This is a genomic window from Leclercia adecarboxylata (assembly GCF_006171285.1).
GTDB classification, from domain to species: Bacteria; Pseudomonadota; Gammaproteobacteria; order Enterobacterales; family Enterobacteriaceae; genus Enterobacter; species Enterobacter barmai.
On record NZ_CP040889.1, the window covers coordinates 400,408 to 458,078 of the forward strand.

General features: G+C 54.7%; 43 protein-coding genes, 1 tRNA gene and 2 pseudogenes (2 of these 46 only partly in view). 27 read left to right on the forward strand and 19 right to left on the reverse strand.

What is annotated here, in order from left to right:
- The 8 genes from FHN83_RS03740 to yejF form a co-directional block, all read left to right on the forward strand.
- On the forward strand, window positions 1–537 hold the 3' portion of the coding sequence (locus FHN83_RS03740) for a CobW family GTP-binding protein (protein WP_138369900.1). It extends 450 nt beyond the left edge of the window; 537 of the gene's 987 nt are visible here — the last part of the coding sequence; its start codon lies beyond the left edge, outside the window; the stop codon is at window positions 535–537.
- A 33-nt stretch (window positions 538–570) separates the two neighbouring features.
- The gene (locus FHN83_RS03745) at window positions 571–1,287 is read left to right on the forward strand and encodes a phosphatase PAP2 family protein (protein ID WP_039031039.1); all 717 of its coding nucleotides are present in this window, start codon (window positions 571–573) and stop codon (window positions 1,285–1,287) included.
- Between the two features lie 413 nt (window positions 1,288–1,700).
- A complete protein-coding gene (gene mepS / locus FHN83_RS03750) occupies window positions 1,701–2,270 on the forward strand; it encodes a bifunctional murein DD-endopeptidase/murein LD-carboxypeptidase (protein WP_039031038.1) in 570 nt (189 codons plus the stop codon).
- 181 nt (window positions 2,271–2,451) lie between these two features.
- Entirely contained in the window at window positions 2,452–4,008 is a 1,557-nt protein-coding gene (locus FHN83_RS03755; protein ID WP_139563262.1) for a cyclic di-GMP phosphodiesterase, read from the forward strand.
- A 75-nt stretch (window positions 4,009–4,083) separates the two neighbouring features.
- Window positions 4,084–5,889, forward strand: coding sequence for an extracellular solute-binding protein (locus FHN83_RS03760; RefSeq protein ID WP_139563263.1), 1,806 nt, complete (start codon window positions 4,084–4,086; stop codon window positions 5,887–5,889).
- 9 nt (window positions 5,890–5,898) lie between these two features.
- Window positions 5,899–6,993: a microcin C ABC transporter permease YejB gene (locus FHN83_RS03765; protein ID WP_139563264.1), complete on the forward strand. Its 1,095-nt coding sequence runs from the start codon at window positions 5,899–5,901 to the stop codon at window positions 6,991–6,993.
- Window positions 6,993–8,018: an ABC transporter permease gene (locus tag FHN83_RS03770; RefSeq protein WP_039031034.1), complete on the forward strand. Its 1,026-nt coding sequence runs from the start codon at window positions 6,993–6,995 to the stop codon at window positions 8,016–8,018. The genes FHN83_RS03765 and FHN83_RS03770 overlap by 1 nt, the downstream gene beginning before the upstream one ends.
- 1 nt (window position 8,019) lies before the next feature.
- Window positions 8,020–9,609 carry a microcin C ABC transporter ATP-binding protein YejF gene (gene yejF, locus FHN83_RS03775; protein WP_139563265.1) on the forward strand — a complete coding sequence of 530 codons (1,590 nt, stop codon included), beginning with the start codon at window positions 8,020–8,022 and terminating at the stop codon, window positions 9,607–9,609.
- Window positions 9,610–9,613: 4 nt separating this feature from the next.
- On the opposite strand, the gene FHN83_RS03780 is transcribed toward yejF, so the two are convergent.
- From FHN83_RS03780 to rsuA, 3 genes are all read right to left on the reverse strand, one after another.
- Complete coding sequence (locus FHN83_RS03780; RefSeq protein WP_039031032.1) at window positions 9,614–9,958, reverse strand: YejG family protein; 345 nt, start codon at window positions 9,956–9,958, stop codon at window positions 9,614–9,616.
- 333 nt (window positions 9,959–10,291) lie between these two features.
- Complete coding sequence (locus FHN83_RS03785; protein WP_039031031.1) at window positions 10,292–11,488, reverse strand: Bcr/CflA family multidrug efflux MFS transporter; 1,197 nt, start codon at window positions 11,486–11,488, stop codon at window positions 10,292–10,294.
- 15 nt (window positions 11,489–11,503) lie between these two features.
- Entirely contained in the window at window positions 11,504–12,211 is a 708-nt protein-coding gene (gene rsuA / locus FHN83_RS03790; protein WP_039031030.1) for a 16S rRNA pseudouridine(516) synthase RsuA, read from the reverse strand.
- A gap of 151 nt (window positions 12,212–12,362) precedes the next feature.
- On the opposite strand from rsuA, the gene FHN83_RS03795 reads away from it, so the two are divergent.
- Both FHN83_RS03795 and rplY read left to right on the forward strand, forming a co-directional pair.
- Window positions 12,363–14,123, forward strand: a complete 1,761-nt coding sequence (locus FHN83_RS03795) for a DEAD/DEAH box helicase (protein WP_138369894.1) — start codon at window positions 12,363–12,365, stop codon at window positions 14,121–14,123.
- A 125-nt stretch (window positions 14,124–14,248) separates the two neighbouring features.
- Window positions 14,249–14,533, forward strand: coding sequence for a 50S ribosomal protein L25 (gene rplY / locus FHN83_RS03800; RefSeq protein WP_039031028.1), 285 nt, complete (start codon window positions 14,249–14,251; stop codon window positions 14,531–14,533).
- 52 nt (window positions 14,534–14,585) lie between these two features.
- Here rplY and yejK read toward each other — a convergent pair whose 3' ends face one another.
- Window positions 14,586–15,593, reverse strand: a complete 1,008-nt coding sequence (yejK, locus tag FHN83_RS03805) for a nucleoid-associated protein YejK (protein WP_039031027.1) — start codon at window positions 15,591–15,593, stop codon at window positions 14,586–14,588.
- Window positions 15,594–15,727: 134 nt separating this feature from the next.
- Here yejK and FHN83_RS03810 point away from each other — a divergent pair, with 134 nt between their 5' ends.
- From FHN83_RS03810 to FHN83_RS03820, 3 genes are all read left to right on the forward strand, one after another.
- Window positions 15,728–15,955, forward strand: coding sequence for a YejL family protein (locus FHN83_RS03810; RefSeq protein ID WP_139563266.1), 228 nt, complete (start codon window positions 15,728–15,730; stop codon window positions 15,953–15,955).
- Window positions 15,956–15,972: 17 nt separating this feature from the next.
- Window positions 15,973–17,733, forward strand: coding sequence for an LPS biosynthesis-modulating metalloenzyme YejM (yejM, locus tag FHN83_RS03815; RefSeq protein ID WP_139563267.1), 1,761 nt, complete (start codon window positions 15,973–15,975; stop codon window positions 17,731–17,733).
- 72 nt (window positions 17,734–17,805) lie between these two features.
- A tRNA-Pro gene (locus tag FHN83_RS03820) sits at window positions 17,806–17,882 on the forward strand.
- A gap of 61 nt (window positions 17,883–17,943) precedes the next feature.
- Here the strand turns inward: FHN83_RS03820 and FHN83_RS03825 are convergent.
- Window positions 17,944–18,468, reverse strand: a complete 525-nt coding sequence (locus FHN83_RS03825) for a phospholipase D family protein (protein WP_139563268.1) — start codon at window positions 18,466–18,468, stop codon at window positions 17,944–17,946.
- Between the two features lie 22 nt (window positions 18,469–18,490).
- A complete protein-coding gene (locus FHN83_RS03830) occupies window positions 18,491–18,904 on the reverse strand; it encodes a hypothetical protein (RefSeq protein WP_139563269.1) in 414 nt (137 codons plus the stop codon).
- Window positions 18,905–19,825: 921 nt separating this feature from the next.
- Between FHN83_RS03830 and ecpA the strand changes: the two genes are divergently transcribed.
- The 5 genes from ecpA (at window position 19,826) to FHN83_RS03855 (ending at window position 26,032) form a co-directional block, all read left to right on the forward strand.
- On the forward strand, window positions 19,826–20,413 hold the full coding sequence (ecpA, locus tag FHN83_RS03835; RefSeq protein WP_139563270.1) for a common pilus major fimbrillin subunit EcpA: 588 nt from the start codon (window positions 19,826–19,828) through the stop codon (window positions 20,411–20,413).
- A gap of 76 nt (window positions 20,414–20,489) precedes the next feature.
- Window positions 20,490–21,167: a hypothetical protein gene (locus FHN83_RS03840; RefSeq protein WP_139563271.1), complete on the forward strand. Its 678-nt coding sequence runs from the start codon at window positions 20,490–20,492 to the stop codon at window positions 21,165–21,167.
- An 8-nt stretch (window positions 21,168–21,175) separates the two neighbouring features.
- Complete coding sequence (locus FHN83_RS03845) at window positions 21,176–23,707, forward strand: CS1-pili formation C-terminal domain-containing protein (protein WP_139563272.1); 2,532 nt, start codon at window positions 21,176–21,178, stop codon at window positions 23,705–23,707.
- Window positions 23,700–25,316 (forward strand): fimbrial protein, encoded by a 1,617-nt coding sequence (locus tag FHN83_RS03850; RefSeq protein ID WP_139563273.1) that lies wholly within the window; start codon window positions 23,700–23,702, stop codon window positions 25,314–25,316. Before FHN83_RS03845 ends, FHN83_RS03850 begins: the two co-directional genes overlap by 8 nt.
- Before the next feature lie 32 nt (window positions 25,317–25,348).
- Complete coding sequence (locus tag FHN83_RS03855) at window positions 25,349–26,032, forward strand: molecular chaperone (RefSeq protein WP_255296498.1); 684 nt, start codon at window positions 25,349–25,351, stop codon at window positions 26,030–26,032.
- A 50-nt stretch (window positions 26,033–26,082) separates the two neighbouring features.
- On the opposite strand, the gene FHN83_RS03860 is transcribed toward FHN83_RS03855, so the two are convergent.
- From FHN83_RS03860 to FHN83_RS03870, 3 genes are all read right to left on the reverse strand, one after another.
- A complete protein-coding gene (locus FHN83_RS03860; protein WP_139563274.1) occupies window positions 26,083–27,486 on the reverse strand; it encodes a DUF7594 domain-containing protein in 1,404 nt (467 codons plus the stop codon).
- Between the two features lie 91 nt (window positions 27,487–27,577).
- Window positions 27,578–28,762, reverse strand: a complete 1,185-nt coding sequence (locus tag FHN83_RS03865; protein WP_139563275.1) for an MFS transporter — start codon at window positions 28,760–28,762, stop codon at window positions 27,578–27,580.
- Window positions 28,763–28,764: 2 nt separating this feature from the next.
- The gene (locus FHN83_RS03870) at window positions 28,765–29,025 is read right to left on the reverse strand and encodes a DUF2534 family protein (RefSeq protein ID WP_039031021.1); all 261 of its coding nucleotides are present in this window, start codon (window positions 29,023–29,025) and stop codon (window positions 28,765–28,767) included.
- 196 nt (window positions 29,026–29,221) lie between these two features.
- Between FHN83_RS03870 and eco the strand changes: the two genes are divergently transcribed.
- A complete protein-coding gene (gene eco / locus FHN83_RS03875; RefSeq protein ID WP_419146405.1) occupies window positions 29,222–29,713 on the forward strand; it encodes a serine protease inhibitor ecotin in 492 nt (163 codons plus the stop codon).
- A gap of 34 nt (window positions 29,714–29,747) precedes the next feature.
- Here the strand turns inward: eco and mqo are convergent, their stop codons facing one another.
- A complete protein-coding gene (gene mqo / locus FHN83_RS03880; RefSeq protein ID WP_139563277.1) occupies window positions 29,748–31,403 on the reverse strand; it encodes a malate dehydrogenase (quinone) in 1,656 nt (551 codons plus the stop codon).
- 185 nt (window positions 31,404–31,588) lie between these two features.
- On the opposite strand from mqo, the pseudogene FHN83_RS03885 reads away from it, so the two are divergent.
- A pseudogene (locus FHN83_RS03885) lies at window positions 31,589–32,877 on the forward strand (SulP family inorganic anion transporter).
- Here the strand turns inward: FHN83_RS03885 and mgtE are convergent.
- The 6 genes and pseudogenes from mgtE to FHN83_RS03915 form a co-directional block, all read right to left on the reverse strand.
- Window positions 32,840–34,276, reverse strand: a complete 1,437-nt coding sequence (mgtE, locus tag FHN83_RS03890) for a magnesium transporter (RefSeq protein WP_039031018.1) — start codon at window positions 34,274–34,276, stop codon at window positions 32,840–32,842. The pseudogene FHN83_RS03885 and the gene mgtE sit on opposite strands and share 38 nt — an antisense overlap.
- Before the next feature lie 141 nt (window positions 34,277–34,417).
- Window positions 34,418–36,061: a multidrug ABC transporter permease/ATP-binding protein gene (locus tag FHN83_RS03895; RefSeq protein WP_039031017.1), complete on the reverse strand. Its 1,644-nt coding sequence runs from the start codon at window positions 36,059–36,061 to the stop codon at window positions 34,418–34,420.
- A 76-nt stretch (window positions 36,062–36,137) separates the two neighbouring features.
- Entirely contained in the window at window positions 36,138–36,788 is a 651-nt protein-coding gene (gene alkB, locus FHN83_RS03900) for a DNA oxidative demethylase AlkB (RefSeq protein WP_139563279.1), read from the reverse strand.
- Complete coding sequence (ada, locus tag FHN83_RS03905) at window positions 36,788–37,852, reverse strand: bifunctional DNA-binding transcriptional regulator/O6-methylguanine-DNA methyltransferase Ada (RefSeq protein WP_139563280.1); 1,065 nt, start codon at window positions 37,850–37,852, stop codon at window positions 36,788–36,790. The genes alkB and ada overlap by 1 nt, the downstream gene beginning before the upstream one ends.
- Before the next feature lie 72 nt (window positions 37,853–37,924).
- Window positions 37,925–38,980, reverse strand: coding sequence for an FAD:protein FMN transferase ApbE (gene apbE / locus FHN83_RS03910; RefSeq protein ID WP_139563281.1), 1,056 nt, complete (start codon window positions 38,978–38,980; stop codon window positions 37,925–37,927).
- A 120-nt stretch (window positions 38,981–39,100) separates the two neighbouring features.
- Window positions 39,101–40,217, reverse strand: a pseudogene (locus FHN83_RS03915) (porin OmpC).
- Window positions 40,218–40,955: 738 nt separating this feature from the next.
- Here FHN83_RS03915 and rcsD point away from each other — a divergent pair.
- Entirely contained in the window at window positions 40,956–43,628 is a 2,673-nt protein-coding gene (rcsD, locus tag FHN83_RS03920) for a phosphotransferase RcsD (protein ID WP_039031012.1), read from the forward strand.
- Window positions 43,629–43,644: 16 nt separating this feature from the next.
- Window positions 43,645–44,295: a response regulator transcription factor RcsB gene (rcsB, locus tag FHN83_RS03925; RefSeq protein WP_032612710.1), complete on the forward strand. Its 651-nt coding sequence runs from the start codon at window positions 43,645–43,647 to the stop codon at window positions 44,293–44,295.
- A 104-nt stretch (window positions 44,296–44,399) separates the two neighbouring features.
- Here rcsB and rcsC read toward each other — a convergent pair whose 3' ends face one another.
- Complete coding sequence (rcsC, locus tag FHN83_RS03930) at window positions 44,400–47,246, reverse strand: two-component system sensor histidine kinase RcsC (RefSeq protein ID WP_139563282.1); 2,847 nt, start codon at window positions 47,244–47,246, stop codon at window positions 44,400–44,402.
- Between the two features lie 143 nt (window positions 47,247–47,389).
- Window positions 47,390–50,026: a DNA topoisomerase (ATP-hydrolyzing) subunit A gene (gene gyrA / locus FHN83_RS03935; protein WP_039031010.1), complete on the reverse strand. Its 2,637-nt coding sequence runs from the start codon at window positions 50,024–50,026 to the stop codon at window positions 47,390–47,392.
- Window positions 50,027–50,158: 132 nt separating this feature from the next.
- On the opposite strand from gyrA, the gene ubiG reads away from it, so the two are divergent.
- The 4 genes from ubiG to yfaE all read left to right on the forward strand — a co-directional run bounded on the left by ubiG (window position 50,159) and on the right by yfaE (window position 54,991).
- On the forward strand, window positions 50,159–50,887 hold the full coding sequence (gene ubiG, locus FHN83_RS03940; protein ID WP_039031009.1) for a bifunctional 2-polyprenyl-6-hydroxyphenol methylase/3-demethylubiquinol 3-O-methyltransferase UbiG: 729 nt from the start codon (window positions 50,159–50,161) through the stop codon (window positions 50,885–50,887).
- Window positions 50,888–51,220: 333 nt separating this feature from the next.
- On the forward strand, window positions 51,221–53,506 hold the full coding sequence (nrdA, locus tag FHN83_RS03945) for a class 1a ribonucleoside-diphosphate reductase subunit alpha (RefSeq protein ID WP_039031008.1): 2,286 nt from the start codon (window positions 51,221–51,223) through the stop codon (window positions 53,504–53,506).
- A 100-nt stretch (window positions 53,507–53,606) separates the two neighbouring features.
- Window positions 53,607–54,737, forward strand: coding sequence for a class Ia ribonucleoside-diphosphate reductase subunit beta (nrdB, locus tag FHN83_RS03950; protein WP_039031007.1), 1,131 nt, complete (start codon window positions 53,607–53,609; stop codon window positions 54,735–54,737).
- Entirely contained in the window at window positions 54,737–54,991 is a 255-nt protein-coding gene (gene yfaE / locus FHN83_RS03955; protein ID WP_138369880.1) for a class I ribonucleotide reductase maintenance protein YfaE, read from the forward strand. The genes nrdB and yfaE overlap by 1 nt, the downstream gene beginning before the upstream one ends.
- Window positions 54,992–55,092: 101 nt before the next feature.
- Here yfaE and glpT read toward each other — a convergent pair whose 3' ends face one another.
- Window positions 55,093–56,445 (reverse strand): glycerol-3-phosphate transporter, encoded by a 1,353-nt coding sequence (glpT, locus tag FHN83_RS03960; protein WP_138369879.1) that lies wholly within the window; start codon window positions 56,443–56,445, stop codon window positions 55,093–55,095.
- A gap of 251 nt (window positions 56,446–56,696) precedes the next feature.
- Here glpT and glpA point away from each other — a divergent pair, with 251 nt between their 5' ends.
- On the forward strand, window positions 56,697–57,671 hold the 5' portion of the coding sequence (gene glpA, locus FHN83_RS03965) for an anaerobic glycerol-3-phosphate dehydrogenase subunit A (protein ID WP_139563283.1). It continues 654 nt past the right edge of the window; the window shows 975 of its 1,629 coding nt (coding positions 1–975); its start codon is at window positions 56,697–56,699; the stop codon falls past the right edge of the window.

Sequence of the window (57,671 nt, forward strand, 5' to 3'; positions counted from 1 at the left end):
GCCAATAAAGAAGATCGCGCCACGCCAGAGAGCCGCGCCGCGCTGGAGATCTGGTGGCAGCACTTCGGCGGAGAACGTCAGCTGGCGCACGCTACTCAGGGGAACGTGGATAACGCCCTGCTTGACCTGCCGCGGCGCAATGTTGCTGAACTGCCCACCAGCGCAGCCCATGCCCACAGCCACGGCGAAAAGCAGGGTCTGGCGGCGCTGAGCCTGCCCGCACACCAGCGCTGGCGTCGCAGCCTGAACAGCGGTCAGGGCCATCAGGCCTGCGGCTGGGTATTCGATGCCGATACCTGCTTCGACACCATCGGTTTACTGGAGTGGGCGCGCCTTGCCCCGGTTGAACGGGTGAAGGGGGTGATGCGTACGCCCGACGGGCTGGTGCGAATCAATCGTCAGGGGGCAGATTTCTTCATCGAAACGCAGGGTGTGGCGCCGCCGGATAGCCGAATAGAGTTAATTAGTGCGGTTAACACCGACTGGAACGCCTTACAGTCCAGCTTGTTGAAGCTTCGTTTAAGTTCGGGCAACTAACGTTGCCCTGTTTTAACTGTTAACGGCGTGATGATGAAAACCCGACTAATACCCATTTTGTTGCTCAATTTTGCCGGTGTGGCGCTCTTTTTATCCTGGTATCTGCCGGCCAACCACGGTTTCTGGTTCCCGCTGGACAGCGGGATCTTCCACTTCTTCAACCACAAGCTGGTTGAGAGCCGCGCTTTCCTGTGGCTGGTGGCTATCACCAACAACCGTGCCTTTGACGGCTGCTCGCTGCTGGCGATGGGCGCGTTGATGTTCGCCTTCTGGCGTAACGAGAGCCCTGCCGGGCGTCGGCGTATTCTGATGATTGGCCTGGTGATGCTGCTGACCGCGGTGGTTCTGAACCAGCTGGCGCAGGCCTTTATTCCGGTGAAACGCTCAAGTCCGACACTATTTTTCCCGGATATCTACCGCGTCAGCGAATTGCTGCATATTTCGACAAAAGACGCATCGAAAGACAGTTTCCCGGGCGATCACGGAATGATGCTGCTTATTTTCACCGCTTTTATGTGGCGTTATTTCGGTCATAAGACTTTCGCATTAGCCCTGATTATTTTTGTGGTTTTCGCTTTCCCGCGAGTAATGATCGGCGCGCACTGGTTCACTGATATTGCCGTCGGGTCGCTTTCGGTGGCTTTGATTGGCCTTCCATGGTGCCTTATGACGCCGTTGAGCGATCGATTAATAGCCTTGTTTGATCGCTATTTGCCTGGCAAATACAACAATTCCAAAACAAGTTACTAACAGAAATTAACTATAACTAACAGGGATCGTTATCGATCCCTGATTAGTTTCTCCCCTGACATAACGGCCGCCGTCATCTTCCTGTCACATTAATCACGTTAGAAATTAACACGTTGAGCATTCCTTAACCTAAATTCGCCTGTTTTTTCGCTATCCCGTCAACTGACTTTTGCTATCACATTTACTTATAAAAAACTGCGTATTTTTGCTCGCAATGCCTGGCTCAATCAGGTAATCTCAGACTCGTTTTACCTCAGCGCTACAATTATTATCGTTGTAAATAAATTTGTGCGATTCGCCACAGATTTGACCATAAAGAATTGTCTGATAGTGCGCAGGTATTTAGTCTCGTCTCGCTTGGCATTTTTTATAACGATATTTGTCGTTAAGGACTTCAAGGGAATATAAACAACATGGTCAAATCTCAACCGATCTTGAGATACTTCTCACGGGTAATCCCGGCGATTGCAGTCGCGGTTCTGCTTTCAGCTTGTAGCGCATCGAACACCGCAAAGAATATGCATCCTGAGACGCGTGTTGTGGGGTCAGAAGACGCCTCTTCACTGCAAGCCTCTCAGGATGAATTTGAAAAGATGGTCAGCAATCTGGATATCAAATCCCGATTAATGGACCAGTATGCCAGCTGGAAAGGCGTGCGCTATCGCCTTGGCGGCGAAACACGTAAAGGCATCGATTGTTCCGGTTTCGTACAGCGTACGTTCCGCGAGCAGTTTGGTTTAGAACTTCCACGTTCAACTTATGAACAACAGGAAATGGGCAAATCGATTTCGCGTAGCAGCTTACGCACCGGCGATTTAGTTCTGTTCCGTGCGGGTTCAACCGGCCGTCATGTCGGCATCTATATCGGTAACGACCAGTTTGTCCACGCGTCCACCAGCAGCGGTGTGACGATCTCCAGTATGAACGAGCCATACTGGAAGAAGCGCTATAACGAAGCGCGCCGTGTACTGACTCGCAGTTAACCGCCTGTGCTGTCCGTTTCCCTTGGCTGACAGCATGGTAAAAAGCACTGCTATTGCAGTGCTTTTTTTTTATCGCGATTCGCGATAATTCTGGAGTTCTCGTTCCAGGCTATAGTCTTGTAGTAGCGTGAGTTTAGCCGTCATGATAACGCGGGCGGCACATCAGGATCCCATAACATTTATGTTTACCCGCCATTTATCGTCCCGCCGAAAAGTGCTGATGCTCAGCATGCTTTCAGCTCTTATTGTCGCCCTGCTCTGCGGCGGTATGCAGTTTTTTTACAGCTACCATAAGCGCGACGTGAAATACGACAACCTGATTAGCGACCTTCGCGTGTACATGGAAAGTTATTTTGAAGAGCTGCAGACTTCTATTGATAAATTACAGCCGCTGACGCTCAGCGAGTGCAAGGACGTCAAATCTGAACTCACTTCCCGCGCCTCATTCAGTCTTAACGTCCGCGCCTTTCTGCTGGTTAAAGATAAAATGGCTTTTTGCTCGTCAGCCACCGGTCCTATGCATGTCCCGCTTAACGAACTTGTGCCAGATATCGACGTTAATAAAGCGGTAGACATGGCCCTGTTGCCGGGTACACCGATGATGCCGGAAAAACCGGCCATTGTGTTGTGGCATCGTAATCAGCTGATTAAAGACGGCGGCGTATTTACCTCCATTAACCTCAATCTGACGCCGTACCTGCTCTATACCGCCCGTCAGGATGAGTTCGCCGGGATTGCCCTTATCATCGGCAATACGGCTTTTTCGACGCATTCAACCCGGTTAATCCATATTAAAGATTTAGACGACAGGCCTCTGCGTTCAAGCCAGATAAAGGGACTGCCGCTCACCATTAATCTGTACGGCGACATCTGGACGGCGGAAGATCTGATCTTCGCGCTACTGTTCGGCCTGCTGTGCGGCTCCAGTATTGGGCTGCTCTGCTTCTTCTGGCTGATGATGCGCGCCAATCCGCGTAAAGAGATCCTCACCGGTATCAAGCAGAATCAGTTTCATGTGGTGTACCAGCCGGTGGTGGATTCGAAGGATTTGCAGATGCGGGGCGTGGAGGTGCTGATGCGCTGGCAACATCCCGGCGCAGGGGCTATCCCGCCGGATGCCTTTATTAACTTCGCCGAGGCCCAGCAGCTTATTGTGCCGCTGACGCTGCATCTCTTCGACCTGATCCGCCGCGACGCACCGGCCCTGGCTAAACGGCTGCCGCCAGGTTCCAAGCTGGGCATTAATATTTCGCCCGGGCATCTGCACGCCGACAGCTTTAAAGACGATATGCGTCAATTCGCCGCCTCGCTGCCGCCGGATCATTTCCAGATTGTGCTCGAAATTACCGAACGCGATATGCTGAATCAGCGGGAAGCGACCAGGCTGTTTGAGTGGCTACATCTGGAAGGTTTTGAAATCGCCGTGGATGATTTTGGTACCGGGCACAGCGCCCTGATCTACCTTGAGCATTTCACCATGGACTATCTGAAAATCGACCGCGGCTTTGTGAGCGCCATCGGGATGGAAACCGTTACCTCTCCGGTGCTGGATGCGGTGCTGACCCTGGCGCGACGGCTGAACATGGTGACGGTCGCAGAAGGTGTCGAGACCGCCGAGCAGGCGAAATGGCTGCGCGATCACGGCGTTAATCTGCTGCAGGGGTACTGGATAAGCCGCCCGTTGATTCTGGAGCAGTTCCTGAGCTGGAAACCTGATATTCACCTTGATAGCGAATAATTTCCCAACCACCGCTGCGTCACTTATCATTCAGGTATCCTGCCCGTCGAGAATATAGAAGGAAAACGTAGCGGAATGATTGTGCGTATGATGTTGCTGCTGGTGGCGTTGATGAGCGGGTTCAGTCAGGCGCAAACCATTAAAGAGAGCTACGCGTTCGCGGTGATTGGCGAGCCTAAATACGCTATCAATTTCGATCATTACGATTACGTCAATCCTGCCGCGCCAAAAGGCGGCGCTGTCACCCTGGCGGCGAACGGCACCTTTGATAACTTCAACCGTTATGCCCTGCGCGGCGTAGCGGCAGAGCGCACCGACGCCCTCTACGATACCCTCTTTACCACCTCCGACGATGAACCCGGCAGCTATTATCCCCTGGTGGCCGAAACCGCGCGTTATGCAGATGATTTTTCCTGGATGGAGCTTACCATCAACCCGCTGGCGCGTTTTCACGACGGGACGCCGGTCAGGGCCAGCGATATCGCCTTCACCTTCCATAAATTTATGACCGAAGGCGTGCCGCAGTTCCGGCTGGTCTATAAAGGGGCGACGATCACGGCCATCGCGCCGCTGACGGTGCGCATCGCCCTTACCAGCCCTAATAAAGAGGATATGCTGAGCCTGCTGACCCTGCCGGTAATGCCGGAGAAGTTCTGGAAAGATCACAAGCTCAGCGACCCGCTCTCTAAACCGCCGCTGGCCGGTGGGCCCTACCGCATCACCCGCTGGAAGATGGGGCAGTATGTGATCTATTCCCGTGTAAAAGATTACTGGGCGGCAAACCTGCCGGTAAACCGGGGCCGCTGGAATTTCGACACCCTGCGCTACGACTACTATCTGGACGACAACGTGGCCTTCGAAGCCTTTAAAGCGGGTGCGTTTGATATGCGGGTCGAAAGCAGCGCCAAAAACTGGGCCACCCGCTACAAGGGCAGGAATTTTGACCGGGGCTATATCGTGAAAGAGTCCTTCAAAAATGATTCAGCCCAGGACACGCGCTGGCTGGCGTTTAATATTCAGCGCCCGGTCTTTACCGACCGCCGCGTGCGCCAGGCCATTACTCTCGCCTTTGATTTCGAGTGGATGAACAAAGCGCTGTTTTACGGTGCCTACAGCCGGGCCAACAGCTATTTCCAGAATACCGAATATGCCGCAACGGGTTATCCGGATGCCGCTGAACTGACGCTTCTCGGGCCGCTCAAAAGCGCCGTTCCCCCGGAAGTCTTTACCAGCGTCTTTCAGCCCCCCGTCTCAAAAGGCGACGGCTACGATCGTGATAACCTGCTGAAAGCCAGCCAACTGCTGGATGAGGCGGGCTGGGAAATTAAAAATAAGCAGCGGGTCAGCAAGCAAACCGGTAAACCGCTCAGTTTTGAACTGCTGCTGCCCTCCGGGGGCAATAACCAATGGGTGCTGCCGTTCCAGCACAACCTGGAACGCCTCGGCATCGTCCTGAATATCCGCCAGGTGGATAATTCACAGATCACCAACCGGATGCGCAACCGCGATTACGACATGATGCCGCGCCTGTGGCGGGCAACGCCGTGGCCCAGTACTGACCTGCAGATTTCATGGGCCTCTCAGTATATTGATTCCACTTATAACTCACCGGGGGTGAAAAACCCGGCGGTGGATAACCTGATCGCCCAAATCGTCGCCGCGCAGGGGGATAAAGCCAAACTGCTGCCTCTCGGGCGCGCGCTGGATCGGGTGTTAACCTGGAACTATTACATGCTGCCAATGTGGTTTATGGGGGAAGACAGGGTTGCCCGCTGGGATAAATTCTCCCTTCCCGCCCAGCGCCCGGTCTATTCCCTCGGGTTTGATAACTGGTGGTATGACGTTAACAAAGCGGCGAAATTACCCGCCGAACGGCGTTAAGGGATCGCAATGGGCGCTTATTTACTTCGTCGTTTACTGCTGGTGATCCCCACCCTGTGGGCGATCATCACCATCAACTTTTTTATCGTGCAGATTGCCCCCGGCGGGCCGGTGGATCAGGCCATTGCCGCCATTGAATTTGGCAACAGCGGTGCGATGCCCGGCGGAGGCGATGAGGGGATGCGCGCCAGCCATGCCCGCACCGGGGTGGGCAACATCAATGAGAGCCACTATCGCGGCGGGCGCGGCCTCGATCCCGAGGTGATCGCTGAGATCACCCAGCGTTACGGCTTTGATAAGCCGATCCATGAGCGCTACTTCAAAATGCTGGGAGATTACCTGCGCTTTGATTTTGGCGACAGCCTGTTTCGCAGCGCGTCGGTGCTGCATCTGATCAAAGAGAGCCTGCCGGTCTCCGTTACGCTCGGGCTGTGGGGTACGCTGATCATCTACCTGGTGTCGATCCCGCTCGGCATCCGTAAAGCGATGGATAACGGCAGCCGGTTCGATATCTGGAGCAGCACCTTCATTATTATTGGCTATGCCATTCCGGCCTTCCTGTTTGCCGTGCTGCTGATTGTCTTTTTCGCGGGCGGCAGCTACTTCGACCTCTTCCCGCTGCGCGGCCTGGTTTCCACCGATTTCGACACGCTGCCCTGGTATCAGAAGATCGCCGATTACCTGTGGCACATCACCCTGCCGGTGCTGGCGACGGTGATCGGCGGATTTGCGGCGCTGACCATGCTGACCAAAAACGCTTTTCTCGACGAGATCCGCAAGCAGTACGTGGTGACCGCCCGCGCCAAAGGGGTGAGCGAGCGGCGCATCCTGTGGAAACACATTTTTCGCAATGCCATGCTGCTGGTGATCGCCGGATTTCCGGCCACCTTTATCAGCATGTTCTTTACCGGCTCCCTGCTTATTGAGGTGATGTTCTCCCTCAACGGCCTGGGTCTGCTGGGCTACGAGGCCACCGTCTCGCGGGACTATCCGGTGATGTTTGGCACGCTCTATATTTTCACCCTGATTGGCCTGCTGCTGAATATCCTCAGTGATATCTGCTATACGCTGGTCGATCCGCGTATTGATTTTGAGGGTCGCTGATGCCGCGCTTAAGCCCCATCAACCAGGCCCGCTGGGCTCGCTTTCGCCACAACCGCCGCGGCTACTGGTCGCTGTGGATCTTCGCCCTGTTTTTTGCCCTGAGCCTGTGCTCGGAGATCATCGCCAACGACAAGCCGCTGCTGGTGCACTTTAACGATCGCTGGTACGTCCCGGTGCTCAAAAACTACAGCGAGAGCGACTTTGGCGGCCCCTTCGCCACCGCGGCGGATTATCAGGACCCGTGGCTACAGGCGCAGTTAAACGAGCACGGCTGGGTGCTGTGGACCCCGGTCCGCTTTGGTGCCAACAGCATTAACTTTGCCACCACCACCCCATTCCCGTCGCCACCCTCGGCGCAAAACTGGCTGGGCACCGATGCCAACGGCGGCGATGTGCTGGCGCGCATTCTGTACGGGACGCGAATTTCCATTCTGTTTGGCCTGATGCTGACCCTTTTTTCCAGCGTGATGGGGGTACTGGCGGGAGCGATCCAGGGCTATTACGGCGGCAGGATCGACCTCTGGGGACAGCGATTTATCGAAGTGTGGTCCGGCATGCCGACGCTGTTCTTAATCATTCTGCTCTCAAGCGTGGTGCAGCCCAACTTCTGGTGGCTGCTGGCTATCACGGTACTGTTTGGCTGGATGGCGCTGGTGGGCGTGGTGCGGGCGGAATTTCTGCGCACCCGCAACTTCGATTATATCCGCGCGGCCCAGGCGCTGGGGGTAAGCGACCGCGGGATCATTTTCCGCCACATGCTGCCGAACGCCATGGTGGCGACGTTAACCTTCCTGCCGTTTATTCTGTGCAGTTCCATCACCACCCTCACCTCCCTCGATTTTCTCGGCTTCGGCCTGCCGCTGGGCTCGCCTTCGCTGGGGGAACTGCTGTTGCAGGGTAAAAATAATTTGCAGGCGCCGTGGCTCGGGATCACCGCCTTTCTCTCCGTCGCCGTGCTGCTCTCATTGCTGATTTTTATTGGCGAAGCGGTCCGTGACGCTTTTGACCCGAATAAGGCGGTGTAAGATGACGCAGCCCCTGCTCCATATCGACGCGCTCTCCATTGCCTTTCGCCAGCAGGGCGAAGTGCGCACCGTGGTGAACGATATCTCCCTGAAAATTGATGCCGGTGAGACGCTGGCGCTGGTGGGTGAATCGGGTTCCGGTAAGAGCGTCACAGCCCTGTCCATACTGCGTCTGCTGCCTGCCCCGCCGGTGGTCTATCCTCAGGGCGATATTCTGTTTAACGGCCAGTCGCTGCTGCATGCCGACGAGCGCACCCTGCGCGGCGTGCGCGGGAATAAGATCGCCATGATCTTCCAGGAGCCAATGGTGTCGCTGAATCCGCTGCACACGCTCGAAAAACAGCTCTATGAGGTCCTCTCCCTGCATCGCGGGATGCGCAAGGAGGCCGCCCGGGGTGAAATACTCGACTGCCTGGAGCGCACCGGGATCCGCAACGCCGCAAAACGGCTCGGCGATTTTCCGCATCAGCTTTCCGGGGGGGAACGCCAGCGGGTGATGATCGCCATGGCGCTGCTGACGCGCCCGGAGCTGCTGATCGCCGACGAGCCGACCACCGCGCTGGACGTCACGGTGCAGGCGCAGATCCTGCAATTGTTACGCGAGCTGCGCGACGAGCTGAACATGAGCCTGCTGTTTATCACCCACAATCTCAGCATCGTGAAAAAGCTGGCCGACCAGGTGGCGGTAATGCAGAACGGCCGCTGCGTGGAGCAGAACCGCGCCGCGTCGCTGTTAGCCGCGCCGCAGCATCCCTACACCCAGCGACTTCTCAACAGCGAGCCCGCCGGGGATCCCGTCCCGCTGCCGGAGGCTGCTCAGCCTTTGCTGCGCGTGAAGGATCTCTCGGTGGCGTTTCCGGTGCGCAAAGGCATCCTGCGCCGGGTGGTGGACAACAAGCGGGTGCTGAACAACGTCAGCTTTACCCTGCGTCCCGGCGAGACCCTGGGGCTGGTGGGCGAATCGGGATCCGGCAAGAGCACCACCGGGCTGGCGCTGTTACGCCTGATCGCCTCGAAGGGGGAGATTTTATTTGACGATCGCCCTCTGCATGAGTGGGATCGCCGCCAGATGCTCCCTGTCCGCCACCGGATGCAGGTGGTTTTCCAGGATCCTAACTCTTCTCTTAACCCGCGCCTTAACGTGCAGCAGATTATTGAGGAGGGGCTGCGCGTCCATCAGCCCGGGCTCAGCGTGCAGGCACGCGAAGAAGAAGTCATTCGGGTGATGGGGGAAGTGGGACTGGATCCGCAGACCCGGCATCGCTACCCGGCCGCCTTTTCCGGTGGCCAGCGCCAGCGCATCGCCATTGCCCGGGCGCTAATCCTGCGCCCGGAGCTGATTATTCTCGATGAACCGACGTCGTCCCTCGACAAAACCGTGCAGGCGCAGATTCTGGCGCTGCTGAAAGGTCTGCAGCAAAAACACCGCTTAGCCTATATCTTCATCAGCCACGATTTACAGGTGGTACGGGCGCTATGTCACCAGGTGATTGTGTTACGTCAGGGAGAGGTGGTCGAGCAGGGAGACTGTCAGCGCGTGTTTGCCGCGCCGACGCAGGAGTATACGCGTCAGCTGTTAGCGTTACGCTGACGCTTCAGAAAGGATTCTGACCCGAGAAAGGCTCGGCGATAGCCACACCGACGTTTTTCAGGCGGCAGGTTGCCGCGAACTCATCCTGGCTTTTCACGAACAGGCACGGCTCGCCTTCGCACTCCAGCACCGAGCTGTAAAGCTCAATGTCGGTCAGCGCCTGGCTCAGCTTTTCCATCAACGGCCACGCGTTGCCCTCTTCCGGGCTCAGCAGCTTAAGAGCCACCAGACAGTTATCAGGATTTGTTCCGCTCTGCGGAATCGGTTCAACCTTCGAGCCTGCAAAACCCGCTGACCAGCGATAGCTCTGCGGCAAGCGATGCACAATTGAGAGCTGTAATGTATTCACGTTTGTTCCCCGGAAGCAAAATATACTTCACAATCTATTTACATTTATAGTAACACATCATCACTCACCTGCTCTGTTTTTAGTAAGAAAACGCTTACACCCAGTTTCCATGGGCGCTGACGTCTTATTTATCAGGGCTTTTTGTCAGTGTTTCAGGTTCATAGCGGCGCTATATGTACCCGTTTCTGTGATCTAACACAACCTTTTTAACTACAAAGATGTGACTATTTACATAAATAGATTTTACATAAAAGAAACAAACATGAGGTCAATGAACCGCCTTTTAATTGACCTGAATCAAAAAAGGGCCCCGTCAGGGCCCTTAATTGTGCATCAGTTCACCGATTTTCGCGGCCGACTGGCGTAGAGGCAGAAAACAATGGAGCCGGTGGCGCACAGCGCAATTGTCCAGAGCATCGGCCAGGCGCTGTTAAAGGTCGCCAGCGAAAGCAGTGCGCCGACAATAGCACCGATCCCGAAACGGAAGGTTCCCGCCAGCGAAGAGGCGGTTCCGGCCATGTGCGGGAACTCGTCGAGGATGACCGCCATGGCGTTGGACGAAACCATCGATATGCAGCCAACAAACGCCGCGATACCCACCACCAGCGCCCAGAACCCGACATCGAAGAAGGCAGTCACCACCATCCACACCGCCATCACGAACTGGATCCACAGCCCGATGCGGAACATGTTCAGCGCCCCTACCCGGCGAACGAAGCGGCTGTTAATCATCGTCAGCACGAAGATGAACACCACGTTCAGCGCGAAGTAATAGCCAAAGTGCTGCGGAGAAACATGGTTAAGCTCAATGTAGACAAACGGCCCGGCGCTGAGGAACGAGAACATCCCGGCAAAGCTGAAGCCGCTGGCCAGCATGTAGCTCAGCACGCGCTTATGACGAAACAGCGAGGCAAAATTGCCAAGCGTGGTGCGAATATGAAACTTCTGCCGGTGCTCGGCGGGCAGCGTCTCTTTAATAAAGAAGAAGATCATCGCCGAGGCCAGCAGGGCCGCCAGCGCCAGGATCCAGAAAATCGCGTGCCAGCTAAACCACACCAGCACCGCGCCCCCGACCATTGGCGCCACCAGCGGGGCCACGGTAGTGACCAGCATGACGAATGACATCATGCGGGAGAACTCTTCTTTCGGGTAGATATCACGCATCAGGGCGTTGATGACCACGCTTGCCGCCGCAGCCGCCAGGCCGTGGAAGAAACGCATCACAATCAGGTGATCGACGGACTGCGCCATGGCACAGGCCATCGCCGCGCCGGCGAACACCAGCGTGCCGCCCAGCACCACCGGTTTACGCCCAAGGCTGTCGGCCATTGGCCCGTAGAGCAGCTGCCCGAGCGCGAAACCGAGAATATAGCTGCTGAGGGTCATTTGCACGCTGCCTGCCGGCACGCCAAACTGCTGGGCGATCACCGGCAGCGCGGGCAGATACATGTCGATGGACAGCGGCATCAGCATGGCCAGCAGGCCAAGAATAAAGACAATGCTCAACGACGAGTGTGGCCTGGTGGTCACAGTTAGCTCCTGAAATTAGCGTGAAGAGAGGCCAACGCTGGCAATTTCTTCTTCCGTCAACGGGCGGTATTCACCCGGCTCAAGGTCCGGGTCGAGAGTGATATCCCCGATCCGTTCGCGATGCAGCCCGACAACGTGATTTCCCACGGCGGCAAACATGCGTTTAACCTGATGATAGCGCCCTTCGCTGATGGTCAGACGCACTTCGGTTGGGGTGATGACTTCCAGCACGGCGGGTTTGGTCAGATCTTTTTCATTATGCAGCTGCACGCCGTGGGCGAATTGTTCTGCCGTGCTGTCGCTCACCGGGTTTTCCAGGGTCACCAGATAGGTCTTCTCACAGTGGTGACGCGGGGAGGTGATGCGGTGCGACCACTGGCCGTCGTCGGTCATCAGCACCAGGCCGGTGGTATCGATATCCAGACGTCCGGCGGCATGCAGTTTGTGCGCGACGGGCTCATCAAGGAAATAGAGCACGGTAGGATGATCGGGATCGTCGGTGGAGCAGACATATCCTTCCGGTTTGTTCAACATGAAGTAACGCGGGCCAGTCTGCTGGATCAGCGCATTGCCTTCATATTCTACCTGTTGGTCAGGCTGGAGTTTGAACGCGCTGTCTCGCACAATATCGCCATCCACGGTGACGTGGCTGGCGCGGATCAGACGCCCGGCAATAGCGCGGCTTACGCCGAGTTGCTGAGCGATAAACTTATCAAGTCGCATGAAATATTTTAAGCCTTAAAGGTGCCAGGAGCCGGACAATGCGTCCGGAAAAGAAGCAGTCGGAAACAGCTCAGTATAACGGGCTCTGTGCGCCACTCAAGGGAAAAAGTTTCGTGGCATAATATAAGCGAGATAACCAAACCGAGACCCCATGACCTTTACACTTCGCCCCTACCAGCAGGAAGCCGTGGACGCCACCCTCGCCCACTTTCGTCAGCATAAAGAACCGGCGGCCATTGTGCTGCCCACCGGCGCAGGCAAAAGCCTGGTGATCGCCGAACTGGCGCGCCTGGCCCGTGGCCGCGTGCTGGTGCTGGCGCACGTCAAAGAGCTGGTGGCGCAAAACCATGCCAAGTATCTGGCCCTGGGTCTGGAGGCCGATATATTTGCCGCCGGGTTACAGCGTAAAGAGAGCCACGGCAAGGTGGTGTTCGGCAGCGTGCAGTCGGTGGCGCGCAACCTCGACAAATTTCAGAGTGAGTTCTCCCTGCTGATTGTGGACGAGTGTCATCGCATCAGCGATGACGACGACAGCCAGTATCAGCAGATCCTGAGCCATCTCAGGAGCGTCAATCCGCAGATCCGTCTGCTGGGGCTCACCGCCACGCCGTTCCGCCTCGGTAAAGGCTGGATATACCGTTTTCATTATCACGGCATGGTGCGCGGGAATGAAAACGCGCTGTTCCGGGACTGCATTTACGAGCTGCCGCTGCGCTACATGATTAAACATGGCTACCTGACGCCGCCGGAACGGCTGGACATGCCGGTGGTGCAGTATGATTTCAGCCGCCTGCAGGTGCAGAGTAACGGCCTGTTCAGCGAGGCCGACCTTAACCGCGAGCTGAAAAAGCAGGATCGTATTACCCCGCATATCATCAGCCAGATTATGGAGTTTGCCGCCACGCGCAAAGGGGTAATGATTTTTGCCGCCACCGTGGAGCACGCCAGGGAGATAACCGGCCTGCTGCCCGCCAGCGATGCGCGGCTGATCACCGGTGAAACGCCGGGCAGCGAGCGTGACCAGCTGATTGAAGCCTTTAAGGCGCAGCAGTTCCGCTATCTGGTCAATGTGTCAGTGCTTACTACCGGCTTTGATGCCCCGCACGTGGACCTGATAGCCATTCTGCGCCCGACCGAGTCCGTCAGCCTTTATCAGCAGATTGTGGGACGCGGCCTGCGCCTGGCCCCCGGAAAAACCGACTGTCTGATCCTGGATTACGCCGGTAACCCGCACGACCTTTATGCTCCGGAAGTGGGCGCGCCAAAAGGCAAAAGCGACAACGTACCGGTGCAGGTGTTTTGTCCCGCCTGCGGGTTTGCCAATACCTTCTGGGGTAAAACCACCTCTGACGGCACGTTAATCGAACACTTTGGCCGCCGCTGCCAGGGCTGGTTTGAAGATGACGAGGGCCATCGCGAACAGTGCGACTATCGCTTCCGCTTTAAAAACTGCCCGCAGTGCAATGCCGAGAACGATATCGCCGCCCGTCGATGCCGCACCTGCGATGCGGTGCTGGTCGATCCCGACGATATGCTGAAAGCGGCCCTGAAGCTGAAGGACGCGCTGGTGCTGCGCTGTAGCGGTATGGAGCTGGCGCAGGGTGCCGATGAGAAAGGCGAGTGGCTGAAAATAACCTATTACGATGAAGACGGCGCCGATGTAAGTGAGCGCTTCCGTCTGCAGACGCCCGCCCAGCGTACCGCCTTTGAACAGCTGTTTATCCGCCCGCATACCCGCACGCCCGGCGTGCCGCTGCGCTGGGCTACCGCCGGGGATATCCTTCATCAACAGCCGTTACTGCGCCACCCGGATTTTGTGGTGGCGCGGAAAAAAGGCCAGTTCTGGCAGGTACGTGAAAAGGTGTTTGATTATGAGGGCCGCTTCCGCCGCGCCAATGAATTGCGGGGATAACGGGACTTTTCATTGATGTAAAAGTCATTTGAGTATAAAATGCCGCCCGCTTCACATCCGTGAGGCAGAACACTCACCTGTTGCTGGGTCGCCTGTAGCAGGATTTTATATACAGAGAGAAATCAATGTTCACTATCAATGCAGAAGTACGTAAAGAGCAGGGTAAGGGTGCGAGCCGCCGCCTGCGTGCAGCTAACAAATTCCCGGCCATCATCTATGGCGGCGAAGCTGCTCCTGTCGCAATCGAACTGGACCACGACAAACTGTGGAACATGCAGGACAAAGCTGAGTTCTACAGCGAAGTTCTGACTATCGTTATCGACGGTAAAGAAGAGAAAGTTAAAGCTCAGGCAGTACAACGTCACGCTTACAAGCCAAAACTGTCTCACATCGACTTCGTTCGCGCGTAATCGCAAACCTGTCGAAAAAAAACCCCGCATCAGCGGGGTTTTTTTATGGCTGTTATTTGCCGCCGGAGGTGCGGCGCTGAAGCTGGTCGCGCAGGTTTGGCGGGGTGCCTTTAATGGTCAGCGTGTCGGTCGCCGGATCCCAGAAAATGCGCTCGCCGAGCAGCATGGCATCGAAATTAATGGTTAACCCGCCGCCGCTACCGGCAAATTTGGTCAGCTGACGCAGCGTACTGCGATCCGCCGGGAAGCTCTCTTCCAGCTCGTAACCCTTCTCTGCTGTAAACTCCTGGAAGCTCACTTCGCTGACGCCGGAAAGCTCTTTGGAGAGCGACTCCAGCTCGATCTCTTCGCCTGCCTGCAGTTGCTCGTTGCAGTAAGCATACACCTGCTGACGCACGTTCTGGCGTTCAGCTTTATCCAGCTCGGCTTCTGCGGTGAAGTCATCCACCGCCTGCAGCAGGCCTTTATTCTGTGCTTTGGCATTCAGGCCTTCGCTGGCACCGAGGAAATCCATAAAGAAATCGGCAACTTTGCGCCCTACCCGGCCTTTCAGGAAGGTGAGATAGCGGGTGGATTCCGGGTTGGTTTCCCACTCGGTCAGGTCGATACGCGCCACGATATCCGCATGGTTGATGTCCAGATAGTGGGTCGAGCTGATATCCAGCTGCTCATTGACGCGCATGCTGCTTAAGTTATTCAGCACCGCCACCAGCAGGTATTCGACCGCCAGGTAACGATAGTGGCAGAACAGAACGATCCCGCCATCGGCAAAGGGGTATTTTGCCAGCTCATCACGCAGGCGGCCGGTTGCCGCGCGGCTGAACGCGAGGAACTCTTCTTCGCCCTGACGCTGCAGGCGCAGCGCCTGCGCCAGCTCGCTCTCTTCACTGAACAGGCCGTAGGCTTTGTTTTTGGCACTGTAAACGCGGTGCAGCTCTGCCATCATGTCAACAACGGTAGGCGTCGGTTCCAGTAACGAATCGCGCAGCACCAGCTCAAGGGTTTGCTCATCACGCTTGATAAGCTGGTGCAGGGCAATCTGGTTGATATCCAGACTCATGATAAACTCTCCTTTTAGACCGGGCCGTATTCAACCACCCCGCAGTCATGTATGCAACCGAAGATAAAAAAGGGGAAAAAAAGCTGTTGCTACGGTAATATGTTGCCCTTTCCTCTACAAACAGATTTCGATTTATGCCACAACTCTCCCGCTATAGTGATGAACAAGTTGAACAAATGCTCAGTGAGCTGCTCAACGTACTGGAAAAACATAAGGCGCCGACCGACCTTTCCCTGATGGTGCTGGGAAATATGGTGACTAACCTTATCAATACCAGCGTTGCGCCGGCCCAGCGCCAGGCGATCGCGAAATCCTTCGCCCAGGCCTTACAGTCTTCGGTCAACGACGACCAGGCGCACTAAGGGAAACGAACCCGTTTATGGTGACGAATCGTCAGCGCTACCGTGAAAAAGTCTCCCAGATGGTTAGCTGGGGACACTGGTTTGCCCTGTTTAACATTCTGCTGGCCATGGTGCTTGGCAGTCGTTATCTGTTTGTCGCCGACTGGCCGACGACGCTTGCTGGACGCGTTTACTCCTGGATAAGCGTCATTGGCCATTTCAGCTTTCTGGTATTTGCCACCTATCTGCTGATCCTCTTCCCGCTGACGTTTATCGTCATGTCGCAGCGGCTGATGCGGTTTGTCTCCGCCATCCTCGCCACCGCAGGCATGACGCTGCTGCTGATCGACAGCGAGGTCTTTACCCGCTTCCACCTGCATCTTAATCCCGTCGTCTGGGAACTGGTGATCAATCCCGACCAGAACGAAACGGCGCGTGACTGGCAGCTGATGTTTATCAGCGTGCCCATAATCCTGCTGATTGAGATGCTGTTTGCCACCTGGAGCTGGCAAAAACTGCGCAGCCTGACGCGCCGCCGTCGCTACGCTAAACCGGTCGCCGCCCTGTTTTTCGTGGCCTTTATCGGCTCGCATTTCATGTATATCTGGGCGGACGCCAACTTCTACCGGCCGATCACCATGCAACGCGCAAACCTGCCGCTCTCCTATCCGATGACCGCCCGTCGCTTCCTCGAGAAACACGGCCTGCTGGATGCTCAGGAGTATCAGCGCCGCCTGATCGAACAAGGCGATCCTGAGGCCGTATCGGTGCAGTATCCACTGAGCGATCTGCGCTACCGTGACATGGGGCAGGGGCAGAACGTCCTGCTTATCACCGTCGATGGTCTTAACTATTCGCGCTTCGAAAAGCAAATGCCGACGCTGGCAGAGTTCGCCGATAAGAACATCAACTTTACCCAGCACATGAGCTCGGGTAACTCCAACGATGCCGGTATCTTTGGCCTGTTCTACGGCATTTCGCCGGGCTATATGGACGGCGTGCTGTCGTCGCGTATCCCTGCGGCGCTGATCACCGGGCTGAACCAGCAGGGCTACCAGCTGGGCCTCTTCTCCTCAGACGGCTTTAACAGCCCGCTGTACCGCCAGGCGCTGCTGTCTGATTTCTCTTTGCCAACAACGAAGAGCCAGTCCGACGAACAGACTGCCGGACAGTGGATCAACTGGCTTAACCGATATGCCCAGGACGATAACCGCTGGTTCTCCTGGATTGCCCTGAACGGCACAACGCTTGATAACAGCAACCAGAAAGCCTTCAACCGCCACTACGCCCAGGCCGCAGGCAATGTGGATAACCAGATTGCCCGGGTGCTGGACGCGCTGCGCGAATCCGGCAAGCTGGATAACACAGTAGTGGTGATCACCGCCGGACACGGCGTGCCGCTGGGTGATGAGGGTAATGGTGTCGACTGGGCGCGCCCTCGCCTGCACGTTCCTCTGGTGATCCACTGGCCTGGCACGCCATCGCAGCGCATTAACATGCTGACCGATCATAAGGATGTGATGACCACCCTGATGCAGCGTCTGCTCCACGTCAGCACGCCTGCCAATGAGTATTCTCAGGGTCAGGATCTGTTCAGCGCAACGCGTCGTCATAACTGGGTTACTGCCGCCAGCAATAATACGCTGGCCGTCACGACGCCAAACCTGACGCTGGTGCTGAGCAGCAACGGTAATTACAAAACCTATAACCCGCAGGGTGAGAAACTTGACGACCAGACGCCGCAGCTAAGCCTGCTGTTACAGGTGCTGACGGATGAGAAACGGTTCATCGCTAACTGATTTAAAATTAATCAGTTAGCCTGCGCCACACTTGCATTAAATGCGGAAATGGGTAGTATAAATTTCTCGTGTCGGCACGTAGCGCAGCCTGGTAGCGCATCGTCATGGGGTGGCGAGGGTCGAGAGTTCAAATCTCTCCGTGCCGACCAAAAATCCCAAAAAAACCAACCCATTGCGGTTGGTTTTTTTATGCCTGTGATATGAAGGGAACTACTTTTTAGCGATAAGCCAGCGGCTATTGAAATGGGCCTGATACCGGGCGAGAAGCTGCGGGTTGCCTTTGATGATCAGCACGTTTTCTGAGTTTTCAAACTCCGCCGATGCTGCAAAATTAAACGATCCTGTTTCAAGCGTTTCTCCGTCAACGATCATCATCTTGTCGTGCTGGATGTGGTAGTGATTGTCTTCCCTGATATTGACCCCGTTAGCCAGGGCCCAAACCACCGCTTTTTTACTGGTCCTGTTCTGGTTGCGCCGGTAGTCAATCACTGCCCTCACCCTGACGCCTCTCTTTTCAGCACTCACCAGCGCCTGCACGATGTCGGCGCTGCTGAAGGTATACGCCATCATATCTATCCTCGATTGGGCAGAATTGATGGCGTTAATAACTAAGGCTCTGGCCGATCCTTCAGGACTAAAACCCACCTGAATTGATTCAGAGGCATGAACGGCAGACCCGGCGCAAAGGCTAAGGGATGCGACCAGGGCGGTCGCAACGAAACCTGTTGATATCATTGATTTTGCTAAGAAAAAAATGTCAGTGAACTACAGTGGCGCTGGTAACAACATCAGCACTACTGATTTTTAAGGCCACGGTCTGCATACCCTTTACCCAGGTCAGCGGTTTTGTTTTTTTAAAACCATATCCCTCAAGCGCGTTGTAAGCAGCATCAACGTTTTGTCCACGAACGCTATCGCGCAGAAAGCTGTTCAGTTCAGCGGATTTCTGGTTCTCCGCCTTTGATTTATGAATGTCGCAGCTGCCGTCCATCTCATTTTGTTGATTACAACCGGAGCGTTCTAGCTGGGCGCGATACTTTGCGTTAATCGCCAGCGCCGGAGTTGATGCTATAGCGGAGAGCAGAACAACAAGCAGTAATTTCTTGACCATATCAGTTACCATCAGGAAAAAAGCGATATCAAAACAGCGGGTTATTAGCTTTATACGCATAACCTGACCTGTATAAATCAACGGATGTTAATTCGTAAAGAAAATTAGCATTACGTGCTATGATTCACAAACGAAATTGTTATTCTCATAAACTAATATGTTATTGATATGGGTCAGTGAGAGGTAATAAGGCATTATTTTTAAAAGATATTTTATAGTAGGGTGTCGCTATTGAGGGTGTTTCATATGAAATATGAATGGTTAGACCTAATTTATAAGTTACTGAGATCAATATTTATTCCTTCGCCGCACAACAATTGTAACTATGTGTGAGAAGCTCCAGTGTAATCACGTAACACTGACAATTTCGTCATCTTAATAACATGATTTTTCATTTATTTAACCGTTTCTCACAGGCGTGCCGGTAAAAAATATTAAAAAATGTATATGATAATTTCTAAAAATCCAGGAAAAAACTGATGATACATACTTCTACAATGAATTAAATAAAGATTAATTATTTCTTTTACAATTACATTCATCAAACAAATTGATACTGTTTGCGCCTCGCACCTATAAGTTTCAATAACATATAAAAAAGAAAAAATTTAGCCTCACGAATAACAAGTTTTAAATGAAACCATATTTAGAATAAATAACTCCAATAGAAAATCTTATTAGCCAGTTAAATATATAAGCATATTCCTGGCAATAAAATCCTGTGAAAATCTTTAACTACGATAGGGAAAAACGATTATACAAGTTCACCTCCCCCCCCTAATCTGCAGTCCGATTCCGGAGTTATGCGTCCAGGCTAATATTTCGAAATCTATTGAGTTTTGCTAAAGAACCTAATTAATAAAACTAACGTTATTAATATGCGTTCTTATATTTAGTGGTATTTAAAATGCTTCAGAAGTAATGCTTATGGATGAATACCATTACTTCAATATGTTGAATATTAAACGAAAGGAATAAAACGTGAAAAAATTAACACTGGTTGGTTGCGTAGCTGCTCTTGTTTGTTCTAACGCAATGGCGGATGTTACTGCTACCGCAACGGCTACCTGGGATGCAAGTGCAACTAAAGATACAACCAGCGCTCTGGTGGTCACCCCTCTGAAATCGCTGTCTTTCCAGTACGCCGAAGGCATCAAAGCGTTTAACACTCAGAACGGTGCTTTTGACATCACTGTAAAAGGCCAGTCTGGTGCGACCGACTTCGCACTGACTTCCCAGATTGTTACCAATACTCTGACCCGTACCACTGACTCTTCCACTCTGGACGTGGGCGTGAAATGGAATGGTGCCGCGCTGAGCAAAACCGCAGCGGTAACCATGATCGATACCGCTAACAACGTATCTGCAGGTCTGGATGCTCTGGCAGTCAGCACTGCTTACGCAGGTGCCAACCGTACTTCTACTCAGGGTAACTTCACTTTCGGTATCGACTCTGCTACCTCTGACGGTTCTACCGCAGCTCAGTTCGAAGACCTGAACGATGGTTACTGGAGCGGTGACGTGAAGGTTCAGTTCAACGCTGTATGGACTGTTGCCTCCGCTGCGTAATACATGCATTCGCATTAATACTCTATGGACAGAGAAAAGGAGACGATAAGTCTCCTTTTTAAAGTAAGGATACCCCGTGAAAAGAATTCATCTTTTTGCTCTTGTATTACCCTTCATCAGTACATTTTCAGCACAGGCAATTAACGTTGGTGATGTGACATCCATGATGACACCCGAGCGTAATAATCTGGCCAAAGAAATCCTGAACAACACTGATACAGCACGCTTCGTTAGTGTAAACGTTGAAAGAATCTCGTCCCCAATGGCAGGTGGAACCATTATGCCTATGGAAAGTAAGTCTGAAATACTTTCTACGCCAGCGAGTCTGATTTTACCCGGACATGCCAAAGAGAATTTCAGATTTATATATAACGGCCCCGCAGATGACAAAGAGCGCTATTATCGCTTGTCATGGACGGACGAACCTGTCTCGGAATATGGTGCCAGCGAGCATAAAAAAACAGGGCAAGCCACAACATCCGCTATTATTGGTACAATTCTGGTGGTGGCCCCACGCAAAGAAAAATTCAAATTTAAACGTAACGGCGATCGCATCACCAACACCGGTAATTCTTCATTCCGGGTAATCTCTTATGGACCGTGCAAAGATAAATCGAAAGACACAGGACAGGGATGTCGCGAAAGATATTACCTGATGCCTGGGGTTAGCGCAAAAATCACCCACACTGACCTGACAAATAAAAAAACACGTATTGGCATCTGGCATGGCGAGCAGTTAATTAATGCAGAATAGAGATGATTATGGATAAGTCGGAATATTTCAAAGGACCTGTTTTTTTAGGGTTAACTTTAGCCGCCGTCTATGCTTTTCCTGCGGGTTCAACTGCACCTATCCGGGTCAATAAATATGTGATACCCGCAGCCTTCGCCAGTGCACTACAGCAGGGAATGATGATCCCAGTTTTTATTCGCTACGCGGGTGAAACGACTGTCGTAAACAGTAAACAGAAAATCGCAGACGCCCTGCTTTCAGTGAAAGATAATGATTTTGTCATTGATCAGGTTACGCTCAGCGATCTTCCTGACAGAACGGAACTGGCGTCTGAGCTTAAGACGATCATCAGCGAATTACAGGATGCGCGGTTCAACGAAGGTAATACGCTTCATCTGACTGATGACGCAACTCTTACGCTGGACACCCGTTCTTTTTATATGGAACTGACGGTCAGTAAAGAGGCTATGGATGCTGCAATTATTCCGCGTACCAATTTGTTGGGTCCGTCATCATCAAGCCTGCTTTCGAATATTCTTAACTACACAATTGGCAGTTATCTCAGCCAGTATGATAGCAATGACAATGCCAGCAGTTATATCACGCTGGATAACTCTACGTCTTTACGTGAACACCATGTAAATCTTAATGGTTCTGTTAACGGCGTTGGTACAGGGAAAAACAGCGCCGAATTATATCGTGCTATGTATGAGCGTGATTTCGAAGGCATACGTGTTGCTGGCGGAATGGTTGATACATGGAATCTACAGTCTATTGCCAGCATGAGTGCCCTCAACTCCAGTCGTATCTATGGAGTAAGTATAGGAAATAAAAGTAGCACCCGAATTGAAGATAACACCCTGACGTTAATCCCTATTACCGTTTTCTTGCCTGCTGCAGGCGAGGTTCACGTTATCCGTGAAGGAAAACTACTCAGCATCCAGCAGTTCTCAATGGGAAGTTATGAAGTTGACACTTCTAAACTGCCTTTTGGTATCTATAACGTAGATATTATTGTAATCGTCAACGGAAAAGAGATCAGTTCCCGGACCTCACAAATTAATAAAACTTTTGCCCGAGAATCCAGCGTTACGGGAAACCTCGACTGGCAGATGTTCTCCGGGATGCTTGAGTACAAAAAAATGGATTACCGTAACCACCAAAACATCAGCCACGGTAAAAAAAACACCTGGATAGTCAGTGCCGCGCTTGGCACTACACTCCCTGTGCTGTCTGGTATTAACGTAAAATCGACAGTGTATGGTTTTGACAATAATGGGGTGAATGAAAATGAGTTCAATATTAATTTCAATAATAGCCTCAGCTTAAATCAGCAAACACTGCTTGCCACCGACAGCAGTTGGCAAAGCATTACATCCTTAAATTTGTCTCTTCCAGGGGGATACGGAAATCTTTGGGCCTCTCGCCAGTTCAGCCATGTAGGTGACAATTTACCTATATATAAAGGGGATTACTTCACCGTGGGTGCCAGCGCCAATCTTAACAATTTTGTTCCGTGGCTGGGCAGTATCAGCGTTAGTCGTTCCTATGATAAATACAATAATAACAAATACATCAACGTCGATTACAGCCAGACGCTTTTCTCTAACCGCCTGGCAACAATATCTATGCGTGCGGGCATCCAGCGCTACTATTATAAAGATAACGATAATGTCAGCGATAAATATATCAATCTCGATTTCAACTTGCCGCTGTCATCATGGCTAAGTACTGGGGTTTCCAGTGAGAATGGCAATATGATGGCGAATGCATCATTGCGCAAAAATTTTGATAACAGTGCTATTACTCAGGTCGGTACATCCTTGTCGAAGCGTATTCAGGACGGAGATAATAGCAACAGCTATCGTTCTGATGATTTTGCCATCAATAGCTATGTTTCTTACGAAACTAAATATAATGCTGGAACGATTTCTGCAACCCATTCATCAGATAACAATACCAACTACACCCTCAATTCTCAGGGTAGCATTGCGTGGACGAAAGAGAGTTTAAACCTCGGTAAAGGAACAGAGCGCTCTGGTATTGTCATTAATACTAACTTCGCTGAAGAAGGGCGTATGACGGCACAAATCAACGGCAAGAATTACCCACTCACGGGTAAAAGTAATTACATCAGTCTTCCTTCTTATGCTGAATATAAAGTTGAGTTGATGAATGATAAAAACTCTGTAGACAGCGTCGATATCGTGCGTGGTCGCCGCAGCAACGTCGTCCTCTATCCAGGCAATGTCAGTGTGATTACCCCAGAAGTGAAGCAACTGGTTACCGTATTTGGTCGGATCAGAAAACCGGGTGGCGCCATATTTGCCAATACGAATATCCATAATCATATCGGTAAAACACAAACTAATGAACAGGGAGAGTTCGCGATGGATGTTGACAAACGGTACCCGGTGATCACGCTGGTCGATAAGCGAGGAGGCGTTTGTGAGGCCGACCTCGATCTGCAGAAAGCCCGTGGCGCCGTGTGGTTGGGGGATATTCAGTGCCTTCCACAGACCCAGGCAGCATCGACATCAGGAGAGCAATCGAATGTCTAATCAGCGCAAAATCACCTTTCTGGTTGCGGCAACCCTGGCTGTTTTTTCGTGCGTGCGTAATGCCCAGGCCGTGCATATGTATGATAGCGGGACGGTGAACAATACATACTTATTCATAGAGAATAATGTTGATAATGAATACTTCATTACCCCGTCCGCAACTGACCCGCGTTTTACCGGAGCGAACGTCTGGACAAAGTATAAAACTAATCAGGATAGTCTTGGCTATATGGGTTATGCAGGCTGGGCGAGAAATAATAGTTATATTGATATGTGGATTGAAGATTCCCCTATCAATATGCCTTTTAACGGGATTCGCTGCAGGATAGCCAATGGACAAAAATGCCCTTCAACAGGCTATGTTGCGGCAGCAGCCTCAGATAATAATGGCTTCTACCATACTCGCTCCGGCACCAGCACTTATGATGGCTCGTATGCCTTTGCATCCCTGAGCCCGACGGCATATGAATATTTTAAAAATCAGTCTGCGGGTAATAAGGACAATTTCATCCTTAATTTCTGCTTCAACGATAAAGATTATGATTATGGTGCGGGTGAGCGGTGTAATACGCTGAGCACGGGCTACTGGTATAAGCTGAAGTTCAATGTTACAAAAATTGGCCACCTTAAGCTCCGTAGCACGGGTGCGCTTGCCGAAGTCTGGACCGCCAGTGACGGTACGCCCAGCGTGACCATAGGAACGGATACCTGCCAGACCGGCGTCGTGGCGGGTAAAAATGGCTTAATCTGTAAAATGGTGTCCTATTCCTTAGAGGAAACCACCAGGCTGAATGCGCTCAATTTTAAACTGATTGTCGATAAAACAAAATTAGGTTTCACTCCTGCTTATAATGAGATTAAGTACAGCGGTGACGCTGTAAAATGGACAAACTATAATACATCGACAGACTACTACAATGTATTTAATACCAGCGGCGACTATGTTTACTTATTTTTCCAGGATACATTCTTTAAGAAACTGGTCAATGCCGGGAAAAGTATTACTGCAAATGATGATATTTTCACCTTTAACTTTCAGAACGCTGCCGTACCTGAATCTGGCTATTATCAATTTACAACTTCAACAACCTTAAATATCATCCCTAAAGAGTATGGTATTAGTATCATCTCCTCCGATCAGATGGCGAACCCTAAGCGAACCGGGAAGATAGGCAGCGAGCAACCGATAGCGTTTGATTATCAAATTACTACCTCCGCCCCGCGCCAGGCAGACAGTATTACCGTGCAGGTGGTGGGTAACAGTGCGAAAGTAAATGGTAGACCCTACTGCGTCTTTACCTCGGCAGATAACACTTTGAAGGTGCCAATACCTGCCTATATTTCTTTTACTACCACTGAAGGGGCGACTGTCACAAAGAGAAACAGTTGCTCAGAAGCGCCGGTGGATATTACGAAAGCCAGTTGGGTGCAAACCGCGTGGAACGCCAATATTGATGATTCGTTTTATTATAAAACGAACCTCAAACTTCTGTTTCCTATGGACGACGGACGATCCCACTTTACCGTCTCCGGTCAGGAGTGGATGGGAACGGTCAGCGCCAGTGGGGAAATAAAAGCGACCGCAACCTGGGTAGGGGTCGGTCGATGATTTTCACATTGATATTCTGGCAGGGTATATAAATGACCAGACGTAGATTTATCCTTTCTGTCGCACTGGTCACATCGCTATTTATCAGCCCGGTACATGCCGTCTGGTTTAGTTCATTAGTCTATGATATCCCGGCAGATAAGGATTTTGTTTCACGACCACTGTTTAACGATACTGACAGAATGAATCTGTACAATGTATCTGCCTTTAAAATTGACAGACCGGCTAATGGTAATGAAAAAATCATTAGCGGAAACGATCTGGAGATCCTCTGGGCACCGCTTAAATTTTCCCTTTCGCCACAGCAAACGGACTATTTTAAGCTCTACTATCGTGGGCCAAAAGATGACGTTGAACGATATTATCGGGTTGTTTTTAAAGAAATTCCCGTCCGTATTTTCCCATTACAAACAACCGGTAGCCACCTGAATGTTTTACCGGTAACGGCGATGAGTACTTTCCTGATCGTCCGTCCGCGAAAGGTCAACCTGGCTTATCAGGTTGATGAGCACAATGGCGTTATTAAGAATACGGGTAACACCTATTTCAGGGTCATAATCCATAAAGGATGCAATGGCGATGATGAAAGTTCGAACCAATTTTATATGCTACCCGGAGAGCAGTATCGTGACGCGAGCGTGAAAGGTAAAAACAAAAAATTTATCGTGGCTGACAATAAATATATGAAAGCCGGCACAGCCTGTTTCGATAAATAAACAAAAGCCAGTCAGGTGACTGGCTTTTGACTTACGGCAAACGGAACCCGTTAAATTTCCGGCGTCTTTTTATAGCCCACCACCATCAGGACCAGGCTCTCTTTTGAGTTAGCGGGGTTGAACTGGTAGTGATTCCCCTGACGATCCCCGCCGATGTACCAGGAAATTTCTGTCTTGCCTGCGGCCAGCGCTTTTCGCACTGCTTTATCGACGTCCAGCATGCGGTATTCTCGGGCGTTATTGAGATAGAGGATCGCATCCGAGTTGTAACTGCAGGAAGGACGTTTCTTCCATGTGACGGTCGCAGGATCCCAGTCGTTGCTGGCCGGATAAAAGAAGATCTGATCCGCGCCGTTGGCTTCGACTTTTCCGCCGTAGATCCGCACCCGGTATTTGAACTGCGATGGATCCTGCCCTTCCGGCAGCGCCGGGATCTTAAATTTAACCAGACTCATGGTCTCGCTGTTGCGGGTGCGGCCGCCGTTTTTCCAGTTATCCTGAACCAGCAGGGTTTGCGGCGCAGGTGCCGGGGTAGTCGGCGTCTCGCTGCTCACCCAGACGTTGGCCAGCGCCTTCGAATAGCTGTACGCCACGTTGGTACCGCAATCCATGCTCTGATTCATGCACAACTCAGTCATAAATCGCGCGCTGACTTCGTGCCAGCCATTCAAAAAGTCAGCGTGGGCGGTGTAGAGGCTTCCCCAGCGTTCTTCCCGCGCATCACCATTCATGACGGGATCGAGGGAAAGCTGCGCCTTGGCCGTATCCAGAGAGGTGATGCCGTGAAGCACGTAAGCCACGTTCATGTTAACCGTCGGGATTTTCACCGGATAACCGGACGGGCACTGCCCTTTCACATCGTATGTGGCATTTGCCATGCCGTGGTGGGGTTTGAGGTGGATGCCGTCCCAGCAGTTGGGGAACTGGATGCCGATATTAAACTGCACCGCATCTTTAGCCTTTCTCAACCCGCACACTTCACCGATTTTATTGGTGTAACCTTTGCCGTTGCCGCATAAAAAGGTGATCCGCGAGTTAGGGGCACTGCCATGATGGTCCCCCGCCAGCAGCGCCAGACCTGCCGGGAACGGGTTGAGGGGATACTGATCGACGTTGCTGGCCTGATAGTAGGTTTTCTGATACGCGGGCTGCACCACCGTACCGTCCGGCAGGCGCATCGACGGTGCCCAGTAAGCCGAGCCGTCCGCTTTGTTATCGCAGGTGGTTTCCGGCTGCTTACGCAAAGAGGCATAGTCAGAGAAAGCATCGGTATGGGTGTTACCGAAAAAATCGTGCAGCATCGCCTGGTTAGCGTGGCCATACATCATGATGGCGTCATCGCCAAGGGTGTGGTTATAGGCGCAGACAACCTGGGCCTGCGGGCCTGCATGAGCGTAAAGCGAAGGCAGCAGAAGGGCTGACGCCAGCGCGGTGTAAAGTGTGGTCCGTTTCATGGTGTTCTCCTGACTGAAAGGAGCACATTGGTAACAAAACCGCGCTAACTCTCCGAATTATTAACGGAATAATTTTCCCCTGACGGGCGCTTTACAGCTCCGCCGGTCGTTTCAGCAGGTAGACCAGCGTTATCAGGCAGATCATCGCCCCGGCATAGAAGGTGTATTCCGCGCCCCACGTTTCCCAGATGATGCCCGCCCCCAGGCTGGCAATCAGCAATGCCACGCCGCTCACCATGCTGAACAGGCCAAACGCGGTACCGCGCAGGTCGGCGGGGGCCGTTTTGGCGATCATCGCGGTCAGCAGTCCCTGGGTCATCCCCATATGGATCCCCCACAGCGCCACACCGACGATAATCCCCACCCAGTGGGTGCTCAGCGCCAGCACGATATCGGCGGCGATCAACACCACCAGCCCCCACATCAGCAGGCGGGTGTGACTCATGGCATCGGAGAGTTTGCCAAACGGATAGGCCGAAAACGCGTAAAGCAGGTTCATGGCGACCATCACCAGCGGGATTAATGCCAGCGGAATATCGGCCTGCTGGGCGCGCAGCACCAGAAAGGCCTCGCTGAACCGGGCCAGAGTGAAAACTGCGCCAAGGCCAATCACCCACCAGCAGCTGGCGCCGAGGCGCTTCAGGTTCTCTTTTTTAATCGGGTTGGTACGTTTGTGAGCGACAGGGGTGGCGGGCTCATGCAGGCCGACAAAGAGCAGCAAAACGGCTAAAACACCGGGAATCACGGCAATCCAGAAGATCGTGCGAAAATCGTCGTTCCACAGCAGCATCATGCCGACGGCGAGCAGCGGCCCCAGAAAGGCGCCGATGGTATCCATCGACTGGCGCAGTCCGTATGCCGCCCCGCGTAGTTCGGGCGGGGTGACGTCGGCGACCAGCGCGTCGCGGGGTGCGCCGCGGATCCCCTTCCCTACCCTGTCAATCAGGCGCGCGCCGAGGATCATCCCAGATGAGGAGGCGATGGCAAACAGCGGCTTGCTGGCGGCACCCAGCCCGTAACCCAGCAGCGCCAGCCCTTTACGTTTTCCGAGATAGTCGCTGATAGCGCCGGAAAAGACCTTAATGATAAGCGCGGTAGCTTCCGCCAGCCCTTCGATCAGGCCAATGAAGATCACGCTGGCGCCCAGGGTGGTCACCATAAAGAGCGGCAGTAAGCTATGGATAATTTCCGATGAAATATCCATCAGCATGCTGACGCCGCCAACCACCCAGACCCCTTTTGGGATCCGGCTCAGCGTGGAAAACCGGGAGATCATGCTCAGTGCTTATCGCTGCCGCCGAGGAAAAATATCCCCAGCGGGATAGCCAGCAGGACGGTAAAGACCGTGCTGTAGACCAGCACCATCGCCGATTGCAGAACGTACATGCTGGTGGTCCACTCAGTCAGCGGAATGTTGTACTGCTCAACCACGCCAATGATGGTCACACGGCCCACCCCCATCACCGCGATCAGAAAAACCGTCAGCAGCGCCAGCAGAAATTTTTTCCCCGCCGGGGTGTTAAGTTTATTACGTACCATGCGTGTTTTCCTTCACAGATAGATAACAAAGATGCTGCTCACCCTACCACGATCGCCCCTCCGGCACCAATCCAGAATTTAAAACCAGATTAAAGGCTTTTTGTTAGTGATATAAACCAGATAAAAATAAAATTAAGGCAAAAAACACCAGTCGTGATAGGGTGATGGCCACCGTTTGACATAAAAAGGAATGACTGTGAAAAACGCATCCAAAAGCATCGTCGGCCTGCTGGCCCTCACCTGCGCCAGTGCATACGCCACGTCTGCCGACCAGCCGCTCAGCAAAACGGCCCCGTATCCGCAGGCGAAGCAGGGTATGAAGCGCCAGGTTATTGACCTGCCAGAGCAGAAAGATGAAGCAAATTACAAGGTTGAACTGCTGATCGGCCAGACGCTGGAGGTGGACTGTAACGCACATCGCCTCGGCGGTCAGTTAACCAGCAAGACGCTGGAAGGCTGGGGATATGACTATTACGTCTTCGATAAGGTCACCTCGCCGGTCTCCACCATGATGGCCTGCCCGGACGGCAAGAAGACCCGCAAATTTGTGACCGCCAGTCTGGGCGAGAATGGCCTGCTGCGCTACAACAGCAAGTTGCCGATTGTGGTCTATACGCCTGCGAACATTGAGGTGAAGTACCGCGTCTGGCGGGCTGACGAGAAAGTCGAAAACGCCGTCGCGCGTTAATAAAAAAGCCGGGTGATAACCCGGCTTTTTTGCATCAGAGCGCGATATCCGCGACCGGTTTGCTTTCCGGCTGGGTCGTCGCCTGCGGCTGAGCCTGAGGCGCCGCATCCGGAGCCTGAGGTTTTTCATATTTCAGCTGCAGCACGCGGCTGGTGTACTCCAGCTCCTGCTCGGTGGCGTCGATATTACCGTTCAGCGAAGTGCCGTAAGACGGAATGATGGTCTTCAGCTTCGCCTGCCATTCCGGGCTGGCGACTTTGTCTTTGAACACTTTTTCCATCAGGTGCAGCATGATCGGCGCTGCGGTGGAAGCGCCCGGCGATGCGCCCAGCAGCGCGGCCACGGAGCCCTCTTTATCGCTCACCACTTCGGTGCCCAGACGCAACACGCCGCCTTTTTCCTCATCACGCTTGATGATCTGCACGCGCTGGCCCGCCTGCCACAGACGCCAGTCCGCTTTCTTCGCGTCCGGGTAGTACTCTTTCAGCGCCTCAAAGCGATCGTCATCGGAGAGCAGCACCTGGCTAATCAGGTATTTCACCAGATCGAAGTTATCCAGACCCACATCAACCATCGGCCCGACGTTCGAGGTGGTGGTGGAGCTGAGCAGATCCCACAGCGAGCCGTTCTTCAGGAATTTGGTCGAGAAGGTGGCGAACGGCCCGAACAGCACCACGCGCTTACCGTCAAGAATACGGGTATCGATATGCGGCACCGACATCGGCGGCGCGCCCACGGAGGCCTGACCGTAAACTTTCGCCAGATGGCGATTAACCACCTCGGGGTTTTCTGACACCAGGAACTGCCCGCCAACCGGGAAGCCCGCATAGTTTTCCGCTTCCGGAATACCGGTCTCCTGCAGCAGCTTCAGCGCCGCGCCGCCGGCACCGATAAAGACAAACTTCGCCTTGATGACGTGTTCTTCTTCATTGTGCGCCAGATCGGCAACGGTCACGCTCCAGGAGTTGTCGGCGTTACGCTTAAAGCCGCGCACTTCGGTATTCAGCGACAGGTTAAAGTTCTCTTTTTTCTGCAGAGAGCCCACCAGCTGACGGGTGATTTCGCCGTAGTTTACGTCGGTACCGATTTCCGTACGGGTAGCGGCCACTTTCTGGTTCGGGTCGCGCCCTTCCATGACCAGCGGTGCCCACTCTTTGATCTGAGCGTGATCTTCAGAGTACTTCATGCCGCGGAACAGCGAGCTCTGCTGCAGGGCAGCATAACGCCCACGCAGGAAGTTAACGTTGTCGTCGCCCCAGACGAAGCTCATGTGCGGCACGGTGTTAATAAAGCTGTGCGGATCGTGCAGCACGCCGCTGTTCACCTGGTGAGACCAGAACTGACGGGAGATCTGGAACGCTTCGTTGATCTCCACGGCTTTCTCAATGCTGATGGAGCCGTCTTTCTTCTGCGGGGTGTAGTTCAGCTCCATTAACGCGGAGTGGCCGGTACCGGCGTTGTTCCAGCCGTTGGAGCTCTCCTGCGCCACGCCATCCAGGCGTTCAACCATGGTCATGGACCAGTCCGGCTGAAGCTCCTGCAAATAGGTTCCGAGGGTGGCGCTCATGATCCCGCCGCCGATTAACAGAACGTCCGTTTCCTGCTCTTGCGATGCCTGAGCCTTCGCCGCCGTGGAGACAGCACTAAGGCTTGCCGCCGCAGCCAGCAGCAGGGCAGTCATTTTTTTCATAATTAATGCCTTCGTAATACGCGTTGTTCGCTATTTATGCAGATGAAGTCGAGTGCGGCGCCACGGTAGCAACATTTAAATATTGTTTAAAGGTTAAGAAATTATTGTAATTGTGAAATTTAATGGTGGAATGTTTGTATGGGAATGGCGTGTCCGGCTGGCAAAACGTTCATTTTGTGGCTACTATGCTGCACTTTGTGATCGCGCGCACGGAAGCCCGCCCAAACCTGCGAATCCTATGTCTCAATCTTTAATGCCCAATGAAAGTCGCGTAACCGCTGTGTTGCGTTCTCCAACGCTTTTTGTACGTGAAATCCTGGCCGGTGTGATCACCGCTCTGGCGTTGATTCCGGAGGTGATCTCCTTCTCCGTGGTCGCGGGCGTCGACCCGAAAGTAAGTCTGTTCGCTTCGGTAGTTCTGTGTCTGGGGCTGTCGGTAATGGGCGGTCGCCCGGGGATGGTAACCGCCGCTGCGGGTTCCGTGGCGCTGGTGATCGGGCCGATGGTCCATCAGCATGGCGCGCAGTATATTCTGCCGGCGGTGCTGCTGGCGGGCCTGATCCAGATCCTGTTCGGGGCGCTGGGAATGGCGCGGCTGATGCGCTTTATTCCGCAGGCGGTAATGACCGGGTTTGTTAACGCTCTGGGGATTTTGATTTTCTTCGCCCAGGTACCGCATTTCTGGAGCAGAAGCCCGCTGATTGTCGGCCTGTTTGTGCTCACGCTGCTGATTGTGCTCTGGGCCCCCCGCTACATTAAAAGTATTCCTTCCCCGCTGATTGCCATCGTGGTGCTGACGATTTACACCGTGACCAGCGGCCAGCTGCTGCCGACCGTCGGCGACGAAGGCTCCATTGGCGGCGGCCTGCCGGGGATCACTCAGATGCTGGTGCCGCTGGATCTGCACACCCTGAGCATTATCTGGCCCTGCGCCCTGAGTATTGCTTTTGTCGGCCTGATGGAGTCACTCCTGACCGCGAAGCTGGTGGATGAGCTGACGGCCACCCCGTCCAGCAAGCGCCGCGAGAGCATGGGGCTTGGCGTGGCGAATATCATGGCGGGCTTCTTCGGCGGGATCGCCGGTTGCGCGATGATCGGTCAGACCATCGTTAACGTCGAGATGGGCAAAGGACGCAGCCGCGTCTCGACCTTTGCCGCCGGGCTGGTGCTGCTGTTGCTGGTGACCGCCCTGAGCGAAGTGATGGCTAAAATTCCGATGGCGGTGCTGGCGGGGATCATGGCGATTGTCGCCATCAAAACCTTTAACTGGCAGAGCATTCGCCCTGCCACGGTGAAAGGCGCGCCGGTTGCGGAAACCCTGGTGATGCTGGTCACCGTCGGGGCCACCGTTTCAACCGGCAACCTGGCGATTGGCGTGGTAGGCGGGATTATCATGATGGCGATCCTCCCTGCCCGCCTGCGTCGCCATAGCGCCGCTACAGCAGAAACAGCGTCGCCAGCCCAAGAAAAATAAAGAAACCGCCGGTATCGGTGATGGCGGTGATCATCACGCTCGACCCCACTGCGGGGTCGCGCCCGAGGCGGGTCATCACCATCGGGATGATTACCCCCATCAGCGCCGCCACCAGCAGGTTCAGCACCATCGCCAGGGTCATCACCCCGCCCAGCGCCATATCGTCATACAGCCACCAGGTCACCCCCCCCATAATCCCGCCCCACACCAGGCCGTTGATCAGCGCCACGCCCAGTTCGCGCAGGATCAGGAAGGTAAAGTTGCCCGGCTGAATATGCTGCAGCGCCAGGGCGCGCACGATCATGGTGATGGTCTGGTTACCGGTGTTGCCGCCAATCCCTGCCACGATAGGCATCAGCGAGGCCAGCGCCACCAGCTGGGAGATGGTGTGTTCAAACCCGTCGATCACCCGCGAGGCGATAAACGCGGTACAGAGGTTGATCGCCAGCCACGCCCAGCGGGTTTTCACCGCCTTGCTCACCGGGGCGTACACATCCTCTTCGGCGCTCAATCCCCCGAGGGCGCGCATGTCGTTGTCGGTCTCTTTATAGACCACGTCGACGATCTCATCGATGGTCAGACGCCCCATCAGCTTACCCACCGAGTCCACCACCCCGGCGCTGAGCAGGTTGTCACGCTCAAAGGTGCGGGCAGCCTTTTCGGCGTCGTCTTCGGGGGAGAAGAGCATCGGCTCCGTTTCCATCACCTCGCTGACGCGGGTCTGAGCGCTGTTCAGCAGGATGGTCTGCAGCTCAAGCTCGCCGAGCAGGCTTTTATCCCGCGCGGTAACAAACAGCTTGTCGGTGTTTTTCGGCATTTTGCCCAGCCGCCGCAGGTAGCGCTGGACGGTGCCCAGGGTCACGTCCGGGCGCACGGTGATCACGCTGAACTCCATGATCGCGCCGACGCGGTCCTGCTCATAGTGCATGACCTGATGAACGCGGGCGCGGTCCTGAGGCGGCAGCGAGGCCAGCAGTCGTCCGGTCAGGTTTCGCGGCAGATGCTGGACCAGGTAGAGCTGGTCGTCGATATCCAGCGTGCGGACCGCGTCGAGAATGGCGTGGTCGCTCATCTCATCGATCAGATCGTCCCAGACGTTTTCGGAAGCCTCCAGCAGTACCTGCCCGCGCTCGTGATCCTCGACCAGCCGCCACAGGGCGTGGCGCTCTTCCGAGGGCAGCGCTTCAAGGGTGTCGGCGAGATCGGGCGGCGGCAAATGTGCCACCAGCGCCCCTACCTCAGCAATATCGTCGGCTAACGTCCCGACATCATATTGCTCAGCCAGGGTCAGTTTGCCCAGCAGGGTTGAAGTGAGCGCTTTGTCGGTGGTCATCAGCCATATCAGGCGCGCACGCTCTTCATCGCGCAGCCGTGCGCTATTTTTCGTTAATCCAGACATCAATTATCAATCCATTAAATGAGTTGGCATTAAGCATAGCGTGGGCTTATGTAAATATTAATAAACGGATGAGAGGAGAGGATAAAAAAGCAGCAGGCGGGGAAAACATACCCGGCGGCAGAGCGCCACCGGGCAGGCGGGTTATGCGGTACGGGCTACCGCATCACGCGACGCGGCATCACGTTCGGCACCGGTCAGTTCCGTCAGCTGGCCGCTGCGCATCTCAAGCAGGCGGTCGGCATGGATAAAGTAGTGATCGTCATGGCTGATGGCAAAGATGGTTTTGCCCATCTGCTGCATCAGCGGGAGCAGCACCTGATAGAACTCGCGGCGGAAATGCGGGTCCTGATCCGCCGCCCACTCGTCCAGCAGAATGATGTCACGCTCTTCCGCCAGCGCCAGCAGCAGGGCTACGCGCTTCTTCTGCCCTTTCGACAGCTTAAGGTTGAGGATCTTGCCATCCTGCAACTCCAGCTTGTGCGACATTTGCAGGTGCGCCAGCCATTTTTCCACCAGCGCCGGATCGGCCTGCCTGCCTTCCGGCCCCAGCAGCTGATCGAACAGCCAGACGTCGGTAAACACCGCGGAGAACAGCTTGCGGTAATCTTCCGGTTTTTCGGCGCTCAGCGGTTTACCGTCCAGCAGGATCTCCCCCGACTGGGGCTGGTACAGCCCGGTCAGGAGCATCGCCAGGGTTGATTTGCCGCTGCCGTTGCCGCCAATCAGGAACAGCAGTTCGCCGCGGTTAAGGGTTAAGTTCACCGGCCCGACGGAGAAGTCGTTGTCCTGGTACTTAAACGTCACGTTGCGCAACTCCAGCGTCTGCCAGTTCGGGAATGCCTGCGGGCGTGGGAACTCCGCTTTGTACGGCGCAAGCGCAAACTTGCGCAGCTTGTTAAAGGCCACCTGGGCGCTGAGCAGGGTCGGCAGCGCGCCGACCGCCGAAAGCAGCGGCGTGCGCAGGAACAGCAGCGTCAGCGAGTAGGTGGCGGCGACGTTGGTGTCTGCCCAGCCGAGGCTGTTGGCCATCCAGAAGACCAGACCAATCGCCCCCAGCATCATGATATTTGACCAGTTAACCGCGCTCAGGTGGAAGGTATCGGCCCGCACGATGTGGTGGCGATATTCACGGGCATCCGGGATATAGAGGTTATTGAAGATGTGCTCGGCGCGCTCGCGGTTGAGGGTCAGCTCTTTGCGCCCTTCCAGCACCGTCTGATAGTCGTTATAGAGCTTGTCTTCGGTTTCGCGCAGTACCGCCATGTGCTTGTAGACGCGTGACACCAGCAGGTAGCCGCCCCAGATGGTGATCGCAATCCACAGGGCGGTGATCGCCAGCATTTTGGTGGAGAGCCAGGCCAGATAAGCCGCCGATCCGAAGGTCAGAATGATCCCCTGCACCAGTTCCGGCAGACGCACAAAGGCGATGGTGATCGAGCGAACGTCGCTGGTTAACCCGGCCAGCAGCGAGGCGCTGCCCAGCTGCTCTACACGTTCAACCTGGGTATCCAGAATCCGCTTGATGAACTCGCTGCGCAGGCGGTAGACGAAGTGGTGACCCAGCGTCGTCAGCGCCAGCTGCGAGCCCAGCGTGACGGCCATCAGCAGAACCAGCAGACCGAGAAATTCCGGCAGCACCATCAGGGTGGTGTCGACGGTTTCAATTAAACGCAGGTTGATAAAGGCGATAAGCCCGATACCCAGCGCGGCGCTGAGCAGGCTTAATGCCATCACCGCGATAAACGGCCAGCGGTATTGACGCCAGACCAGTAACAGGAGTTCCATGCAGAGCAATCCAGACAAGAAAAAACAGCCAGCAGTGTAAACTGCTCGCCGCTTACATCAAGAATAATTCTTATTTTTATTCGTTGTTCGCTGCCTGGCGGAAGGTGAGGTTGTAGCGATAGTCGCCGGTAAGCGGATGGGTCCCCGGCTTAAGAGGCTGAATGCCATGGTAAAACAGTCTCGATGGCCCACCCCAGACCACCACGTCGCCATGCTCCAGCAGCAGACGTTTAAGCGGATCGTTGCGGCGCAATCCGCCGAACTGGAATACGGCGGGCAGGCCCAGCGATACCGAGACAATCGGCGCCCGCAGGTCCGCTTCATCTTTATCCTGATGCAGGGAGAGCTTCGCCCCGACGGCGTAGCGGTTGATAAGACAGGCATCCGGCTGAAACTCAGGATAACCGGCCGCGCAGGCGGCATCATGGCACAGGGCGGCAAACGCCTCCGGCATCGGCGGCCAGGGGGCCGCGGTGAGCGGGTCGAGCGGTGAATAGAGATAGCCCCGCTGATTAGTGGTCCAGCCCAGCCCGCCGCAGTTGGTCATCGCCACCGACATGGTGTATCCCCCGGGGGTGACCATCTGGCGAAACGGCGAGACGCCTGCCACCTGGTCGATGGCCTGCATTAACGCAGGCCCGCCTACCCGGGCGAAGCGGCGCAGGATCACCGCCCCGGGCGCCAGCGGCTCCTGCCAGGGTTGTTCATCGGCAAAAAGATCGAGCATCACACCTCCTCTTTTTTGGCTTCGCGACGCAGTAACGCCGCTTTGCGGGCCGTGCCCCAGCGGTAGCCCGAGAGCCCGCCGTCGCTACGCACCACCCGATGGCAGGGAATAACGATTGCCAGTTTGTTGGCGGCACAGGCCCGGGCCACGGCACGCACTGCGCCGGGATGCCCGATGGCGTTGGCCACCTGCTGATAGCTTGCCGTCTCTCCACCTGGAATGGCGCGCAGGGCCTGCCAGACCTGGCGCTGAAAGGCGGTGCCGCGAATATCCAGCGGCAAGGTGAGCGCGACGGCGTGGTTATCAATGCTGGCGATCACCCGGGCGACGCGCGAGGCAAAGGCGGCATCGGCCTGCTCCCTGTGGGCGTGAGGAAACATCGTCTCCAGCTCGGCAATCAGGGCGCTGTCGTCATCGCCGGGCAAAATCGCGCAGACGCCCCGCCCGCTTTCCGCCACCAGGCAGCGCCCGAGCGCGCAGTCGCTCAGGGCGTAACGCACGGTGGTCTCTTCTCCGCCGCTGCGGTACTGCTTCGCGGTCATTCCCAGCGTGGCATCGGCGTTGCGATAGTAGCTGCTGCTGTCGGGGAAACCCGCCGCCAGCACGGAGTCGGTAATGCTCTCGCCCTGCCCCAGGGCATCGCGGAGCCTTTTCGCCCGGGCAGCCTGCTGCCAGCCTTTCGGCGTCATGCCGGTTGAGGATTTAAACAGACGATGAAGATGATACGGGCTCATCGCCACCTGCTGCGCCAGCATCTCCAGGGTCAGGGGCTCTTCCTGCTCCAGTAACCGGCAGGCTTTTTCGATGGTAGCGACGCGCTGCGCCTGCGGATCCTCTTGATCCGGGCGGCAGCGTTTGCAGGGGCGAAAACCCGCCTGTTCAGCGTGGCGGGCATCAGCATAAAAGCGGACATTTTCGCGCAGGGCATGGCGCGCCCGGCAGGACGGGCGGCAGAAGATACCCGTGGTCTGTACGGCAAAAACAAACTGGCCGTCGGCATGACGATCGCGGGCCAGCACCGCCAGCCAGCGTTGGTCATCATTATTCAGGTTTGGCTTTTTCATGATCGGCTCCTTCTTTAAGCATACTCATAGCCTGCCTGAGCGCCAGCCGACAAAAACCCGCAACCTTGCTTTTTAATTCGCCCCGTTAACGAGGAAACTGGCGAACTGCGGGGACATCCAGGTTTTAAAGCCCTCGCCTTCACGGGTGATCATATAGACCGCCAGCCCTTGCTGCCGCACGATCTCTTTGGCTTTTTCCGCCCCCAGCACCATCAGACCGGTATCCCAGGCATCGGCTTCGAGAGCCGTCGGGGCGATCACCGTCACCGACACCAGATTATGGGTAATCGGACTGCCGGTCTGGGGATCGATCACGTGGGAAATACGCTTGCCGTCCAGCTCATAGTAGTTGCGGTAGCTGCCGGAGGTGCTGATGCCGTGGCCGTTGATATCGACAATGGCCTGCACGGCATTCTCCCTGTCGGTCGGCTTCTGGATCGCCACGCGCCAGGGCTTATCACTCGCATTCATGCCCCGGCTGACCAGCGCCCCGCCCACAGAGACCAGATAGCGGGAGATCCCCTCTTCGGCCATCAGCTGCGCCAGGTGATCGGCAGCATAGCCCTCACCCACCGTGGAGAGATCGACAAACAGATCGGGAATGTCTTTTTGCAGATATTGCTGACCGGACTGATTAATCACCGACAGATGCTGCAGCCCCGTTTGCGCGCGGGCGTCGTCAATTTGCGCCTGGTCGGGTATTTGTACCGGCTGCTTGTTCGGGCCAAAGCCCCAAAGGTTAACCAGAGGGCCGACGGTAATATCCATCGCGCCGTTGGTTTTGTAGCCCACCCGCAGCGATTCGGTGACTATATCCGCCATCGCTTCGCTCACCGGCCAGGGTGAAGTGCTTTTCGACTGGTTAAAGCGCATCAGCGCCGAGTCGTTCTTATAGGTGGACATCAGCTGATCATCGCCATCCAGCTGGGACTGGATCTTGCCGCGCAGCTCTTCTGCCCGGGCAGCGGAGAGATCGATGGCGCTGACGCGCCAGAAGGTGCCCATCGTTTTCCCTTCCAGCACCGTTGCGGCGGCGGTTTCGCTCTTTACCGGCGGTGTTGGGGCATCACATGCAGACAGCATAAACAGGGTCGCCAGAATGCCGACACGCAGAAAAGTAATTTCCATTCGTTATTATCCTCAAGCCTGAGACCGGCAAGAGTACACCAAAAAGCAGGCTTTGTAAGGGCCTGACAGCAAAACCAAAAAAAGGGGCCATTTGGCCCCTTTCGCAATACGACGTAAGACTTAGAACTGGTAAACCAGACCCAGCGCTACGATGTCATCGGTGCTGATGCCAGCGCGGTCGGTGAATGCGTTGTCATCCAGCAGGTTGATTTTGTAATCAACGTAGGTGGACATGTTTTTGTTGAAGTAGTAAGTCGCACCAACATCAACATATTTCAGCAGATCCTGGTCGCCGTTACCTTCGATGTCCTTACCTTTGGACTGCAGGTAAGCCACGGATGGACGCAGACCGAAGTCGAACTGGTACTGTGCAACCACTTCGAAGTTCTGCGCTTTGTTAGCAAAGCCGTAAACTGCGTTAGGGGCATCGCTCTGAGAGTTACCGAAACGGGTCGCGTTGTAGGTCTGGGAGTACTGCGCTGCCAGGTAGATGTTGTTCGCATCGTATTTCAGGCCGCCGCTGTAAACTTCAGCGTGGTCGCCACGGCCATAAACGCCTGGACCGTTCTGGTCTGCGGTACGTTTAGAAGAAGAGGCTGCCGCACCCACGCTGAAGCCTTCGCCCAGATCGTAGGTCAGGGAGCCGCCGAAGCCGTCACCGTTCTGTTTCAGCAGGCTACGGCCACCGACGTTCTCGCCGCTGACGCTGCCGTTTTTACCCTGGTACTGCAGAGCAAAGTTCAGGCCATCAACCAGACCGAAGAAGTCCTGGTTACGGTAGGTAGCAACGCCGTTACCACGGGATTGCATGAAGTTGTCAGAACCGTAGGTGTCGCCGCCGAATTCTGGCAGAACGTCGGTCCAGGAGGTTACGTCGTAGATCACGCCGTAGTTACGACCGTAGTCGAAAGAACCTGCTTCAGCGAATTTCAGACCTGCGAAGGCCACACGAGTCCAGGACTGGTTGCTGCTGCTTTCTGTGTCATTAGCCTGAACGTTGTATTCCCACTGACCGTAACCAGTGATCTGATCGTTAACCTGAGTTTCGCCTTTGAAGCCGATACGCATGTAGGTCTGGTCGCCGTCAGCGCCTTCGTCATCGAGAGAAATAGTGCAGACCGTCTACTTTACCGTAGAGATCTAATTTGTTGCCGTCTTTGTTGTAAATTTCAGCCGCATTCGCTGCGCCTGCTACCAGCAGTGCTGGCACCAGGAGGGACAGTACTTTAACTTTCATTATTTTAACCCTCTGTTATATGTCTTTTATTACCACTGCTTACTGATTAACCCTCTTAACCAGTCGGCAAGTTCATTCTCCGCAAAAATACAGAATAATCCAACAAGAATATGATACGAAAACTTTTAAGATGTTTCATATTGCCGTATAGATGTTTCAATTTGTAAATATGAGGGAACTTTTTTGCCGCACAATAAGTTAAAAAATAAAGCACCAATAATCAAAAAGTTAAAATAAACAATTAAATTCAACAACTTACAGAAAAATAAATTATAGCACTGATTGACAAAACAAAAATCCCGGCGGCTACTAAAATATCTCTCGCTATCATCATTAACTTTATTTATTACCGTCATTCAAATTTGAATGTCTGTTTATCCAGAATTGAACCGAATGCAATGCATTCGGTTTTTTTTACTCATCTTTACGCAAATTCAAATAATTTGTGCTACCCACCTGAAACTATAACGACTATTAATTAAATCCTCGCGTACTATTTTTAGCCTCAGAAATTGAATGGTTGATTTAATTTCTTGTTTATTCGTGCTATTTTTTCGCGAAATTGTCAATTATTTGTACAATATTGATCCGAACGTACAGATTTAACGCGGTTCGTTTGTTTTGCGCAACGCGTCGAAAAAGTCAGCATATGCGAGAGAGTGAGGCTGGAAATTCGATTATTACGCTTTATACTGCCCTACTCGCCTGCAGCGCAGCCATAACGGATTAAACACATCAATGAGTCAGTCTGATATCACAACCGCGAACAAGTTCTCCCTGCTTCCGGGCAGCATTACGCGTTTCTTTCTTCTACTGATCGTTGTGCTGTTAGTGACCATGGGCGTGATGGTGCAGAGCGCCGTGAATACCTGGCTCAAAGACCGCAGCTACCAGATTGTCGATATCAGCCACGCGCTGCATAAACGCATCGACACCTGGCGCTATGCCACCTGGCAGATCTACGACAACATCGCGGCGACCCCAACCACCTCCTCTGCGGAAGGGCTGCAGGAGACGCGCCTGAAACAGGACGTCTACTATCTGGAAAAAACGCGACGCAAAACCGAGGCCCTGATCTTCGGTTCCCACGACAGCGCCACGCTGGAGATGACCCAGCGGATGTCAACTTACCTGGATACGCTGTGGGGCGCGGAGACGGTTCCCTGGTCGATGTACTATCTCAACGGTCAGGACAACAGCATGATCCTGATCTCCACCCTGCCGCTTAAGGATCTCTCCTCAGGATTTAAAGAGTCTACGGTGGGTAACATTGTCGATTCCCGCCGCGCGGAGATGCTTCAGCAGGCTAACGCCCTGGACGAGCGCGAAAGTTTCTCCTCCCTGCGCCGGCTGGCCTGGCAAAATGGCCACTATTTTACCCTGCGTACCACCTTCAATCAGCCAGGCCATTTGGCGACGGTGGTGGCCTTCGATCTGCCGATCAACGATCTGATCCCACCGGATATGCCGCTCGACAGCTTCCGTCTGGAACAGGACAACACGGTACAAAACCTGCGTGCACCGACGGACAAAGAGAGCCCGGACAGCGTTTCTATCTCCTTTAATGGCTCGAAAATCGAGATTGCTTCAACCCTGAACACCACCGGCATGCGCCTGGTCTGGCAGGTGCCTTTCGGGACGCTGCTGCTTGATACCCTGCAAAATATTCTGTTGCCGCTGCTGCTTAATATCGGTCTGCTGGCGTTGGCGCTGTTCGGTTACAGCACCTTCCGCTCGCAGCCGGGTCGCCAGAGCGATGTCCCCGTTGCGTCCGGCACCAGCAACGAGCTGCGCGTCCTGCGCGCGCTGAATGAAGAGATAGTCTCCGTGCTGCCGCTCGGCCTGCTGGTGCACGATCAGGAAGCCAACCGGACGGTGATCAGTAACAAAATTGCCGACCACCTGCTGCCGCACCTGAATCTGCAGAACATCACCAGCATGGCGGATCAGCACCAGGGGGTGATTCAGGCCACCATTAATAACGAACTGTACGAGATCCGTCAGTTCCGCAGCCAGGTGGCGTCGCGCACGCAGATTTTCATTATTCGCGATCAGGATCGCGAGGTGCTGGTCAATAAAAAGCTCAAGCAGGCGCAAAGGCTGTACGAGAAAAACCAGCAGGGCCGCGCGGCGTTTATGCAGAATATCGGCGAGGCGTTCAAACTGCCGCTGAAGGCGCTGGCCAGCGAAGCCGCCCATTTATCCAGCCCGGAGAGCCTGCAGCTGTCGTCTCATGCCGACACGCTGGTGCGGCTGGTGGATGAGATCCAGCTGGCCAATATGCTGGAAAATGACACCTGGAAGGGCAATGCGTCGCTGTTCTCGATTCAGGATCTGATCGATGAAGTGGTGCCGGAAGTGCTGCCGGTGATCAAGCGCAAAGGGCTGCAGCTGCTGATTAACAACCCGTTGCGCGCGAATGATGAACGTCATGGCGACCGTGACGCCCTGCGCCGCATTCTGCTGATGCTGATCCAGTACGCGGTCACCACCACCCAGATCGGCAAGATTACTCTCGAAGTGAGCAGCGATGAGTCGGCCGACGACCGCCTTACCTTCCGTATCCTGGATACCGGCGAGGGGGTCACGGCCAGTGAAATCGACAATCTGCACTTCCCGTTCCTCAACGAGACCCAGGGCGACAACTATGGCAAAGCCAACGCCCTCACCTTCTGGCTCTGCGATCAGCTGGCGCGCAAGCTGGGCGGCCATCTGAATATCAAAGCGCGTGAATCTCTGGGCACCCGCTACTCCCTGCACGTGAAAATGCCAGCCACGCCGCAGGAAGCAGAGGAAGATGAACGCCTGCTGGATGACGTGGTGATCATGGTAGACGTGACCTCAAACGAGATCCGCAATATCGTGGTTCGTCAGTTGGAAAACTGGGGCGCAAGCTGTATTTCCCCGGACGAAAGGCTGGCAAGTCAAGAATATGATCTCTTTTTAACGGATAATCCGTCTAATCTTACTGCCTCGGGCTTGCTTTTAAGCGATGATGAGCCAGGCGTGCGAAAAATTGGCCCCGGCCAGGTGCGCGTCAACTTTAATATGAGCAATGCTATGCAGGAAGCTGTACTACAACTAATAGAAGAGCAGCTGTCGCAGGAAACGATCCCGGAATCCCCACTGGGCGGCAACGGAAATGCTGAACTTCATGCCAGCGGATATTATTCGCTCTTTGTAGACACAGTACCAGATGATGTTAAGAGGTTGTATACTGAGTCGGCCGCGAACGACTTCGCGGCGCTGGCTCAAACAGCACACCGGCTCAAAGGGGTGTTTGCCATGCTTAATCTGGTTCCAGGCAAGCAATTATGTGAAACGCTGGAACATCTTATTCGTGAGAAAGATGCCGCCAGCATAGAAAAATACATCAGCGACATTGACGCCTACGTCAAAAGCTTGCTGTAGCAAGGTAGCCCTATACATGAACAATATGAACGTAATTATTGCCGATGACCATCCGATTGTACTGTTCGGTATTCGCAAATCACTTGAACAGATCGAGTGGGTGAATGTAGTCGGTGAATTTGAAGACTCCACAGCACTGATTAATAACCTGCCTAAGCTTGATGCGCACGTGCTCATCACCGACCTTTCCATGCCTGGAGATAAGTACGGTGACGGGATTACGCTGATCAAATACATCAAGCGCCATTTCCCAAGCATTTCGATTATCGTGCTGACCATGAACAATAACCCGGCGATTTTAAGTGCCGTTCTGGATCTCGATATTGAAGGGATTGTCCTGAAACAGGGCGCGCCAACCGATCTGCCTAAGGCGCTTGCCGCGCTGCAGAAAGGGAAGAAATTCACCCCGGAAAGCGTCTCTCGCCTGCTGGAAAAAATCAGCGCTGGCGGCTACGGCGACAAACGCCTGTCGCCAAAAGAGAGCGAAGTATTGCGTCTGTTTGCTGAAGGTTTCCTGGTAACCGAAATCGCCAAGAAGCTGAACCGCAGCATCAAGACCATCAGTAGCCAGAAAAAATCTGCAATGATGAAGCTGGGCGTTGAGAACGATATCGCCCTGCTGAACTACCTCTCTTCCGTCACGCTGAGTCCTGCGGATAAAGAGTAATCGGTGAAATGCCGGGTGACGCTTCGCTTACCCGGTCTACAATGCCCGTAGGCCCGCGCAAGCGAAGCGCCGCCGGGCAAAAAAAGCCCATAAATGGGCTTTTTTTATCCCCGCGTTTTCCTCACCCGCTCTGCATACACCGACAGCGTCTGTTTCAGCACGTCCAGCGTTACCGGCTTGGACAGACAGCTGTCCATTCCCGATTCCAGACAACGCTGCTTCTCCTCTGCCAGCGCATTGGCGGTGACGCCCACCACCGGCAGCGTCAGGCCGAGCTGGCGGATGCGCTGGGTCAAACGATAGCCGTCCATGTTCGGCATGTTTACGTCGCTCAGGACGATGTCGATATGGTTTTTGCTCAGCACGTTCAGGGCATCCACGCCGTCATTGGCGGTTTTACACTGATAGCCCAGCGAGCCCAGCTGGTCGGCCAGCAGACGGCGGTTAATCGGATGGTCATCCACCACGAGGATCATCATGTCCTCATTCAGGGACTGCTCCGACTCTGGCGACGGCAGCGATGTGCTACCGCCTGCGCTGTCCATCTCAACACGGTAGATGCGCGCCAGCAGGGCAATCAGCTCATGCGGCGCTGCCACGCTGTTCACCCACTCGCCGTGGGCACGCTCCAGGGCGATACCGATATGGCGACGGCAGAAGATCACCGCGGCTTTGCCCTGCCACGGCTGCGTCAGCTCATCGTCGGTCAGGAGCATATCGTCCGCGTCCGGGGTTTGCCCGGCATAGCGCGCCACACGGATGCCGTGCGACGTCAGCAGTGACTCAAGATAGGCATGCAGCGAGGCGTTATTAACCGCCAGCCAGCAGCGTTTATCGCTTAATCCCTCAATCGGCATGTTAGCCGGAGACTGTGCGGCATAGAGCGGAATACGGATAGTGAACTGGCTGCCCATGCCCGGCTCGGTATCCACCGAGATATCGCCGTCCATCATGCTGATCAGTTTTTCACAGATCGCCAGCCCCAGTCCGGTACCCTGGAAGTTGCGCTGAACGCCGGTTCCCACCTGGAAGAAGGGATCGAAAAGCTTAACCACCTCTTTCGCCGGGATGCCCACCCCGGTGTCACGCACGCGGATGCTCAGGTAGTCCCCTGCCCGGCTGACGTGCATCACAATGCAGCCCATATCGGTAAACTTGATGGCGTTGCTGAGCAGGTTGGAGATCACCTGCTGCAGGCGCATCGGATCGCCCTCAAGCGATAGCGGCACGTCCGGCTCGATAAAGCAGTAGAGCCCCAGCTGTTTACGCACCACCAGCGGCAGATAGTTGGCGCTGATATGGTTCATCACTTCGCGCGGCGAGAATTCGCGCGGCTCGATTTTCAGCTGTTCGGACTCAATTTTAGAGAAGTCGAGAATATCGCTGATGATTTTCAGCAGCAGGCTGGAGGAGTTATTCATCGCCGTCACCAGACGGTCGACGCCGCGCGGCAGCTCTTTGGTCTGCAGCAGATCGAGGTTACCAATAATCCCGTACAGCGGGGTACGCAGCTCATGGCTGACGGTGGCAAGGAACATCGATTTCGACTGGCTGGCCTGTTCAGCGGACTGGGCCATATCCTGCAGCGACTCTTCCATTTTGACGCGCGCGGAGACATCCACCAGCACGCAGATAGCCACGTTCTCATTGCGGTAGCGCGAGTGGACAAAGCTAATCTGCAGATTGGTGTTGTTGCTGGTCAGCACGTCGACGAAGTTAACCTGCTGTCCGCAGATGATCTGCGTCAGCCGCTGCCGGTCCTCATGGGTGAGCATATTCAGGTAGTTATGCGCCAGCTCGTTACTGAGGATATTGGTCCCGTCGAGGGTGCGCAGAATACAGATCCCCACCGGCGCCGAGGCGACAATTTTGCGGTTGAACTGCTCGTGCTCTTCAAGACGCTGGGCATCGACCTCCGCCGGGATAAAGATTTTGCGCTCATACATGCGCGCAAGGGTAAAGAGCGCAATCCCCACCAGCACGTTCAGCAGTACCGAATTGAGGATCAGCATGCGAATTCGCTCCAGCACCATATCTACCGGCACGGAGTAAACGATGCTCAGGGACGAAGGCGGCAGGCTTTTTTTCAGTACAAGGTCACGAAAACCGGCGCTGTAACCAAACCATGAGCGCTCCTGCATCCAGCGCGGATCGACCTTCAGTCGGGATTCCGGCCCGGCCAGCGAAATCAGGGTGTGGCCATTTTCATCGAGAATGGTAACGCCCATCGGCAGGTCGCCCGGAGTGAAAAAGTTCTCCATTCGGATAGACTGCTCAATGCCGAGCATCGCCTGCAGGCGATTGCCCAGATAGACCGGCGTCAGAGCATAGAAGTAGCCTACCCCTGAACGTGGGCCCTGGCTTATCCAGAAGAGGTTATTGCCGCGCTCGTCCTGCGGCGCGTTACGGTATTTGACAATCCGCTCATGCAGGGTCTTCAGGGCGCTGTCGCGGTCCACCGGCACTTCGCGCAGACCAAAATCGGCCATGCAGAGGTTTTCGCTGCCAATCAGAAAGACCCGGTTAAGGTCGTAGGCTGCCGAGAAGTTATCGCGCCAGTAGCGCATAAACCAGGCCAGCGACTCCAGCGAACCCCGCCATGCGGAGCCCATCGCCGAGCAGTCAGAGTCGGGAAACAGAGGTTCAAAGTTGGGGACATCCGCTTTACTGTCGCGTCCGCGCATAGCCAGAACGCCGTTTTCCGCCGTCAGACGGTTCTCGGCGATGTACTTGAGCTCCTTCATGACGTCCGACGTTCGCTGAATATAGCGCTGGGACTGATCGAAGCTGAGACTAAACTCCTGGCGGATCTCCGCCTCCTTCTGGTGCAGCGCATTGACGATGTAAAACACCGAAAACAGTGCGATCAGCACCCAAATCAGGAGCGCCAGCGCCCGAAAAAGATAGCGAGAAACTTTCAGCGTGGTTCGAAAGGAGACGAGGTATTTCAAGGGGGCGAGGCTCCGCCGTCAGGATCACAAGGAATGGGTTAAGGTAGCGGTAAATCGCCGCCGTCGCAACGTTCGGTTGTCTGCAATTCAGGGCCGCAGCAAAAGAAAAGGGCCGGAAACCGGCCCTTTATCGTCAGGAGAGATTACTCTTCGGCATCATCTGCCGCATCATCGTCGGTTTCCGCTTCCGGTGCGATTTCATCGTCACCTTCTGCCACGCTACCGTCGATAGAGTCGAGCTCTTCATCATCTACTGGCTCAGCGACACGCTGCAGACCCACCACGTTTTCATCTTCCGCGGTACGGATGAGGATCACGCCCTGGGTGTTACGCCCGACCACGCTGATTTCCGACACGCGGGTACGCACCAGCGTACCGGCATCGGTGATCATCATGATCTGGTCGGCATCGTCGACCTGTACCGCGCCAACAACGGAACCGTTGCGCTCGGTGACTTTGATCGAGATAACGCCCTGGGTGCCACGGGACTTGGTTGGGTATTCGTCCTGCGCGGTACGTTTACCGTAACCGTTCTGGGTGACGGTGAGGATTGCGCCTTCGCCACGTGGAACGATCAGGGAGACCACGCTGTCTTCACCCGCCAGCTTGATGCCGCGAACGCCGGTCGCCGTACGACCCATCGCGCGCACCGCGTTCTCTTTAAAGCGCACCACTTTACCGGCGGCAGAGAACAACATCACTTCGTCAGAGCCTGAAGTCAGATCCACACCAATCAGTTCATCGCCTTCGTTCAGGTTGACGGCGATAATGCCGGCAGAACGTGGGCGGCTGAACTCGGTCAGGGCAGTTTTCTTCACCGTACCGCTGGCGGTCGCCATAAAGACGTTTACGCCTTCAGCGTACTCGCGAACCGGCAGGATCGCGGTGATGCGTTCGTTTTGCTCCAGCGGCAGCAGGTTAACGATTGGACGTCCACGCGCGCCACGGCTCGCTTCCGGCAGCTGATAGACCTTCATCCAGTACAGACGGCCCCGGCTGGAGAAGCAAAGGATGGTGTCGTGGGTGTTGGCCACCAGCAGGCGGTCGATAAAGTCTTCTTCTTTAATACGTGCCGCCGATTTGCCCTTCCCGCCACGACGCTGTGCTTCGTAGTCGGTTAACGGCTGGTACTTCACGTAGCCCTGGTGAGACAGGGTCACAACAACGTCTTCCTGGTTGATCAGGTCTTCGATGTTGATATCCGCAGAGTTAGCGGTGATTTCAGTGCGACGCTCATCGCCGAACTGATCGCGGACCAGCTCCAGCTCTTCGCGGATCACTTCCATCAGGCGATCGGCGCTGCCCAGAATGTGCAGCAGTTCAGCGATCTGCTCCAGCAGCTCTTTGTACTCGTCGAGCAGTTTTTCGTGCTCAAGGCCAGTCAGTTTCTGCAGACGCAGATCCAGAATCGCCTGTGCCTGCTGTTCGGTCAGCCAGTATTTGCCATCGCGAATACCGTACTGCGGCTCCAGCCACTCAGGACGCGCGGCATCGTCACCGGCACGTTCCAGCATGGAGGAAACGTTGCCCAGATCCCACGGTTTGGCGATCAGGCCCGCTTTCGCTTCGGCAGGCGTTGGCGCACGACGGATCAGTTCGATGATCGGGTCGATGTTCGCCAGCGCGACGGCCAGCGCTTCGAGGATGTGTGCACGATCGCGGGCTTTACGCAGTTCGAAAATGGTACGACGGGTCACCACTTCACGGCGGTGACGCACGAACGCGCTCAGAATGTCTTTCAGGTTCATGATCTTCGGCTGACCATGGTGCAGTGCCACCATGTTGATACCGAAGGAGACCTGAAGCTGAGTCAGGGAGTAGAGGTTGTTCAGAACCACTTCCCCTACCGCGTCGCGTTTGATTTCAATCACGATACGCATGCCGTCTTTATCAGACTCATCACGCAGCGCGCTGATACCTTCAATACGTTTCTCTTTAACCAGCTCGGCAATCTTCTCGATCAGGCGCGCTTTGTTCACCTGATACGGAATTTCGTGGACGATAATGGTCTCACGGCCAGTTTTGGCATCCGCTTCGACTTCGGCGCGGGCACGAATATAGATCTTGCCGCGACCGGTACGGTACGCTTCTTCGATACCGCGACGGCCATTGATAATCGCTGCAGTCGGGAAGTCCGGGCCCGGGATGTGTTCCATCAGCCCTTCAATGCTGATGTCTTCATCGTCGATATAGGCCAGGCAGCCGTTGATCACTTCAGTGATGTTGTGCGGTGGAATGTTGGTCGCCATACCTACGGCGATACCGGACGAACCGTTTACCAGCAGGTTAGGGATCTTCGTCGGCATAACGTCAGGAATTTTTTCCGTGCCGTCATAGTTGTCGACAAAATCTACCGTCTCTTTTTCCAGATCGGCCATCAGCTCATGGGCAATCTTCGCCAGGCGGATTTCCGTATAACGCATTGCCGCAGCGGAGTCGCCGTCGATAGAACCGAAGTTACCCTGACCATCAACCAGCATGTAACGCAGCGAGAATGGCTGCGCCATACGGACGATGGTGTCGTACACCGCGGAATCACCATGAGGATGGTATTTACCGATTACGTCACCAACGACACGGGCAGATTTTTTGTACGCTTTATTCCAGTCATTGCCCAATACGTTCATGGCGTATAGTACGCGACGGTGTACCGGCTTAAGTCCATCGCGGACATCCGGCAGCGCTCGGCCAACAATGACCGACATCGCATAATCCAGATAGGAGCTCTTCAGCTCTTCCTCGATGTTAACCGGTGTAATTTCTCTCGCAAGGTCGCTCATCTAACCGCTATCCCTCTACTGTATCCCGGATTCAAAGGTCGGAAATTATAACACACCCGCTTAGGTTTAAACTAATTTGCTTTGTTATCCTGATATACTTCCTCGTCTTTAAATTACGGAGTAAAAGCGTCCATGAATGCGGAAAAATCCCCGGTGGCTCAAAACGTCGACCACGAAGAGATCGCCAAATTTGAAGCCGTGGCCTCACGCTGGTGGGATCTTGAAGGTGAGTTCAAACCGTTGCACCGCATTAACCCCCTGCGCCTGGGCTATATCGCGGAGCGTTCCGGCGGCCTGTTCGGTAAAAAGGTGCTCGATGTGGGCTGCGGCGGCGGCATCCTGGCCGAGAGCATGGCGCGAGAAGGCGCCACGGTAACCGGACTGGATATGGGCTTTGAGCCGCTGCAGGTGGCACGTCTGCACGCGCTGGAAAGCGGTATTCAGGTGGAGTACGTGCAGGAAACGGTGGAAGCCCACGCGGCGGAGCACGCCCAGCAGTATGACGTCGTCACCTGCATGGAGATGCTGGAGCACGTTCCCGACCCGCAATCGGTGGTAAAAGCCTGTGCGGCGCTGGTGAAACCGGGCGGCCAGGTGTTCTTCTCCACCATCAACCGCAACGGCAAGGCGTGGCTGATGGCGGTAGTCGGCGCAGAGTATGTGCTGCGGATGGTGCCAAAAGGCACTCACGACGTGAAAAAATTCATCAAGCCGGCGGAACTGCTGAGCTGGGTCGACGGCACCTGGCTGAAAGAGCAGCACATGACCGGCCTGCACTACAATCCGCTCACCGACAAGTTCAAACTGGCACCCGGCGTGGATGTTAACTATATGTTGCACACAACCGCCAAAAACGACTAACGTCATTCAGATTTCTTATAAAGATTGCGCAGCAAAGGTTGCGCAATCTTGGCCATGCGTTGAAGAAATCAGCACTCGATCAAATTTTCGTTTTTTTTTGCTGAATATTGACATCTCGTCCAGGCCTTATGGTTCGTGGACTTAGCCTTTATCACGCTTTGGCAACCTGAATTTAACCTCAAAATCAACTCTTGTGCTGAAAAGAATCCTTACTAGAATACTCACCATCTAGCGTTATCCTTATCGTAAAACCCCTATATATAGTATTTATCCACAGAGGCCTGTGGATAAGCAGGGGATATTTTCATTTTTCACGGACAGGTAAAAACCCACATGAATCAGAGTCTGCTGGTGACAAAGCGCGACGGTGCTACCGAGCGTATCAATCTGGACAAAATCCATCGAGTTCTCGACTGGGCAGCAGAAGGGCTGAATAACGTATCGATTTCTCAGGTTGAACTGCGCTCCCATATCCAGTTCTATGACGGCATCAAAACGTCTGATATCCACGAAACCATTATCAAAGCCGCGGCGGATCTCATCTCCCGCGAAGCACCGGATTATCAGTACCTCGCTGCCCGTCTGGCGATTTTCCACCTGCGTAAAAAAGCCTACGGCCAGTTTGAGCCGCCAGCGCTGTTCGATCATGTGGTGAAGATGGTTGAGCTCGGCAAGTACGACATGCATCTGCTGGAAGACTACACGGAAGAAGAGTTCAGGCAGATGGACGGGTTTATCGATCACTGGCGTGATATGAACTTCTCCTACGCCGCGGTGAAGCAACTGGAAGGTAAATACCTGGTCCAGAACCGCGTGACCGGCGAAATCTACGAGAGCGCCCAGTTCCTCTACATTCTGGTGGCGGCCTGCCTGTTCTCTAACTACCCGCGTGAAACCCGTCTGGAATACGTGAAGCGTTTCTACGATGCCGTTTCCACCTTTAAAATTTCTCTGCCAACGCCGATCATGTCTGGCGTGCGCACCCCAACCCGCCAGTTCAGCTCCTGCGTGCTGATCGAGTGCGGCGACAGCCTGGATTCCATCAACGCTACCTCCAGCGCCATTGTGAAATACGTTTCCCAGCGTGCCGGTATCGGCATCAACGCCGGTCGTATTCGTGCCCTGGGCAGCCCAATTCGCGGCGGTGAAGCGTTCCACACCGGCTGTATCCCGTTCTACAAACACTTCCAGACCGCGGTGAAATCCTGCTCTCAGGGCGGCGTGCGCGGTGGTGCGGCCACCCTGTTCTACCCGATGTGGCATCTGGAAGTCGAAAGCCTGCTGGTACTGAAAAACAACCGTGGCGTGGAAGGCAACCGCGTGCGCCACATGGACTACGGCGTGCAGATCAACAAGCTGATGTACACCCGTCTGCTGAAAGGCGGTGACATCACCCTGTTCAGCCCGTCCGACGTCCCGGGCCTGTACGACGCCTTCTTCGCCGATCAGGACGAATTCGAGCGTCTGTACGTGCAGTACGAAAACGACGACAGCATCCGTAAGCAGCGCGTGAAAGCGGTTGAGCTGTTCTCGCTGATGATGCAGGAACGTGCCTCTACCGGCCGTATCTACATCCAGAACGTCGACCACTGCAACACCCACAGCCCGTTCGATCCGGTGGTAGCGCCAGTGCGCCAGTCCAACCTGTGTCTGGAGATCGCCCTGCCGACCAAACCGCTGGAAGATGTTAACGACGAAAACGGCGAAATCGCCCTCTGTACGCTCTCCGCGTTTAACCTGGGTGCAATCAACAGCCTCGACGAGCTGGAAGAGCTGGCGGTGCTGGCGGTACGTGCTCTGGATGCGCTGCTGGATTATCAGGATTACCCTATCCCGGCAGCAAAACGCGGTGCGATGGGTCGTCGTACGCTGGGTATTGGCGTGATTAACTACGCTTACTGGCTGGCGAAAAACGGCAAACGCTACTCCGACGGCAGCGCTAACAACCTGACGCACCAGACCTTCGAAGCCATTCAGTACTACCTGCTGAAAGCCTCCAACGAGCTGGCCATCGAACAGGGTGCCTGCCCGTGGTTCAACGAAACCACCTACGCCAAAGGCATTCTGCCGATCGACACCTACAAGAAAGACCTGGATGCGATCGCCAATGAGCCGCTGCATCTTGACTGGGAAGCGCTTCGCGAATCCATCAAGACTCACGGCCTGCGTAACTCCACGCTCTCTGCCCTGATGCCGTCCGAGACCTCTTCGCAGATCTCCAACGCTACCAACGGTATTGAGCCGCCGCGCGGTCATGTCAGCATCAAAGCGTCGAAAGACGGGATCCTGCGCCAGGTGGTGCCGGACTACGAGCTGCTGAAAAACAACTACGAGCTGCTGTGGGAGATGCCAAATAACGACGGCTACCTGCAGCTGGTGGGTATCATGCAGAAGTTTATCGACCAGTCGATCTCTGCGAACACCAACTACGATCCGTCACGCTTCCCGTCAGGGAAAGTGCCGATGCAGCAGCTGCTGAAAGACCTGCTCACCGCCTACAAATTTGGCGTGAAAACCCTGTACTATCAAAACACCCGCGACGGTGCGGAAGATGCGCAGGACGATCTGGTCCCATCTATTCAGGATGACGGCTGCGAAAGCGGCGCATGTAAGATTTAATGTTAATGCCGGGTGGCGCTACGCTTACCCGGCCTACGGTTTTGTAGGCCCGGCAAACGCAGTGCCGCCGGGCAATACAATTTCAACAGGACTCACTTCAATGGCATACACCACCTTTTCACAGACGAAAAACGACCAGCTCAAAGAGCCGATGTTCTTCGGCCAGCCGGTCAACGTGGCGCGCTACGATCAGCAAAAATATGACATCTTCGAAAAGCTGATCGAAAAGCAACTCTCTTTCTTCTGGCGTCCGGAAGAAGTTGACGTTTCCCGCGACCGTATCGACTTCCAGGCCCTGCCGGATCACGAAAAGCACATCTTCCTCAGCAACCTGAAGTATCAGACCCTGCTGGATTCCATCCAGGGGCGCAGCCCGAACGTGGCCCTGCTGCCGCTGATCTCCATCCCGGAGCTGGAAACCTGGGTTGAGACCTGGGCGTTCTCCGAGACGATCCACTCCCGCTCCTACACCCATATCATCCGTAACATCGTCAACGATCCGGCGATTGTCTTCGATGATATCGTCACCAACGACCAGATCCTGAAGCGCGCGGAAGGCATTTCCCACTTCTATGACGACCTGATCGAGATGACCAGCTACTGGCATCTGCTGGGTGAAGGCACCCACAGCGTGAACGGCAAAACCGTCACCGTGAACCTGCGTGAGCTGAAGAAAAAACTCTACCTGTGCCTGATGAGCGTGAACGCGCTGGAAGCGATCCGCTTCTACGTCAGCTTCGCCTGCTCCTTCGCCTTCGCGGAACGCGAGCTGATGGAAGGCAATGCCAAAATCATTCGCCTCATCGCCCGCGATGAAGCCCTGCACCTGACAGGCACCCAGCATATGCTGAACCTGCTGCGCAGCGGCGTGGACGATCCGGAGATGGCCGAGATTGCTGAAGAGTGCAAACAGGAGAGCTATGACCTGTTTGTCCAGGCGGCCCAGCAGGAGAAAGAGTGGGCGGAATATCTGTTCCAGGGCGGCTCCATGATCGGCCTGAACAAAGATATTCTCTGCCAGTACGTGGAGTACATCACCAACATCCGTATGCAGGCGGTCGGTCTCGACCTGCCGTTCCAGACCCGCTCCAACCCGATCCCGTGGATCAACACCTGGCTGGTGTCCGATAACGTCCAGGTTGCGCCGCAGGAAGTGGAAGTGAGCTCCTACCTTGTCGGTCAGATTGACTCTGAAGTTAACACCGACGATTTGAGCGATTTCCAGCTCTGATGAGCCGCGTGACGCTTCGTCTTTCTGGCACAGAAGTTCTGTGCCAGGAAGAGCACCCCTCCCTGCTTATTGCGCTGGAATCCCATCAGATTGCCGTTGAATACCAGTGCCGCGAAGGCTACTGCGGCTCCTGCCGCTGTCGTCTGGTTGCCGGTCAGGTTGACTGGGTCACCGAACCGCTGGCCTTTATCAACGAAGGGGAAATTTTGCCCTGCTGCTGCCGGGCAAAAGGGGATATTGAGATCGAGATGTGATTGTGTCGGGTGGCGCTTCGCTTACCCGACCTACAAAACCGCAGTTCACAGGCCGGGTCAGGCGAAGCCGCCACCTGGTTATCCAGCCATAAACCTGCACCTTATTGACGACGCGCCTGCACTTCCGCGTGGTGACGTTTTTCACCGATCATGACCACAATCAGCAGCAGTACCGCCAGCACGCTCCCGCCAATCATCACCATAAAGCCGCCGTCCCAGCCGAAGAAGTCAACGGTATAGCCGACAATCGCGCTCGCTGCGACAGAGCCGCCGAGGTAGCCGAACAGACCGGTAAAGCCTGCCGCCGTCCCCGCCGCTTTTTTCGGTGCCAGTTCAAGAGCGTGCAGACCAATCAGCATAACCGGACCATAAATCAGGAAGCCGATAACGATCATACAGGCCATATCCACACCCGGATTACCCGGCGGGTTGAGCCAGTAGACAACGGTCGCGATGGTCACCAGGGTCATGAAGAACACCCCCGTTGCGCCACGGTTGCCTTTAAACACTTTGTCCGACATCCAGCCGCAAATCAGCGTGCCGGGAATACCGGCGTATTCATACAGGAAATAGGCCCAGGACGATTTATCCAGTGCGAAGTGCTTCACCTCTTTCAGGTAGGTCGGTGACCAGTCGAGGATCCCGTAACGCAGCAGGTAGACGAAGACGTTCGCCACCGCGATGTACCACAGCAGTTTGTTAGGCAGCACGTACTTCATGAAGATCTGTTTTGCGGTCAGCTCTTCTTCATGCTGCTCGCTGTAATCATCCGGGTAGTCGTTTTTGTACTCTTCAATCGGCGGCAGGCCACAGGACTGCGGCGTGTCGCGCATCAGAGCGAAAGCGATAATCGCCACCACGATGGCGCCGAAGGCAGGCATATAGAGCGCAGCGTGCCAGTCGTTGAACCAGGCCATCCCCAGCAGGAACAGCAGAGGCGGAATACCGCCACCCACGTTATGGGCGCAGTTCCACACCGACACAATGCCGCCACGCTCTTTTTGCGACCACCAGTGCACCATGGTGCGTCCGCATGGCGGCCACCCCATGCCCTGGAACCAGCCGCAGAGGAACAGCAGGACGAACATGATGGCAATGCTGGAGGTTGCCCAGGGAACAAAGCCCATAAACAGCATCACCGCTGCCGCCAGGATCAGACCGGCGGGCAGGAACACGCGCGGATTCGAGCGATCCGACACGGAGCCCATAATGAATTTGGAAAACCCGTAGGCGATAGAGATCCCCGACAGCGCGAAGCCGAGATCGCCACGGGAGAAGCCCTGCTCCACCAGATACGGCATGGCGAGCGCAAAGTTTTTACGTACAAGGTAGTACGCCGCGTACCCGAAGAAGATCCCCAGGAAAATTTGCCAACGCAGACGGCGGTAGAGCGGATCTATTTCTGCCTCAGGCAGACGCGCCCTGTGCGGCGCAGGTTTGAAGATACTGAGCATGACAGCCTCCGTGGCCTTGAAGTGAATGAGCAGGTGGCTCGCACCTGAATTCCAGAGGCGGGGATGTTAAGAAATCACGGTGATTGTTACTGTGAATCAACGCACAGATTGTTACAGAAATATGACAAAATGCGCAAAAAGGCGCACAAAACACTGTTTCAGTTTCGAATTTCGCTCGTTTGTGTTCGAAATCAAACAAACCACAGTTTTCATGTGGCTAAATGATAAAAAACGAACACTGAGGGATGACAATGACAATTCACGATCCAGGTTACAGCGATGTGATTATCATTGGCGGTGGTGCAACGGGTGCCGGGATCGCACGCGATTGCGCCCTTCGCGGCCTGAGCGTCACGCTTCTGGAGCGCCATGATATTGCGACAGGCGCAACCGGTCGTAACCACGGTCTGCTGCACAGCGGCGCGCGGTATGCGGTTACCGACGGTGAATCCGCACGCGAGTGTATTGCCGAAAATCAGATCCTGCGGCGCATCGCCCGCCACTGCATCGAACCGACCGACGGTCTGTTTATCACCCTTCCCGAAGACGATCTCGCCTTTCAGTCGACCTTTATTACCGCCTGCCGGGCGGCGGGGATTGTGGCCGAGGCCATCGACCCGGCCCTCGCGCGCCGCATTGAGCCCTCGGTCAACCCGGCTCTGACGGGGGCGGTGAAAGTGCCTGACGGTACGGTTGATCCTTTTCGCCTGACGGCCGCCAATATGCTGGACGCCCGCGAGCATGGCGCGCGCATTCTGACCGGACACGACGTCACCGGGCTTATCCGCGAAGGCGATCGCATCTGTGGCGTGCGGCTGTTTAACGCGCAATACAACGAACAGAGCGAGCTGTTTGCCTCCGTGGTCGTTAATGCCGCTGGGATCTGGGGACAGCGCATCGCGGAATACGCCGACCTGTCGGTTCGCATGTTCCCGGCAAAAGGCTCGCTGCTGATCCTCGACCACCGTATTAATAACCACGTGATCAACCGCTGCCGCAAACCGTCCGATGCCGATATCCTCGTCCCCGGCGATACCATTTCGTTAATCGGGACGACCTCGACCCACGTCGACTACAGCCAGATTGATGACAATCGCGTGACCGCCGAAGAGGTGGATATCCTGCTGCGCGAAGGGGAAAAACTGGCCCCGGTGATGGCGCAGACCCGCATTCTCCGTGCCTATGCCGGAGTACGTCCGCTGGTCGCCAGCGATAACGATCCGAGC

Excerpts from the sequence above, each read along its gene's own strand:
- FHN83_RS03850 (WP_139563273.1), top strand. The coding sequence starts at position 23,700 with ATGTCTAATCAGCGCAAAATCACCTTTCTGGTTGCGGCAACCCTGGCT.
- FHN83_RS03845 (WP_139563272.1), top strand. The coding sequence starts at position 21,176 with ATGGATAAGTCGGAATATTTCAAAGGACCTGTTTTTTTAGGGTTAACT.
- rsuA (WP_039031030.1), bottom strand. The coding sequence starts at position 12,211 with ATGCGACTTGATAAGTTTATCGCTCAGCAACTCGGCGTAAGCCGCGCT.
- FHN83_RS03770 (WP_039031034.1), top strand. The coding sequence starts at position 6,993 with ATGCCGCGCTTAAGCCCCATCAACCAGGCCCGCTGGGCTCGCTTTCGC.
- FHN83_RS03830 (WP_139563269.1), bottom strand. The coding sequence starts at position 18,904 with ATGCGTATAAAGCTAATAACCCGCTGTTTTGATATCGCTTTTTTCCTG.
- ada (WP_139563280.1), bottom strand. The coding sequence starts at position 37,852 with ATGAAAAAGCCAAACCTGAATAATGATGACCAACGCTGGCTGGCGGTG.
- FHN83_RS03810 (WP_139563266.1), top strand. The coding sequence starts at position 15,728 with ATGCCACAACTCTCCCGCTATAGTGATGAACAAGTTGAACAAATGCTC.
- apbE (WP_139563281.1), bottom strand. The coding sequence starts at position 38,980 with ATGGAAATTACTTTTCTGCGTGTCGGCATTCTGGCGACCCTGTTTATG.
- FHN83_RS03855 (WP_255296498.1), top strand. The coding sequence starts at position 25,349 with ATGACCAGACGTAGATTTATCCTTTCTGTCGCACTGGTCACATCGCTA.
- yejM (WP_139563267.1), top strand. The coding sequence starts at position 15,973 with ATGGTGACGAATCGTCAGCGCTACCGTGAAAAAGTCTCCCAGATGGTT.
- mepS (WP_039031038.1), top strand. The coding sequence starts at position 1,701 with ATGGTCAAATCTCAACCGATCTTGAGATACTTCTCACGGGTAATCCCG.
- FHN83_RS03865 (WP_139563275.1), bottom strand. The coding sequence starts at position 28,762 with ATGATCTCCCGGTTTTCCACGCTGAGCCGGATCCCAAAAGGGGTCTGG.
- FHN83_RS03825 (WP_139563268.1), bottom strand. The coding sequence starts at position 18,468 with ATGATATCAACAGGTTTCGTTGCGACCGCCCTGGTCGCATCCCTTAGC.
- FHN83_RS03755 (WP_139563262.1), top strand. The coding sequence starts at position 2,452 with ATGTTTACCCGCCATTTATCGTCCCGCCGAAAAGTGCTGATGCTCAGC.
- yejF (WP_139563265.1), top strand. The coding sequence starts at position 8,020 with ATGACGCAGCCCCTGCTCCATATCGACGCGCTCTCCATTGCCTTTCGC.
- gyrA (WP_039031010.1), bottom strand. The coding sequence starts at position 50,026 with ATGAGCGACCTTGCGAGAGAAATTACACCGGTTAACATCGAGGAAGAG.
- nrdB (WP_039031007.1), top strand. The coding sequence starts at position 53,607 with ATGGCATACACCACCTTTTCACAGACGAAAAACGACCAGCTCAAAGAG.
- rcsB (WP_032612710.1), top strand. The coding sequence starts at position 43,645 with ATGAACAATATGAACGTAATTATTGCCGATGACCATCCGATTGTACTG.
- FHN83_RS03795 (WP_138369894.1), top strand. The coding sequence starts at position 12,363 with ATGACCTTTACACTTCGCCCCTACCAGCAGGAAGCCGTGGACGCCACC.
- FHN83_RS03760 (WP_139563263.1), top strand. The coding sequence starts at position 4,084 with ATGATTGTGCGTATGATGTTGCTGCTGGTGGCGTTGATGAGCGGGTTC.
- FHN83_RS03895 (WP_039031017.1), bottom strand. The coding sequence starts at position 36,061 with ATGGAACTCCTGTTACTGGTCTGGCGTCAATACCGCTGGCCGTTTATC.
- FHN83_RS03745 (WP_039031039.1), top strand. The coding sequence starts at position 571 with ATGAAAACCCGACTAATACCCATTTTGTTGCTCAATTTTGCCGGTGTG.
- FHN83_RS03870 (WP_039031021.1), bottom strand. The coding sequence starts at position 29,025 with ATGGTACGTAATAAACTTAACACCCCGGCGGGGAAAAAATTTCTGCTG.
- yfaE (WP_138369880.1), top strand. The coding sequence starts at position 54,737 with ATGAGCCGCGTGACGCTTCGTCTTTCTGGCACAGAAGTTCTGTGCCAG.
- yejK (WP_039031027.1), bottom strand. The coding sequence starts at position 15,593 with ATGAGTCTGGATATCAACCAGATTGCCCTGCACCAGCTTATCAAGCGT.
- rplY (WP_039031028.1), top strand. The coding sequence starts at position 14,249 with ATGTTCACTATCAATGCAGAAGTACGTAAAGAGCAGGGTAAGGGTGCG.
- mqo (WP_139563277.1), bottom strand. The coding sequence starts at position 31,403 with ATGAAAAAAATGACTGCCCTGCTGCTGGCTGCGGCGGCAAGCCTTAGT.
- FHN83_RS03765 (WP_139563264.1), top strand. The coding sequence starts at position 5,899 with ATGGGCGCTTATTTACTTCGTCGTTTACTGCTGGTGATCCCCACCCTG.
- ubiG (WP_039031009.1), top strand. The coding sequence starts at position 50,159 with ATGAATGCGGAAAAATCCCCGGTGGCTCAAAACGTCGACCACGAAGAG.
- mgtE (WP_039031018.1), bottom strand. The coding sequence starts at position 34,276 with ATGTCTGGATTAACGAAAAATAGCGCACGGCTGCGCGATGAAGAGCGT.
- alkB (WP_139563279.1), bottom strand. The coding sequence starts at position 36,788 with ATGCTCGATCTTTTTGCCGATGAACAACCCTGGCAGGAGCCGCTGGCG.
- glpT (WP_138369879.1), bottom strand. The coding sequence starts at position 56,445 with ATGCTCAGTATCTTCAAACCTGCGCCGCACAGGGCGCGTCTGCCTGAG.
- nrdA (WP_039031008.1), top strand. The coding sequence starts at position 51,221 with ATGAATCAGAGTCTGCTGGTGACAAAGCGCGACGGTGCTACCGAGCGT.
- rcsD (WP_039031012.1), top strand. The coding sequence starts at position 40,956 with ATGAGTCAGTCTGATATCACAACCGCGAACAAGTTCTCCCTGCTTCCG.
- FHN83_RS03860 (WP_139563274.1), bottom strand. The coding sequence starts at position 27,486 with ATGAAACGGACCACACTTTACACCGCGCTGGCGTCAGCCCTTCTGCTG.